Below are 57,671 nucleotides of genomic sequence, written 5' to 3' on the forward strand. Positions count from 1 at the left end.
TCGTCGGCATGGCCTGCCGCCTGCCCGGCGGGATCACCTCGCCGGACGACCTCTGGCGGGTCGTCAGCGAGGGCGTGGACGCCATCGGCGAGTTCCCCGCCGACCGCGGCTGGGACCTGGAGGCGCTCTACCACCCCGACCCGGACCACCCCGGCACCTCCTACACCCGGCACGGCGGATTCCTCGACACCACGCCCGAGTTCGACGCGGAGTTCTTCGGCATCTCGCCGCGCGAGGCGCTGGCCACCGACCCGCAGCACCGCCTGCTGCTCGAGACGGCCTGGGAGGCCTTCGAGCGGGCCGGCATCGACCCGGCCGGTCTGCGCGGCAGCCGGACGGCGGTCTTCGCCGGGATCGCGGGCAGCGATTACACGCCCCGACTGCACGACGCCCCGGGTGAGTTGGAGGGATTCCTGGGGATCGGCGGCCTGGACAGCGTGGCCTCGGGCCGGATCTCCTACACCTTCGGTTTCGAGGGCCCGGCCGTCACGGTGGACACCGCCTGCTCCTCCTCGCTGGTCGCGCTGCACCTGGCCGCCCAGTCGCTGCGCTCCGGCGAGTCCGACCTCGCGCTGGCCGGCGGGGTGAGCGTGATGGCCACCGCCCAGGGCTTCGTGGAGTTCTCCCGCCAGCGCGGCCTGTCCGCCGACGGCCGTTGCAAGGCCTTCGCCGCCGAGGCGGACGGCACCGGCTGGGCGGAGGGCGTGGGCCTGCTGCTGGTCGAGCGGCTCTCCGACGCCCGGCGCCACGGTCACCCCGTGCTGGCGGTGCTGCGCGGCAGCGCCGTCAACCAGGATGGCGCCTCCAACGGCCTGACGGCCCCCAACGGCCCCGCCCAGCAGCGCGTCATCCGCCAGGCACTGGCCGGGGCCCGGCTGGCCGCCGCCGACGTCCACGCCGTCGAGGCGCACGGCACCGGCACCCGGCTGGGCGACCCGATCGAGGCCCAGGCGATCCTGGCCACCTACGGGCAGGACCGCGAACAGCCGCTGCTGCTCGGCTCGTTGAAGTCCAACATCGGTCACACCCAGGCGGCGGCGGGTGTGGCGGGCGTGATCAAGTCGGTGCTGGCGATCCGCCACGGCGTGCTGCCGCGCACCCTGCACGCCGAGCAGCGCACCCCCTACGTGGACTGGGACGCCGGAGCGGTGGAGCTGCTCACCGAGCAGCGCGCCTGGCCGGAGGTCGAAGGCCCGCGCCGGGTCGGCGTCTCGGCCTTCGGCGCCAGCGGCACCAACGCGCACGTGATCATCGAGCAGGCGCCGGAGGAAGAGCTCACGATCGAGGCCACCGAGGCCCCGGCCGTGCTGCCCTTCGTGGTGTCCGGCCGCTCACCCGAGGCGCTGGCGGCGCGGGCCGCCCAGGTGGCCGAACTGCTGGCGTCCGAGCCCCCGCTGGAGCTGGCCCGGGCCCTGGTGGCCGACCGGGCGGTCTTCGAGGAGCGGGCCGTGGTGCTCGGTGGTGGCGCCGAGGCACTGCGGGCGTTGGACGGCCCGGGTGTGGTGCGCGGGACGGCCCGCTCCGGCGGCCTGGCGTTCCTGTTCTCCGGCCAGGGAAGCCAGCGGGTCGGCATGGGGCGGGAGTTGGCCGCCGCCTTCCCGGTCTTCGCCGAGGCCTTCGAGGCCGTCGAGACGGCCCTCGGCCTGCCGCTGGGCGAGGTGATCGCGAGCGGCGAGGGTCTGGACGAGACGGGGTGGACGCAGCCGGCGTTGTTCGCGGTGGAGGTCGCGCTGTTCCGGCTCTTCGAGTCCTGGGGCGTGCGGCCCGACTACGTCACCGGCCATTCGATCGGTGAGCTGGCCGCCGCCCACGTGGCGGGGGTGCTGTCGCTGGCCGACGCGGCCGCGCTGGTGGCGGCCCGGGCCCGGCTGATGCAGGAACTGCCGGGCGGCGGTGCGATGGTGGCGGTCGAGGGCACCGAGGAGGAGGTCCGCGAGGTCCTCGTTGCCGGTGCCGAGATCGCGGCCGTGAACGGCCCGCGTTCGGTGGTGGTCTCCGGTGACGCCGAGGCCGTTGCCGCCGTCCGCGAGCGCTTCGCCGACCGCCGGACCAAGCAGCTGAAGGTCAGTCATGCCTTCCACTCCGCCCACCTGGACGGCATGCTCGCCGAGTTCGGGCGGACCGCCGCCGGTCTGACCTTCCACGCCCCGCAGATCCCGGTGGTCTCCAACCTGACCGGCCGGATCGCCACCGCCGCCGAGCTCACCGACCCGCAGTACTGGGTCCGCCAGGTCCGCGAGGCGGTCCGCTTCGCCGACGTCATCGGGGAGTTGGCGGCCGAGGGCGTCACCACCTTCGTCGAGCTCGGCCCGGACGGCACGCTCAGCGGCCTGGTCGGCGCCGCCCTCGACACTCCTGTCACGGCCACCGCGCTGCGCCGCGACCGCGACGAGGCCGGGACCGCCGTCACCGCGCTGGCCCGGATCCACGTCCAGGGTCACCGGGTGAACTGGACCGCCCTGCTCGGCCGCCCCTCCCGCCCGGCCGGGCTGACCCTCCCCACCTACCCCTTCCAGCGCCGCCGCTACTGGCTGGAGCCCGCCCACCGCGGCGCCGACGCCACCGGGCTCGGCCTCGCCGAGGCCGCCCACCCGCTGCTCGGCGCCACCGTCCGGCTCCCGGACGGGGAGGGCGTGCTGCTCACCGGCAGCCTCTCGCTGCGCACCCACCCCTGGCTGGCCGACCACGCCGTCCAGGGCACCGTGATCGTCCCCGGCACCGCGCTGCTGGAGCTCGCGGTCCGGGCAGGCGACGAGCTGGGCGCCGGCACCCTGGACGAGCTGGTGGTCGAGGCCCCGCTGGTGCTGCCCGAGCAGGGCGCCGTGCACGTCCAGGTCGCCGTCGGCGGCGCGGACGGGACCGGGGCCCGCGAGGTCACCGTGCACTCCCGCCCGGCCGGGACGGAGGAGTGGAGCCGGCACGCCTCCGGCCTGCTGCTGGCCGGCCCCGGCGCCCCGGGCGAGGCGCTGCGCGCGTGGCCCCCGGCGGGTGCCACCGCACTGCCCACCGAGGAGGTGTACCAGGAGCTGGCCGCCGCCGGGCTCGCCTACGGCCCGGCCTTCCGGGGCCTGCGGGCGGCCTGGCGGGACGGCGACACCTTCTACGCCGAGGTCGCGCTGCCGGAGGAAGTCCGGGAGAGCGCCGCGGAGTTCGGCCTTCACCCGGCGTTGCTGGACGCCGCCGTGCACGTCACCGCCCACCACGGCCTGACCGACACCCCGGCCGGCACCAGCCGGCTTCCCTTCGCCTACACCGGCGTGCGGCTGCACGCGGTCGGCGCGAGCGCCCTGCGGGTGCGCCTGCGCTACACCGAGCCGGAGGCCATCTCGGTCGACGTCGCGGACGAGACCGGCGCCCCGGTCGCCTCCGTCGAGGCCCTGCGGGCCCGGCTGGTCTCCGCCGAACAACTCGCCCCGGCCGGCGGCGCCGACCGCGACGCCCTGTTCCGGCTGGAGTGGCCGGAGATCGCGGCCTCCGAGCCGGCGGCTGCCGACAGCTGGAGCGAGCTGCGGATCACCGGCCACGAGGGCGTGCTCGCCGAGGTGCTGACCGCCACGCAGGCGTGGCTGGCGGACGAGGCGAACGAGGGGAGCCGGCTGGCCGTGGTGACCAGCGGCGCCGTCCCGGTCCTCGGGGAGGCACCGGACCCGGTGCTCGCCCCGGTCTGGGGACTGCTGCGCTCCGCGCAGTCCGAGCACCCCGGCCGGATCGTCCTGCTGGACACCGACCACGACTCCGAGCACCTGATCCCGGCCGCGCTGGCCACCGAGGAGCCCCAACTCGCCCTGCGGGCCGGCCGGGTGCACGTGCCCCGGCTGGTTCGCGCCACCGCCCCGGAGGTCGGCGCCGCCCGGCCCTGGGACCCGGAGGGCACGGTGCTGATCACCGGTGGCACCGGTGTGCTGGGCGGGCTGCTGGCCCGTCACCTGGTCGCCGAGCGGGGCGTGAAGCACCTGCTGCTGCTGTCCCGCAGCGGCGCCCAGGCTCCCGGCGCGGAGGAACTCCATGACGAGCTGGTGGAGTTGGGCGCGGAGGTGACCATCACCGCCGCCGACGCGGGCGACCGCGAGGCGCTCGCCGCCGCCATCGCCGCGATACCGAAGCGGCACCCGCTGACCGCCGTGGTGCACACGGCCGGTGTGGTGGACGACGGCGTGCTCGCCGCCCTCACCCCCGAGCGGCTGCGGACCGTCTGGGCCCCGAAGGCCGACGGCGCCCGCCACCTGCACGAGCTGACCAGGGGTCACGACCTCGCGGCCTTCGTGCTCTACTCCTCGGTCGCCGCCGTCCTCGGCGGCCCGGGGCAGGCCAGCTACGCCGCCGCCAACACCTACCTGGACGCGCTCGCCGCCCACCGCCGCTCGATCGACCTGCCGGCCCAGTCGCTGGCCTGGGGCCAGTGGGCCGAAGCCAGCGCCGTCACCGCGCACCTCAGTGAGGCCGACCGCCGCCGGGCCGCCCGGGCGGGCCTGCGGGCGATCGGCGCCGAGCAGGGCGCCCGGCTGTTCGAGGCGGCCGCGCGGGCCGAGGACCCCTACCTGGTGGCGGCCCCGCTGGACCTGGCCGCCCTGCGCAACCAGCCGGCCCTGCCCGCGCTGCTCACCGCCCTGGTCCCGGCCGCCCGCCGGGCCGCTGCCCGGGGTGCGGCGGCCGCCGGCCCGGCCCTGCTGCCGAAGCTGCTCGCGCTCACCGGGGCGGAGCGGACCGCCGCCCTGCTGGAGCTGGTGCGCACCGAGGTCGCCGGTGTGCTCGGCACCGAGCCGGCCGCCGTCGGCGACGAGCGCCCGTTCAACGACCTGGGCCTGGACTCGCTGACCGCCGTCGAGCTGCGCAACCGCCTGACCGCCGTCACCGGCCTGCGGCTCGCCCCGACCCTCACCTTCGACCACCCGGACCCGGCGCAACTCGCCACTCACCTGGTGGAGTTGGTGGCGGAGGCGCCCACCCCGGGCGCCGTCACGGTGGCCGCGACGGGAGACGGCGAGGACCCGCGCCATCCGCTCTCCACCCTCTACCGGCGGCTCGCCGCCCAGGACAGCTTCCCGGAGGCCTCCGCGCTGATCGGCGTGGCCTCCGCGCTGCGGTCCCGGTTCACCGTCGACGAGCGGGGCGAACACGCCCTGGAGCCGCTCCAGTTGGCCTCGGGGGACGGGGAGACGGCCGTGGTCGCCTTTCCCGCGCTGAGCGCCATCTCCGGCCCGCACGAGTACGCCCGGCTCGCCCACGCCTTCCAGGGCGAGCGCGACTTCTTCGTGCTCCCCTCGCCCGGCTGGACCCCGAGCGACAAGCTCCCCGACACCATCGACACCTTCCTCACCCTGCACACCGAGGCGGTGCTCCGACTGGTCGGCCCCGACCGGCCGTTCGTGGTGCTCGGCCGCTCGATGGGCGGCTGTGTGGCGCACGCCGTCACCGAACGGCTGGAGGCGGCCGGGCGGCGGGTGGCCGGGCTCGGCCTGGTGGACTCGTACCCGATCGACAGCGCGGTGCGCGAGGGCATGGGCGAGTGGTGGCTGACCGCGATGCTCACCGGCATGGTCGAGCGGATCCAGCAGTACGACATGGTCTGGAGCGACGCCAGCCTGACCGCGATGGGCGGCTACAACTCCGTCTTCGCCGGCTGGCAGCCCGGCCCGGTGCAGGCGCCCGTCCTGGCGCTGCGCGCCGACACCCCCCTGCGCGGCACGGTGATCGACCCGACGGGCCGTCACGACTGGCGCGCCTACTGGCCGGTGCCGCACGAGGTGCGGGACATCACCGGTGACCACTTCACCGTGCTGGAGCAGCACACCCCGACGACGGCGGACGCCGTCCGGCAGTGGATCGAGACGAAGGAGCGGGCATGGGCAGCAACCCGGTAGTACTGGTGACCGGAGCGGCCTCCGGGATCGGCGAGGCACTGGTGCGGCTCTACGCCGAACGCGGCCACCGGGTGGTCGCGGTGGACGTGGACAAGTACGGCCTCGACGCCTTCGCCGAGCTCGACGGGGTCGCCACCCTGGTCGGCGACGTCTCCGAGCAGGAGACCAACGAGCGGGCCGTCGAGCTGGCCGTGGAGCGGTTCGGCCGCCTCGACGCCGCGGTGCTCAACGCCGGTACGGGCGGCGGCGGTCCGCTGGAGTCGGCGGGAGCGGTGGAGCGCTTCGACCGGCTGTTCGCGGTGAACGTGCGCAGCGTGGTGCTCGGCATCCGCTCCGCCGTCCCGGCCCTGCGGGCCGCCGGGGGCGGCGCGATCGTCGCCACCTCCTCGGTCTCCGGCCTGCGCGGCGACCCGGGCACCTGGGCCTACAACGCCACCAAGGCCGCCGTCATCAACCTGGTGCGCGCCACCGCCATCGACTACGCCGCCGAGGGCATCCGGATCAACGCCATCGCCCCGGGCGGCACCGTCACCGCCCTGACGGCGGCCCAGGTCGCCGACCCGGAGTTCTCCGCCTTCATCACCCGCCGCATCCCCGCCCAGCGCTGGGCCGAGGCCCGGGAGCAGGCCGAGGTGGTCTGGTTCCTGACCTCGCCCGCCGCCTCGTACGTCACCGGCGTCACCGTGCCGGTCGACGGCGGCCTGAGCGCCAACGGCGGCATCCTCCTGCCGCCCGCCGCCACCCGCTGACCACCCATTCTTCCGTCAACCACCGAGGAGAGAACGAACAGTGAGCACCCTTGAGGACAACAAGGCCGTCGTCCTGCGCTACTACCACGAGCTGGTCAGCGGCCAGCGGATCGACCTGGTCGAGGAGCTGATCGCCGAGGACGCCGTCGACGAGAGCCGGGTCGGCCCCGACGGCCCCGGCAGCCTGGAGGACTTCCGCGAGCACCTGCGCTGGCTCTGGAACAACGTCCGGGACGTCAAGGCCACGGTCGAGGACCTGGTGGCGGAGGGCGACCTGGTCATCGCCTACTGGCGGATCGAGGGCATCCACGTCGGCCCGATCTTCGGCGTCCCCGCCACCGGCCGGCCCTTCGTCGGACACAGCGTCAGCCGCCTGACCGTCCGCGACGGCAAGGTGGTCCGCTACAGCGTCCTGCCCGACCGCCTCGGCATCATCCAGCAGCTGGCCCCCGTCGCCGTCTGACCCTCCGTGCCCCAGGGCCCGGCCGGACGCCTCCGGCCGGGCCCGTTCCCGTCCCCAGGAGACCTGACATGACCGACCGCCTGACCGTCGAGGACGCCGAGCAGCTGCGCCAGCTGCTGGCCCGCTTCTCGCACGCCTTCGACAACGCCGATGCCGAGGCCCTCGGCACCGTCTTCGCCGAGGACGGCGTCATCGAACTCGCCCGCACGGGTGCCCTGTTCAAGGGCCTGGAGGCCATCCGGGCGTTCAGCGCCGACCTCGGCCCCGAATCCCCCGACCACCAGACCCTGGACAGCACCTTCTGGGCCGAGGACGACGGCACCGCCCGCGGCCGCAGCCGCTACCTGGCGATCCTCGCCGACGGCAGGGTGCACAACGGCGACTACGTCGACGTCTACACCAGGACGGAGGCCGGCTGGCGCATCCTCAGCCGGACCTCCGTCCCCCGCTACCCGCTCCCCGGCTCAGCCCAGTAGCGCCAGCACCCGCTGCACGGCCTCCGCCACGGGGGCCCCGACCGCGCCGACGGTGGCGGCGATGCCCGCCACCGCCAGCAGCGCCCGGCGCCGCTCCTGCGCGGGCGGCGCCGGCGCCTCGATCACCGCCAGGGTCTCCGCCACCACCTCGGCGTCGAGCGGGCCCAGCAGCTCCCGGATCTCGCGCAGTTGGCCGGCGAGGGCGGCCAGTGCCCGGGCCAGCTCCGGCGGGTCGGCAGCGGTGGCGTGGTGGTGGACCACCTTGCCGATGTTCCCGCTGCCGCCGTGCAGGTGGATGTTGTCCCCGTGGTGCTGGTTCACGTGAGCACCTTCCCCGCGTTGCCGCTGCCGCCGTACAGGTTGATGTTGTCGCCGATCTGGTAGTACCTCGGATTCACCGTCACTCTCTGCATCGTGTACCGGAATTCGTGGTCGGGGTTCTCCAGGGTGTGGGTCAGGATGTCGAGCAGTTCGGTGATCCTGCGCCGATCCGAGGAGGTCACCACCGCGGTCGGGCCCCCGGCGGTGTCCACCAGCAGGACGGGCACCGAGCTGCCGGCTATCGCGCGCAGCGCGTCGCAGAGCAGGTAGGCCGTGAGCAGTCCGGCCACGGTCAGGGCGACGTCCTCGTCGGTGTTGCCGTAGGAATTGGTCGTGGCGATGACGATGACCACGCCGAAGGCGGCGAACGCCAGGAACCGCATCCAGACCCGGTGGAGCGCCGCGCGGCGGTCGGGTTCCAGCGCCGTCGCACAGACCCTGGTGACGTTGTTCAGCGGGTAGGCGGCGTTCCCGACCCACAGCAGCCGCTTGTCGACCCGCACCACGACGGAGCCGTACGGCACGCCGCCGGTCGACGGCGGTGCGGTCGGCCGTGGTGGGATCGCCGGTGTTCCGGTGGACGACATGCAATTCCCCCCTCCGCCTCGGATCGCCCCGATGGCGATCGGCGGGCAACCAAGCATGCATCAGACGGCCGGAGTTGACGAGGGCGCGGTCGGGATCGCCCGGCCCGGTCAGGTGGCGGAACCCGTGGCCCGGCGGGGCAGCCCAGGGGTGGGCTAGGGGTTGCGTAGGGGTCCGCCTGCGGCACTGCCTCGGCAGACTTCCGAGCAGCTCAGCACCTCTTACTTTCCTCTCGCAACAAACGGAGCACACCGATGCCCAGAACCGGGCCCCGTCCCGTCCCGCTGCTCGCCGCACTCGCCGCGGGCACCCTGCTGCTCACCGGCTGCGGCTCCGGCGCCACCGGTTCGGCGGCCCCGGCCAAGGACGGCGGTGCGCAGGGCGCCCCCGTCCAGGGCGGCTCGCTCACCTACGCCACCGACGTGGAGCCGATCTCCTTCGACATCCACGTCAGCCAGCAGGACGTCACCGGCGCGATCCAGCGCAACGTCTTCGACTCCCTGGTCCAGCAGGACGCCAAGGGCGAGTTCCAGCCCTGGCTGGCCACCAAGTGGGAGGCCGCGCCGGACCTGAAGAGCTTCACCTTCCACCTGCGCGAGGGCGTGAAGTTCACCGACGGCACCCCCTTCGACGCCGAGGCCGTGAAGGTCAACTTCGACCGGATCGTGGCCAAGGAGACCAAGTCCCAGTACGCGGCCAGCCTGCTCGGCCCGTACAGCGGCACCGAGGTGATCGACCCGAAGACCGTGAAGGTGACCTTCTCGGAGCCCTTCGCCCCCTTCCTGCAGGCCGCCTCCACCCCCTACCTCGGCTTCTACTCGCCGAAGACCATCAAGGAGAACGGCTCCAAGCTCGGCGCCGGCGGCCCGGCCGACGTCGGCACCGGCCCGTTCGTCTTCTCCGCCTACACCAAGGGCCAGAGCGCCGTCTTCAGCAGGAACCCGGACTACAACTGGGCCCCGGCCGGCGCCGCCCACCAGGGCCCCGCCTACCTGGACAAGCTGACGGTCCGTTTCCTCACCGAGGACTCCGTCCGGCTCGGCGCGCTCAACAGCGGCCAGGTCCAGGTCGCCGACCCGATCCCGCCGTCCGGCGTGAAGACCGTCCAGGCCGACGCCAAGCTGAAGACCGTCTCCACCGACGCCCCCGGTGCGGTGTACTCCCTCGTCCTCAACACCTCCAAGGCCCCGCTGGACGACCCGCTGGTGCGCAAGGCGGTGCAGCGCGGCATCGACGTCGACACCGACGTGAAGAGCGTCTACTTCGGCGTCAACAAGCGGGCCTGGAGCCCCGTCGCGCCCACCACCCCCTACTACGACAAGTCCCTCGAGAACAGCTGGGCCTACGACAAGGCGCTCGCCGAGAAGTCCCTGGACGAGGCCGGCTGGACCACCAAGGACGCCGACGGCTACCGCACCAAGAACGGCCAGCGGCTCACCATCGAGTGGCCGCTGCCGCCCACCGAGTTCGTCCGCGAGCAGCGCGACACCCTCGGCCAGGCCATCCAGGCCGACCTGAAGAAGATCGGCATCGAGGTCACCCGCCCCCGCCTCGACATCGGCACCTACATCGCCCAGGTCTACGGCGGCAAGGTGCACATCGCCGACTACAGCTGGGCCCGGTTCGACCCGGACGTGCTGCGGCTGTACTTCCACAGTGCCAGCCAGCCCGCCAAGGGCGGCCAGAACGCGACCTTCTACAAGGACGCCCAGCTGGACGAGTGGACCACCAAGGGCAAGGAGACCTTCGACAAGACGGTCCGTCAGGAGGTCTACGGCAAGACCCAGCAGCGCGCGATCGAGCTCGGCCTGATCGTGCCGCTGTACGTGCGCACCGCCACCGTCGGCCAGTCCGCCCAGGTGCACGGCCTCACCGCCGACCCGAACACCTGGCTCCGCTTCCACGACGCCTGGCTGGGTAAGTGACATGACCGAGAACGACCTGACGGCCCCTCAGGGGCTCCGCTCGGTGACGCTCGGGGTGCTGCGAAGGCTGTTCGTCCGCCTGCTGGGTGCCCTCGCTGTCCTGATCGGGGCCGCCACGGTCGCCTTCGCCGCGCTCCAGCTGGTCCCCGGTGACCCGGTCACCGTGATGCTCGGCCCCGGCACCGCCGCCACCCCCGAGGTGAAGGCGGAGATCCGGGCCACCTACGGGCTGGACCAGCCGGTCGCGGTGCAGTACCTGCACTACCTGGGCCGCCTGCTCAGCGGCGACCTGGGGGAGTCCTACCAACTCCAGCGGCCGGTGGCCGGGCTGATCGGCGATCAGCTCGGCCCCACCGTCCAGCTCGCCCTGGCGGCCCTGGTGCTGGCCGTCGCCCTGGCGCTGCTCACCGCCACGGCGACGGCCGGCCGCCGGCCCGCCCTGCGGGCCCTGAGCTCGCTGCTGGAGCTGCTCGCGGTCTCCAGCCCCTCCTACTGGATCGGCATCCTGCTGCTGACCGCCTTCTCCTTCCAGCTGCGGATCTTCCCGGTCGCCGGGGACCAGGACCTCTCGGCCCTGGTGCTGCCCGCCGTGACCCTGGCCCTGCCGCTCGCCGGGGTGCTCACCCAGGTGCTCCGCGAGGGCCTGGAGACCGCCCTCGGGCAGCCCTTCGTGCTCACCGCCCGCTCCCGCGGCCTGGCCCCCGCCGCCGTGCTGCTGCGCCACGCCCTGCGGCACACCGCCGGCCCGGTGGCCACCCTGACCGGCTGGCTGACCGGCTCGCTGCTCGGTGGCGCCGTGCTGGTCGAGACGGTCTTCGGCCGCCCCGGCATCGGGGCGCTCAGCCTCCAGGGCGCCGTCAACAAGGACATGCCGCTGGTGATCGGCCTGGTGCTGCTCTCCGCGCTGGTCTTCGTGCTCATCTCCACCCTGGTGGACCTGCTCCACCTCGCCGCAGACCCCCGCCTGAGGAGCCGCTGACCATGGCCCAGACCGCCGCCTCCGGCCGGACCACCCTGGTCCTGGCCTCCGCCCTGCTGGCCCTGATCACCGCAGTCGCCATCGCCCCCGGCCTGTTCACCTCCGCCTCCCCGGTGGAGACCGACCCGATCCACGCGCTGGCCGCCCCCAGCGCCCAGCACTGGTTCGGAACCGACCAGTTGGGCCGCGACCTGTTCTCCCGGGTGCTGCACGGCGCCCGCCCCTCGATCCTGCTCGGCCTCGGCGCCACCGCCCTCGCGGTGGCCGGCGGAGCCGCCCTCGGGCTGGCCTCCGCGCTCGGCGGCCGGACCACGGACCAGGTGCTGATGCGCGCCGCCGACATCCTGCTCTCGCTGCCGCCGATCCTGCTCGCGCTGCTGGCCGTCACCGTGCTCGGCACCGGCTCGGGCAACGTGATGGCCGCCATCGCCATCGCCTTCGTCCCCGGCTACGCCAGGATCGTCCGGGCCGAGACCCGGGTGGTGCAGCGCTCCGGCTACGTGGAGGCGGCCCCGGCTGCTGGGCGTGCGCACCTGGGAGCTGGTCCTGCGTCACGTGCTGCCCAACGCCGTCGGCCCGATGCTGGTGCTGGCCACCGTCGGCTTCGGCGCCGCCCTGATCGCCGCCTCCGGCCTGAGCTTCCTCGGCCTCGGCCCGCAGCCGCCCTCCCCGGAGTGGGGCGCGATGCTCTCCCAGGGCCGCAGCTTCCTCCAGACCGCCTGGTGGATCGGGGTCTTCCCGGGCGCCGCCATCACCCTCACCGCGCTAGCGGTGAACGCCGTCGGCCGCCGCGCGCAGCGCCGCTTCACCCGGAGGACCCCCGCATGACGCTGCTCACCGTCGAAGGACTGGACGTGCGCTTCGGCGTCGGCGAGCGCGCGGTGCGTGCCGTCCGGGAGGTCTCCTTCACCCTCGACCGGGGGGAGTGCCTGGCCGTGGTCGGGGAGTCCGGCTCCGGCAAGAGCGTCACCGCCCGCAGCCTGGTCGGACTCACCGGCCCCGGCTCCGCGGTGACGGCCCGTCGGCTGGAGTTCGACGGCACCGACCTGACCGCCCTCGGCGAGGCGGGCTGGCGCGGGGTGCGCGGTCGGCGGATCGGCCTGGTGCTCCAGGACGCGCTCACCTCGCTCGACCCGCTGCACACCGTCGGCGCGGAGGTCGCCGAACCGCTGCGCGTCCACGGCCTCGCGCCCCGGCGCGAACTCCCTTCGCTGGCCGCCTCGCTGCTCACCCGGGCGGGCGTGCCGGAGGCGGAGCGGCGCGCCGCTCAGTACCCGCACCAGCTCTCCGGCGGGCTGCGCCAGCGCGCCCTGATCGCCTCCGCCCTGGCGGGCTCGCCCGACCTGCTGATCGCCGACGAGCCGACCACCGCGCTGGACGTCACCGTCCAGGCCCAGGTGCTCGACCTGCTGGCCGAACTCCGGCGCGGTGGAACGGCGTTGCTGCTGATCAGCCACGACCTCTCGGTGGTGGCCCGGACCGCCGACCGGGTCGCGGTGATGTACGGCGGCCGCATCGTCGAGACCGGCCCCACCGAGCGCCTGCTCGCCGAACCGCGCCACCCCTACACCCGCGCCCTGTTGGCTGCCGTCCCCGGCCCCGCCACCCGGGGCCGCCGGCTCTCCGCGCCCGTCGTGGACCGCCCCCGCCCCACCCCCGACGGCTGCCCGTACGCGCCGCGCTGCGACCGCGCCGACCGCACCTGCCTGGAGGCCCTCCCGGCCATCGACCACCACGGCACCCGCTGCTGGAACCCCGTACTGGAGCCCTCCGCCGCGACCGCGGGGCCGCTCACCGCCCCTGAGCCGCCGTCAGCCCCGGCGGCCGCCCCCGTCGTGGAGGTCGACCAGGTCAGCAAGGCGTTCGGCGGCCGCCTTGTGGTGCGCGGCGTCTCGCTGCGCCTGGCGGCGGGGGAGGTGCTCGGCCTGGTCGGCGAGTCCGGCTCCGGCAAGACCACGGTAGCGCGGATGGTGCTCGGGCTGGAGCAGCCGGACTCCGGCACCGTCCGCCTCGGCGGCGCCCCCTGGAGCGAGCTGCCCGAACGGCGGCGCCGTGCCCAGCGGCTGCGCCTGCAGTCCGTGCCGCAGGACCCGCTGGGCTCCTTCGACCCCCGCCACACCGTGGAGCGGGTGGTCGGCGCCGCCGTGGCCCGTACCGGCGTCCGGGGCCGGGCCCGGGTGGCCGAACTCCTCGACCAGGTCGGCCTCTCCGCCGCCCTGCTGCCCCGCCGCCCGGCCGAGCTCTCCGGCGGCCAGCGCCAGCGCGTCGCGATCGCGCGCGCCCTGGCCCCCGCGCCCGAGGTGCTGGTCTGCGACGAACCGGTCTCCGCCCTCGACGTCTCGGTGCAGGCCCAGATCCTCGACCTGCTGGCGGACTTGCGGCAGCACCTGGGCCTCGCGATGCTCTTCATCTCGCACGACCTCGGCGTGGTCCACCACCTGGCCGACCGCGTCGCGGTCATGACGGACGGCCGGCTGGTGGAGACGGGCGAGGTCACCGAGGTCTTCGCCCGCCCGGCCGCCGCCTACACCCGGCGCCTGCTCGCGGCCGTCACCACCCTGGAGGTACCGGCATGACCGGGGGCACCCTGTACGCCGTCAGCGACCTGCACGTCGGCTATCCCGAGAACCGCGAGGTGGCCGAACGGCTGCACCCCACCTCGCCGGAGGACTGGCTGATCGTGGCCGGGGACGTCTCCGAGACCTTCGAGGACATCGGCCGGACCCTGGGCCTGCTGCGCGAACGCTTCGCCAAGGTCATCTGGGCCCCCGGCAACCACGAGCTCTGGACCACCCCCGACGACCCGGTGCAGCTGCGCGGCGAGCCCCGCTACCGCGCCCTGGTCGAACTCTGCCGCGAGCTCGACGTGTTGACGCCCGAGGACCCGTACGCCGTCTGGCGCGGCGAGGGCGGCCCGGTCACCGTCGCCCCGCTCTTCGTGCTCTACGACTACACCTTCCGCCCGCGCGGCACCACCACCAAGGAGCAGGCCCTCGCGGTGGCCCGGGCCGCCGGCGTGGTCGGCACCGACGAGATCCTCCTGCACCCCGACCCGTACCCGGGCCTGGAGGCCTGGTGCGCCGCCCGGCTGGCCGAGTCCGAGCGCCTGCTCGCCGCCCGCGACCCCGCCCTGCCCACCGTCCTGGTCAACCACTTCCCGCTGCGCCGGGAGCCGACCCTGATCCTGCGCCACCCGGAGTTCGCCCTCTGGTGCGGCACCGAGCACACCGCCGACTGGCATGTGCGGTACGGCGCGGGCGTGGTGGTCTACGGCCACCTGCACATCCCGCGCAGCACCGTCCACGACGGCGTCCGCTTCGAGGAGGTCTCGCTCGGCTACCCCCGCGAGTGGCGGCCGCGCGGCGGACCGAGCGGCCTGCGCCGGGTCTTCCCGGCAGCGGGGGAGGCCCCGGTCGGCGGCGGTGGGTTCCGGTGATCGGCGGGCTGCTGCCCGGGGCCGTGGCCTGGGCCGAGTCCACCGCCGAGCCGGAGACGGCCGGACTCCTGCCCGAGGAGGCCGCCCTGACGGAGCGGATGGTCCCCGGGCGGCTGCGCGAGTTCACCGCCGTCCGGGCCTGCGCCCGCCGCGCCCTGGCCGGGCTCGGCGAGCCGCCCGCCCCGATCCTGCCCGGCCCCCGGGGCGAACCGCGCTGGCCCGCCGGACTGGTCGGCTCGATGACCCACTGCACCGGCTACCGGGCCGCGGTGGTCGCCCGCCGCGCCGAGCTGCCCACGCTCGGCATCGACGCCGAGCCGCGCGCGCCGCTGGGCCCCGGCCTGCTGGAGGCCGTCTCGCTCCCCGCCGAACGGACCCGGCTGGCCACCCTGCACCGCCGCGCCCCCGAACTCCCGTGGGACCGACTGCTGTTCTCCGTCAAGGAGAGCGTCTTCAAGGCCTGGTACCCGCTCACCCACCGCCCGCTCGGCTTCGAGGAGGCCGACGTCACGCTCAGCCCGGACGGCACCTGGCACGCCCACCTGCGCCTGCCCACCACCCCAGGAGCCCCCCGCTCCTTCGCCGGCCGCTGGGCCGCCACCGGTGCCCACCTGCTCACCGCGACGGCCCAGCCCGGCTTCTGACGCGGCGTGGGGCTACGACCCGATCTCCGTCAGGTAGCCGTCGACGTGGGTGAGCGAGTCCTGCAGGCGCTGCCGGACCATCGCCAGCATCTGGCGCTGGGCGGCGAGGACCTCGTCGTCGCCGTTCTCGATGGCGTCGAAGCCGGCGGCCATCGCGTTGGTGAGCAGCTGCGCCGCCTCGGCGGAGAACGCGGCCGCCACGGCCACCGGCCCCGCGTTCCCGCTGCGGGCGAAGAGGGAGAGCGGGAAGGAGGCCCGCCAGATCTGCCAGGCGACGAAGTTGGCCTGCAGCAGGTCGTTCTCGCCGACCCCGGCGGAGACCAGCTGCGCGGGCCAGACCGACTGCATGTCGTCGTCGTCCGGGCACTCGAAGTCGGAGCTCATCGCCTCCGCCTGCACCACGCCCAGCAGGGAGTTGAGCAGCCCCATCCGGTAGAGCTCGGCGGTCCTGTGCATCGCGGCGAACCGGGCGAGGGCCTCCGCGCCGGGCTCGCCCTGGAAGTAGCCCAGGGCGGCGAGGGCCCCGGCTATCTGCTCGACCGTCACCGGGGGTCCGTCGTTCTTCAGGTTGTCCATGCGGGCACGCTACCGGCCCCGGCTGACGAAACGGTCTGCCGGGGCCGGGAACTGTCGGTGCGTCAGCTGGTGGCGATGGAGGTGTCGTCGATCAGGAAGCTGGTCGCGAGCGACGCGTCCTCGACACCGTTGAACTTCAGGGTGACGCTCTGGCCGGCGTAGGCCGAGAGGTCGAAGGTGCGCAGCTGGTAGGAGGAGACGGCGTCCACGTTGGAGTAGGTCTTCAGCGCGGTGCCGTTCACCGTCACGGTGAGCTTGTCGTACTGGGTGGTGCCGGTCTCGGCGGTGTCGATGCGCAGGTAGAAGCCGAGGGTGGCCTTGCAGCCGGCCGGGATGGAGACGGTCTGCGAGGCGCTGTCGGTGTGCGAGGAGCCGTAGCCGTTCAGCCAGGCCTTGTAGGAGCCGGTGCGGGCGGGCTTGCTGGTGCCGCTGTCGATCACGCCCGAGGTGATGGTCCAGCTGGTGTTGCCGGACTCGAAGCCCGCGTTTCCGAGCAGCTGCGCCGGGGTGCAGGTGCCGCCGCCACCGCCGTTGACGGTCCAGGAGAAGCTGGTGGAGCCGGTGCGGTTGCCCGCGTCCTTGGCGGTCACGGTGACGTTGGAGCTGCCGGCCGTGGTGACGGTGCCGGTGATCCGGCCGGAGGAGGAGATGGTCAGGCCGGCCGGCAGGCCGGTGGCCGAGAAGGTCAGCGGGGCGGTGCCGCCGGTCGCGCTGATCTGGAGGTCCACGGCACCGTTCAGGGCGGTGGTCTGGTTGCCCGGGTTGGTGACGGTCGGGGAGGTCCCGGCCGGCTTGGTGAGCAGGCAGCCGCTGACGCTGAGGTCGATGGCGCGGTTGGTGCCCAGGCAGGTGGTGAACCAGTACACCTCCTGGCCGTAGCTCTGCCCCTTGGTGGCGGTGGTGGTGCCGTCCGCGTTCACCTCGCAGGGGTTGTTCAGGGTGCACATGGCGCCGTCGTCGTTGCCGGTGTTGTTGATGCCGACCACCTGCTTGCTGGTGGCGTCGACGATCGGCGAACCCGAGGTGCCGTGCGTGGTGTTGCAGCCCGCGCTGTAGCGGATCGAGTCCTGCCAGGTCCACTGGTCCTCGCGCAGGGTGCCCACGAAGCCGTTGATCGAGCAGTTCCAGGTCTGCTTCCAGTAACCCGACGGTATGAACATCGACGAGCCGTTGACCGGGTGGGTGTCGGCGATCGTCAGCGCGGTGGCGCCGAACTTGGAGGTGATCGACGCGAAGGTGTCGGTCAGCTGGTAGAGCGCCACGTCGGTGCCGGTCATGGTCGCGTACAGGACCTTGTCGGCGTTCACGGTGCCGAGGGAGCCGCCGGAGGCGTTGAGCAGCGTGCCGGAGCGGCTGGCCGTCTGGTTCTGGATCACCTGGCCGGCCGAGGGCATGCTCGGCAGGCAGTGCCCGTTGGTCAGCATCAGCGCGCGGTCGGTGGACACCGAGGCGGGGTAACGCACCAGCGAGGCCGAGCAGTTGCTCAGGGCGATCGTGGAGGTCAGGTCGCCCGCCTGCACGGCCTGGGCCGGCGTGACGGCCGAGGTCAGCAGGCCCGCGACGATCGCGGCCGTGCCGAGCCCGGCGGTAAGTCCCTTGAACATGGGTCTCCTTGTGGGGGAACGCCGAGCGCACGAACGGATGCGCACACTCAGGCCGCTGAAAAATGCCATGCCCGCCTCAATGCGTCAACACCCCCGGCAAGGCTGGTCGTTGGGGCCCCGAACCGGAGTGATCCCGTCCGAATCCTGCTTCGGATGCCGCCCGCCGATGACCGGATCGTTCCGCATCCGGCCCCGATGGTGCCTTCAGCCGGCGCTCCCCGGCGGCCAGGATGGAGGCATGACCAACGCACTGATCGTCATCGACGTCCAGGAGTCCTTCCGGCAGCGCGAGGACTGGGCCGCCGTCTCCGACCCGGAGATCGTCTCCAAGGTGGAGCGGCTGGTGGACCACGCCCGCGCCCAGGACGACCTGGTGGTCTGGGTCCTGCACGCCGACCCGGGCACCGGCACCGTCTTCGACCCCGCCAACGGCTTCGTCCGCCTGATCGACGGCCTGGCCCCCGCCTCCGGCGAGCCCACGCTCGTGAAGACCAGCCACAACGCCTTCACCACCACCAACCTCCAGCAGCTCCTCACCCTCCAGGGCATCCGGGACCTGACGGTCTGCGGCATCCGCACCGAGCAGTGCTGCGAGACCACCACCAGGGTCGCCGCCGACCTCGGCTACGAGGTCACCTTCGTCGTCGACGCGACCGCGACCCACCCGATCGCCCACCGCGACGCCCCCGCCGACCGCACCCTGGCCGAGGTGCTGGCCGACCCGCGTACGCTGTCCACCGAGGAGATCATCGCCCGCACCGAGTACGCCCTCGCCGGCCGCTTCGCGCGGGTCACCACCGTGAAGGAGCTGACCGGATCGTGACCCTGGTGCTCTTCCTGCTCGTCCCCGGCCTGCACCTGCTGGACCTCGCCGGCCCCGCCCAGGTGTTCTCCACCGCGGCCGACTTCGGCCTCGGCTACCGGACCGGGTACGTGGCCGAGCGGGAAGACGTGTCCAGCGCCCAGGGCCTCGCCCTGCGCGCCTCCACCGAGTGGCCCGCCCTCGCGGCGGGCGACCTGGTGGTGGTGCCCGGCTGGCACTCCTCCTCGCTCTCGGTGGAGGTGCCGCTGTGCTCCTCCACCCTGGAGCGGCTGACGGCCCATCACGCGGCGGGCGGCACCGTCGCCAGCGTCTGCGCGGGCGCCGACGCCCTCGGCCGGGCCGGCCTGCTGGACGGCCGCCGCTGCACCACCCACCACGAGCTCCAGGAGGAGCTCGCCCACCGCTATCCGGCCACCACGGTGGTGCGCGACGTCCTCTACGTCGAGGACGACCGGGTGATCACCTCCGCCGGCATCGCCAGCGGCATCGACCTCGCCCTCCACCTGCTGGCCGTCCGCCACGGCCCCGCCGCGGCGGCCCGGGTCGCCCGCGACATGGTCGTCTACGCCCGCCGCAACGGCGACGAACCCCAGGCCAGCGCCGTCCTGCGCCACCGCTCCCACCTCAGCGACTCCGTCCACCGCGTCCAGGACCAGATCGACGCCGGCTTCGCCGACCGCCTCACCCTCACCGACCTCGCCACCACCGCCGGCCTCAGCGAACGCACCCTCACCCGCCGCTTCACCCAGGCCACCGGCCTCACCCCGCTCCGCTACCAGCAGGAGCTCCGGGTGGAACGCGCCGAACACCTCATCACCCAGGGCACCACGGTGGAGGCGGCGGCCCGCGAGGTCGGCTTCCAGGACGCCCGCATGCTCCGGCGCCTCCGCGCGCGGACGGTGTCCACCGCCGACTGACGGGGCCGAGAGGGCTGACGGGGCCGAGAGGGCTGACGGGGCCGAGAGGGCTGACGGGGCTGACGGGGCGTCATCCGGGCCGGCGCCGCCACTACGATTGACCGACCGGTGGGCGGCAACGGCAGTGACGGAGGGCGCCGGAGAATGCGCGAGGGCGGCGGGCACGCGGTCAAGGGCTCCGGCAGTGCGACGGCCTCGGGCCAGTCCTCCGTGGCCAACAGCGGGGTCATCAACGGCGACGTGCACGTCGGCATCCGGGTCCCCGCGCCGTCCGGCTACCTGCACCAGGTAGGCGATATCGCGGCGGCCGAGTTCAGGGGGCGGGAGGCGGAGCTGGCCGAGCTGGCGGCGTTCTGCACGGCCGAGGCGGTGGCCGCCTCCTACTGGAGGTGGTTGGCGCCCGCCTGGGCCGGAAAGTCCGCGCTGTTGGCGCAGTTGGTGCTGGATCCCCCGCCCGGCGTCGACATCGTCTCGTTCTTCATCACCTCCCGCATGGCCGCGCAGAACGACGCGGCCGCCTTCTGCGCGGTGGTCCAACGGCAGCTGTACGAGCTGCTGGGCGAGGAGGAACCGCTCACCACCCCCTACACCCGGGACGAGCAGCTGCGGCTCGCGATCGACCGGGCGGCGCGGCGGTGCGCGGAGCGCGGGCGGCGGCTGGTCCTGGTGGTGGACGGCCTGGACGAGGACCGAGGCGTGACGGCGGGTCCGGAAAGCCACAGCATCGCCGCGCTGCTCCCGAGGGTGCCCGCGCACGGCATGCGGATCGTGGTGGCCGGCCGCCCGCACCCGCCGGTTCCCGAAGACGTCGGCCAGGCCCACCCGCTCCGCTCGACCGAGATCGACCACTGGCTCGCACCGTCACCCCACGCGCAGGCCGTGCGGTCGCTGGCCGAACGGGACCTGGTGCGACTGCTCGACGGGGGCGGCCTCGGCCGGGAGCTCGTCGGGCTGACGGTGGCGGCGGGTGGTGGGCTGACCGCAGCGGACCTGGCCGCGCTGACGGGTAGTCGCCCGCGCCTCGTCGAGCGTGAACTCTCCGCCGTGGACGGGCGGAGCTTCCGGCGTCGCTCGGCCACCTGGCGCGCCGACGGGCCCGACGCCTACCTGCTGGCGCACGAGGAGATCCAGCGGAGCGCCGCCGAGCTCGTCATGGAGGTGGAGCTGAAGGCCCATCAGGAGCGGCTGCACGCCTGGGCCGACACCTACCGGGAGGCGGGGTGGCCGGAGGAGACGCCCGAGTACCTGCTGCGCGGCTACGCCCAGCTGCTCCAGGAGGTGGGAGGGAGTCGGCGGCTGGCACGGCTGGTGTGCGACCCGGCCCGGCACGAGCGGTTCTGGCAGCTGACCGGATCCGACTTCCACGGGCTGGGCGAACTGTCCGCCGCCATGGATCTGACCCTGGCCGAGGGGCGCCGGACCGGGCGCCACGACGTGGGCACCGCGGTGGCTGTCGCGGTGGCGCGCGATCGGCTGCACGGCCGGATGGTCAACCTGCCGAACCGGCTGATCGCCCTGTGGGCGCGGCTCGGCGACGCGGACCGCGCGGTCGGCCTGGCCCGGTCACAACGGGGCGTGGTGGAGCGGCCGTTCGCCTTCGCGGCAGCGGCGGAGCAGCTCGCGGCCGGTGGTCACCTGAGCCACGCGGTCGGTCTGGCCGACGCGGCCGGCGATCCGGAGGACCGGGCTCGGGTCCTCACCGCGATCGTGCTGGGCCTCGCCGAGGCCGGGCGGTACGGCGACGCCCTGCGGTTCGCCCTGGAGATGCCCGCAGGGAAGGAGAGGGCAGAGGCCTTGCTAGGGGCGCTGAAGGCGCTCGTGGCGGCAGACGGCGGCGGGGGAGCCGCCGACGTCGTGACCGTCGAGCCGTACGCCGCCGCGGCCCTTGAGGCCCTGGACGACGCGACCGACGTGATGGCCCAGGCCGAACACCGGTGTGCATTGGCGGTCGTGCTCCGCAGGATGGGTGAGGTCGAGAGGGCGACGGAGCTGGTGAACGGGGTCCTCGCCACCGCGTACGCGAGGGACTGGGCCTCCGGTCGCGCACACGTCCTCGCGATCGTCGCTCGGGAGATCTCGTCGGATCCGGTTCTCGGAGCGCTCGGCCGGGAGACGGCGGTCGCCATGGCCGAGCTGTTCGAGACGGTGACCGAGCCGGAGCAGATGGAGTGGCTCTTCGCCGACGTCGCACCGGCGTTGGTGGCGGCCGGGCGCGCCGACCTGGCGCTGCTGCTCGCCGACCGCTTTTCCCGCCGACGAAGCGGAGCGAGGGTGGGCCAGGGCGCTCGTCGGGTGCGCGGTCGCGGCCGGTGGGGACCTGGCCGCCGCCCTCGGGCTGGCGGAGCACCTCGATGACCCGCGCGACGCCGTGGCGGTGCTCAACGCCGCCGGCGCCGTGCTGGGAGCTGCCGGAGCCACCGAGGAGTGCGGGGCGCTGGCGGAGATGACGCTGGACGCGGTGGACGAGTGGGTCCCGCCGAGGGACCGGGTGGAGCTGTTGGTCGGTACTGCCGACTTCCTGTGCACGGCCGGGCTTGTCGAGGAGGCCCGCTCGGTGGCGGCGGCTGCGACGAGCCTTGCCAGGGACTCCGTCGTCTCCCGTGGCAGTGTCGAGGAGCTCTCCGTCCTCGCCCGGGTGCTGGGCGGCGCCGGCCATCACGACCTCGGGCGCCGCGTGCTCCTCCGAGCCGCCGGACTCGCCGACGAGGCGGAGCCCGGTCTCGGTCGCGCGATGGACCTGGCCCACGTACTCGGAGGGTCGTACGCCGTTCAGAGCGAGGGCGAGTCCGAGCGAATGCTGGAGAGCCTGACCGAGGAGGTCGGGAGCCTCCGCCTCGTGGACCGGCCCAGCGCCTTGGCGGCCATGGCCGAGGCACTCGGAGGAGCGGGGAGATTCGGCGAGGCGTACGAACTGGCTCGTCAGCTCGGAGAGTTGGCGGAGGCCGGTGATTCGCCGTACCGGAGGGGCTGGGACCGGTACAGCGCCGCGCGCGCCTACCTGGCGGCAGGGGACGTCAATACGGCGCTGGCCCTGAGCGAGGACCTGCCGTTGGACGCGATTCCCGAACTCTTGTCGGCCGCGGTCGAGAAGCTGGTGGACGCGGGCGACCTGGCGCGGGCGGTGGCGGTGACCGACGCCATCGACGACGCGATGGAGCACGAACGGAGCCTCGGGTACCTGGCCGGGGGGCTCGCGGCGGCGGGCGACTTCGGTCAAGCCGTACAGAGGTTGGCCGAGATCGACTCCCCGGTCATGTGCGACCGGGCGAAGCCCCTGGTCGCCCGTGGCATGGCGCGGGCCGGCCAGCCCGAGGCGGCCTTGGCGGTCGCCGAGAGCGTCACGGACCTGGAGCGCCGGGGCAGGTCCCTGGCCTCCGTCGCCGAGGCGTGGGGTGCCGATGAACGCGGGCGGGCCCTGCTGGTCGAGGCGCTGGCCCTCGGGCCGTGGGAGCAGGTGCTCCCGGAGCTCGCGAAGGTGGCCCCGGAGTGCCTGCTGCTCCTGGCGGACCTCGTCCTCGCGGACGGGCAGCGCGCGTAGTCAGGTTGACGGGTGGTCAGCGACCCCGGGCTCGGACGAGCAGGGCGACGCCGAGCGCCGCGGCCGCGCCGGTGGCGAGGGCGGCCCGGTCGGAGCGCCAGGAGAGCACCGAGCAGCGGGAGCGGGCGGAGAGCAGGGAGCCGGCGCTCAGCCAGGAGGCGGCTGAGAAGGCGGACAGGGAGGAGCCGGCCGACCCGATCGAGAGGAAGCTGCCGACGGAGCCGACGGAGAGCACCGAGCCGACCGAGCCGATCGACAGGACGGAGCCCACCGATCCGATCGACAGGGCCGAGTTGCGGGAGTGCAGCGAGCGGAAGTTGGCCATGGGGCCACCGTATCCAAGGGTGCGGCCGGTTTGCGGGGCGTACGCGCGGCTGCTTTAATAAACGAACGTTCATTTACTAATCGGGGAGTACAGATGGCCGGTCGACCCAGAGGAGTCCCGGACGAGGTGATCCTGCGGGCCGCCACCGAGGTGATCGGGCGCGGCGCGGACCGTCCGGGCTGACGCTCGCGGCCGTGGCGCGGGAGGTCGGGCTGGCGCCGGCCACGTTGGTGCAGCGCTTCGGGTCGAAGGCCGGGCTGCTGGCAGCCTTGGCGCGGCACTCCGCAGCCGAGGCGGCCGCCCGGCCGGAGCGGGTACGGGCGGAGCACGGCGACCTGCTGGGGGCGTTGACCGCCCTGGTCGCCGACTGGACGGCGCCGATGGACACCCCCCGAGCGCTTCGCCAACCACCTGGCGATGCTCTGCGCCGACCTCGCCGACCCCGAGCTGCACGCGCACGCCCGTACCGCCCACCTGGCCCAACTCGGCGCCGTGGAAGCCCTGCTGGCAGAGGCGCGGCTCGCGGGCGAGCTGCGCGAGGGCACCGACCTCAGGGCGCTCGCCGGATCGGTCCAGGCGGTGACGGCGGGCGCCGGGCTGGTCTGGGCGGTCGAACGCGACGGCCCGTTGGCCGAGCGGCTGGCGCGCGAACTGCGCACCCTGGTCAGCCCGTACCTCACCACCGGACCCCGTACCCAGGAGGACACATGAGCAGCAGCGAACAGCGCCCATTGGCGGGCAAGGTCGCCCTGGTGGCCGGTGGCACCCGCGGCGGCGGTCGCGGCATCGCCGTCGAACTCGGCGCGGCCGGTGCCACGGTGTACGTCACCGGGCGGAGCAGCGCGGGCGGCGGGCGTTCGGAGCTGGACCGGCCGGAGACGATCGAGGCGACCGCCGAACTGGTCACCGCCGCCGGAGGGCTGGGCATCCCCGTCCGGGTCGACCACGCCGACTCCGCGTCGGTCCGCGGGCTGGTCGAACGGATCGCTGCCGAGCAGGGCGGGCGGCTGGACGTGCTGGTCAACTCGGTCTGGGGCGGCGATCCGCTCACCGACTGGGAACACCCGCTCTGGGAGCAGGACTTGGACACCGGGCTGCGTCTGCTGCGGCAGGCGGTCGAGACCCACGTGATCACCAGCCGCCACGCCCTCCCGCTGATGGTCGCGCGGGGCAGCGGCCTGGTGGTCGAGGTCACCGACGGGAACACCGCACGCTACCGGGGCTCCTTCTTCTACGACCTCGCCAAGTCCTCGGTCATCCGCCTCGCCGTCGCCCAGGCCGCCGAGCTCAAGCCGCACGGCGTCGCGGCGGTGGCGCTCACCCCCGGCTTCCTGCGCTCCGAGGCCCTGCTGGAGCACTTCGGCGTCACCGAGGAGAACTGGCGCGACGCCGTCGCCAAGGACCCGAACTTCGCCCACTCCGAAACCCCGGCCTACCTCGGCCGCGCCGTGGCGGCACTCGCCGCCGACCCGGACGTGATGGCCAAGTCAGGCCGGGCACTGGCCACCTGGGGCCTGTACCGTGAGTACGGCTTCACCGACGCCGACGGCACCCAGCCGGACTTCGCCGCCCACTGGGCCGCCGAACTGGAGCCGGAGTACGGCCCGTTGGGGACTCCGCTCTAGCTTCACGAATCACCCAGTGATCAGCGAAGCTGCTCAAGGCGTTTGGCGATCTGACGGTCAGTCGATCCAGACCAGGACGGCGTGGCCGGCGGTGGCAGCGGTGCGGAAGAAGTCGACCAGCGGGGTGAAGGCCTCCCGGGCCCAGTCCAGTGACGCGGTGTCGTCGATCTGCGGGTAGATCTCGGTGGCGTCCAGTTCGGCCTGGTCGACGTCCGCGATCAGCTCGTCGTAGCTCAGCCGCTCCAGCCGCTCGGCGGCCGACCGCACCTGAGCGACGGTCAGGTGGCGCGGAGGCCCGTAGCCCCAGTCCTCGGCTCCGGGCATCGGCTCCTCGCCGTGCACCACGTCCACCGGGAAGCCCGAGCGCTTCAGCAGGAAGCCGAGCAGGTCCCAGGCCCGGTCGGTGCTGAAGAACCGTCCCCCGTCCCCCTCCGCGCTCCGGTCCTGGGCCTCGTCGGCGAAGTCCCAGGCCCACTCCGGATCCTCCAGGGCCCGGGCCAGCTCCTCCGGGGTGACGCGCAGGTACTCGCCGTTCATGCTCATGCGCGGCAGCCTACGGAACGGCTCCGACAGGAATGCCCGCTGGTGCTGCCGCACGGATCTGGGAGAGCGCCCCGAGGTCTGGGGCCGGATCAAGGGCGAGTACGTCGGCCCCCGGCGGCATCGGCTCCTATGGCCGCTACCTCGCCCACGAGTTTCGCGCCGAGCCGCGAACCGGACGGCGGACGCGGCGCCGGGGGAACGGCCGGGCCGCTCGCCCGGCGCCGCGTCAGGGGGCGGGGGGTCAGTGACCCCGGGCGATCCAGTCCGCGAGGTGCGGGGCTTCGTCACCGATGGTGCTGGTGTCGCCGTGGCCGGTGCGGACCACCGTCTCCGGGGGCAGCTTGAGGAGGCTGTCCGTGATGGAGTCGATGATGGTGGGGAAGTCCGAGAAGGACCGGCCGGTGGCGCCGGGGCCGCCCGCGAAGAGGGTGTCGCCGGTGAAGACGGTCCCGAGCTCCGGAGCGTGCAGGCAGACGGCGCCGGGGGCGTGGCCCGGGGTGTGCAGGACCGTCAGGTCGGTGCCCGCGACGGAGAGGACCTGACCGTCGGTCAGGTCGCCGTCGGGGGAGCGGTCGGGGTGGGTGAGGCGCCAGAGCGGGAGGTCCGCCGGGTGGAGGAGGATCGGGGCGCCGGTGCGGTCGGCGAGGGCGGGGGCCGCGCCGACGTGGTCGTCGTGGGCGTGGGTGCAGACGATGGCCACCAGCCGGCGGTCGCCGACCGCGGTCGCGATGGCCTCGGCGTCGTGGGCGGCGTCGATCACCAGCACCTCCTGGTCGTCGCCGACCAGCCAGACGTTGTTGTCGACCTCCCAGGTGCCGCCGTCGAGCGAGAAGGTCCCGGCGGTCACCAGGCGTTCGATGCGCGCGGTCATCAGAAGACCACCACCGAACGCAGCACCTTGCCGCGATGCATCCGGTCGAAGGCGCCCTCGACGCCGTCGAGCGGGATGGTCTCGCTGACGAAGGCGTCCAGGTCCAGCCGGCCCTGGAGGTAGAGGTCGACCAGCAGCGGGAAGTCCCGCTCCGGCAGGCAGTCGCCGTACCAGCTGGACTTGAGCGCCCCGCCGCGGCCGAACACGTCGAGCAGCGGCAGTTCGAGCTGCATCTCCGGCGTCGGCACCCCGACCAGGACCACGGTGCCCGCCAGGTCACGGGCGTAGAAGGCCTGCTTGTACGTCTCGGGGCGGCCGACCGCGTCGATCACCACGTCCGCGCCGAAGCCGCCGGTCAGCTCGCGGATCGCCTCCACGGGGTCCGCCGAACGGGAGTTGACGGTGTGGGTGGCGCCCAGGCCCTTGGCCAGCTCCAGCTTGCGGTCGTCGATGTCCACCGCGATGATCCGGGACGCCCCGGCCAGCCGCGAACCGGCCACCGCCGCGCCGCCCACCCCGCCGCAGCCGATCACCGCGACGGTGTCGCCGCGGCCGACCGCGCCGGTGTTGACCGCCGCGCCGAGCCCGGCCATCACGCCGCAGCCGAGCAGGCCGGCGGCGGCCGGGGAGGCGGCCGGGTCCACCTTGGTGCACTGCCCGGCGGCCACCAGGGTCTTCTCGGCGAAGGCGCCGATGCCCAGGGCGGGGGAGAGCTCGGTGCCGTCCAGCAGCGTCATCTTCTGCTTGGCGTTGTGGGTGGCGAAGCAGTACCACGGGCGACCGCGCTTGCAGGCCCGGCACTGGCCGCAGACCGCACGCCAGTTGAGCACCACGAAGTCACCCGGGGCCACCTCGGTGACGCCCTCGCCGACCGACTCGACGACGCCCGCCGCCTCGTGCCCGAGCAGGTACGGGAACTCGTCGCCGATCCCGCCCTCCCGGTAGTGCAGGTCGGTGTGGCAGACCCCGCAGGCCTGGATCTTCACCACCGCCTCGCCCGGCCCCGGGTCCGGCACCACGATGGTCTCCAACCGGACCGGCTCACCCTTGGCGCGCGCGATGACGCCCTGCACCTGCTGCGGCATGCTCTGTGTCTCCTTACGACGGACGAGTGACAAGCACCGCCAGCCTACGCAGCCGCGCCGTCCGGCGCCGGGATTGAGGTGGTCACAGGGGGGAGGGCGGAGCCGGCCGATGTCGGGAAGTCTGTTCGAGCCCTTCGCGTCCCGTGCCGACGGAGTGTCACGATGCGGAGTTGGCAGGGCGAACCGGAGCGGAGCGTACCGGAAGGGACGGTGGGGCCCGATGGGTGAGCGACCGGCTTTCGGAGTGCTGGGGCCGTTGGAGATCCGCTTCGGCGGAGCCGGGCTGCGGGTCGGCGGGCCGATCCCGGCCCGGGTGCTGACCATGCTGCTGCTGTCGCCGGGACGGATGGTTCCCGTCAGCCGGCTGGTGGCCGCCGCGTGGGAGGAGGACCCGCCCGCGACCGCCGCGCACCAGATCCGCAAGGCCGTGGCCGAGCTGCGCCAGCGGATCCCCGACGGCCCCGCGCTGCTGCTCACCGACGGCCCCGGCTACCAGGCCCAGGTCGGGCAGGAGCAGTTGGACCTGAGCATGTTCACCCACCTGCTGCGGCAGGCCCGCGAGGCGCTCGACGGTGAACGGCTCCCGGAGGCGGCCGAGCGGCTGCGCGGGGCACTGGCCCTCTGGCGCGGCCCGGTGATGGCGGGGCACGGCGGCTCGGTGATCGCGGCCGCCTCGGCCGTCCTGGAGGAGCGGCGGCTGGCCGCCGTGGGGCAGCTCCTCGACCTGCGGCTCTCGCTCGGCGAGTCCGAGCAACTGGTCGGTGAATTAAGGGAGTTGTGTGCGGAGCATCCGCTGCGCGAGACCTTTCGCGGGCACCTGATGCTGGCCCTGCACCGCTCCGGCAGACGGGCCGAGGCCCTGGCCGAGTACGCGGCCACCCGGGCCCTGCTGGTCGAGGAGCTCGGCGTCGAGCCGGGGCAGCAGCTGAGCCGTCTGCACCAGTCCATCCTGCGTGGAAGCCCCGAAGTGTCCGGCGACCGGAGGCCGGTGGAGCCCGCTCCGGCCTCTCCGTCGCAGCCCCCGCGGTCGTCCGCCGCGGCCGGAGCTCCCGCCGTCGCGGCCGCGCCCGTGCTTCCCGCCCCGTGCACCCTGCCGTACGACCTGGCCGACTTCACCGGCCGGGAGGCCGAACTCGCCCGGCTGACCGAGGGGTTGGGGTCGGCCGAAGGGGTGGTGCGGACCGACGGTGCCGTGCGCATCCTCACCGTGGACGGCATGGGCGGCAGCGGAAAGACCGCCCTGGTGGTGCGGGCCGCACACCGGCTGGCTCCGTCCTTCCCCGACGGTCAGTTCTACTCCGACCTGCGCGGCTTCAGCCCCGGCGAACGGCCCTGCGACCCGGCGGCGGTGCTCGGCACCCTGCTGCGCTGCCTCGGAGTCCCCGGCGAGCAGCTGCCGGAGGGCGTGGCCGCCCGCTCCGCGCTCTGGCGCTCCGCCCTGACGGGCCGTCGGGTGCTGCTGGTGCTGGACAACGCCGCCGACGCGGCCCAGGTGCGCCCGCTGCTCCCCGCCTCGGCCGGCTGCCGGGTCCTGGTCGCCAGCCGTCGGCGCCTGGTCGGCCTGGACGGATCCGACGCGGTCTCCCTCGGCCTGCTCACCCCCGGCCAGAGCGCCGGGCTGCTCGCAGCCACCCTCGGCGCCGACCGAACCGGCCAGGACCCGGAGGCGGTGAGCGAATTGGCCGAGCGCTGCGGGCACCTGCCGCTCGCCCTGCGGATCGCCGCCGCCCGGCTGCGCAACCGTCCGCTGTGGAGCGTCCGGCACCTGGCCGACCGCCTGGCCGACGAGTCCCGGCGCCTGGACGAGCTCCGCTCCGGGGACCGCAGCGTGGAGGTCGCCGTCCGGCTCTCCTACGAGGTGATGGAGGAGGGCCACCGGCGCGCCCTCCGCCTGCTCGGCCGCTGCCCGGGCGGCGGGATCGACGTCCACGGTGCGGCCGCGCTGTTCGGCCTCGGGCCGCACCAGGCGGAGGACCTGCTGGAGCAGCTGATGGACAGCCACCTGGTCGAGCAGCACGAGCTCGGCCGGTACGCGCTGCACGACCTGGTGCGGCAGTTCGCCCGGCGGCTGGCGGAGCAGGACGGGCCGGCGTCCGCGCCCGAGGAGGAGGCCGCCGTGGTACGGCTGCTGGACTACTACGTGGCCGCCACCGACGCCGCCTGCCGCGCCCGCCACCCCGGGCAGGTGCCGGTCCGCCCGGGGGAGGACGCCGTCGTCGCCCACCTTCCCGACCTGGCCGGCCCCGACGAGGCGGAGGAGTTCCTCGACCGGGAGCAGAACTCCCTGGTGCTGGCGGCGGAACAGGCGCTCCGGCTCGGCCTGAGCCGGCACGCCGCCCGACTGGCCCGCAACCTGCTCGTCCACCTCGACGCCCGCGGCCGCCACGGCGACCACCACCTGGTGGCCGGTCTGGCGGTCGAGGCGGCCCGGAACTCCGGCGACCGCCACGGGCTGCGCGCGGGTCTGTGCGACCTGGCCGCCGTGCTCTGGAGGCTCGGCCGCTTCGCCGAGGGCGAGCGGGTCTCCACCGAGGCCCTGCGGTTGGCCGGCGAACTCGGCGAGCCGGAGGGCGAGGCGGCGGCGCTGCACCTCCTCGCGCTCGTGCACAGCGGCGAGGGACGGCTGACGGAGGCGCTCACCGGCCTGGAGCGCTCCGTCCGGCTCTACGGCGAACTCGCCACGACGGGCCGTCAGGAACGGCGGGAGCACCGGGAACGGCAGGAGCGGCTCGCCTGCTGCACCCTCAGCACGGTGCGGCTCTGGCTCGGCGACCACCCCGGGGCCGTGGCCGCCGCCGAGCGGGCCGTCCGGCTCGGCCGCGGCTTCGGCCCCGACGGCGAGGAGGTCACCGCCCTCACCGACCTGGCCCTGGCCCGGCTGGCCGGCGGCGAACTCGCCGCCGCCCGGCAGGCGGTGGACCGCGCACTGGAGCGCGGCGACGAACGCCACCGCCCCGAGAACCTCGCCCTCGCCCACGCCGTCGCCGCCGACGTCCACCAGCGCCTCGGCCGCACCGCCCACGCGGCCGCCTGCGCCGAGCGCGCCGCGCGGCTGATCCGCGAACACGGCGCCGACGTCCGCCGCACCACGGTGGAGAACCTCCTCGGCGCGGTCGAACGCCGCAGCGGCTCCCCCCGCCGCGCACTCGCCCTCCACCGCAGCGCCCTCACCCGCGCCGAATCCATCGGTCACCGCCTGGAAGCCGCCACCGCCCGCGCCGGCCTCGCCGCCGCCTGGCGCGCCCTCGGCGAACCCGCCCGGGCCACGGCCCAACTCCGGATCGCCAACGCCCTTTTCGACACCATGTCCGTCCCCGAACGCCGCCGCGCCGCCTGAGCGTTCCCGGGTTCACCGGGTTCGGGAGGACGCGGCTACCGATGCTCAACTACCTGCATGGATGAGGTAGTTCGCCACTCATGACGAGCCGGTCCGTGTACAGTACGGGTCGCGCGTGATCGGGCCACGGGGGAGGAGCGCGTGCTGAGCGAGGTGGTCGGGGGCGGGGACGTACCGGCGGCCGTCGCCCAAGTGCTGGACGCCGCCGACGTGGTGGTGGGAGCGGGCTTCCTGGTGGGCGAGGACCTGCTGGTCAGCTGCGCCCACGTCCTCGCGGACGGCGGCTACGGGCCGGGGGACGTGGCGAGACTGCGGTTCCCGCACGCCCCGGGCGCTCCCGAGGTCGTGGGCAGGGTGCTGGCCGACGGTTGGCGCGACCCGCAGGGCCGGGACGTCGCCCTGGTGCGGCTGTTGGAGTCGGTCACGGCGGTCCCGTTGCGCCTGGGGTCGGCCGAGGCCGCCTGCGGTCACCGGGTCAGGTCGTTCGGGTTCCCCGTCCAGGCACCGCAGGGCGGGCACTTCGGATTCGCGACGGCCGGCGGCATGCTCCCGGCCGCCGGCCCGGCCGGTGAGCTGCTGCAGCTGACCGCCGCGAACGACCTGACGACCGGATTCAGCGGCGGGCCGGTCGTGGACGAGATGACCGGCCTGGTGGTGGGCATGGTGACGGCGATCGCCCCGCCGGACCCGTACCACCGGGGCCTCGGCATCGCCTATGCCACGCCCACCGGCGTCCTGCGCGGAGCGTGGCCCGCGCTGGGCGAGCACGACGTCACGCCCTACCGGGCGCTGGAGCCGTTCACCTCCGAACACGCCCGCTGGTTCCGGGGACGGCAGGAGGCGGTGCGCCAGGTGCTGAACGGCCTGACGGGGCGCCGGCGGGTCATCCTGCTGCTGGGGCCGTCGGGATCGGGGAAGTCCTCCCTCGTGCAGGCGGGGGTGCTCCCGGCGCTGGCCGGAGGACGGCTAGGGGGCAGCGACCGCTGGCACCACGTGGTGGTGCGGCCCGGGCAGGACCTGCGGGCGGCCCTCGAGTCGGCAGGCCTGCGCGGGGTGTCCACCGGAGGGATCGGCGAGGCCGTCACCGCTCTGCTGGCCGCTTCCGCCGGCCGTGACCGGGTCGTCCTGGTGGTCGACCAGTTCGAGGAGCTCCTCGATCCGTCCGCCGGGACGGCTGCCCTCCGGGCGTTGGAACAGGTCACCGAGGCGATCCGGTCGGACGCCGCACTGAGCGTCGTCCTGGTGATGCGCGACGACTTCTACCCCCGGCTGTCCGCACTGGCACCCGAGCTGCTCGCGGTGGCGCTGGAGGCCCGGGGCGTGCTCAACATCCCCGCCACCCTGACCACCGACGAACTGGACGAGATCGTCGTCGGGCCCGCCCAGGACCTCGGTGCCGACATCGAGGCCGGGCTGGCGGAACGGATCGTCGCCGACGTCCTGGCACTCAACCCCGGGACCGCCGGCGCCGCCTCGGCGCCGGTGACGGTCCTTCCGCTGCTCGAAGTGACCCTCACCCGGCTCTGGGAGCACCGCCTCGACCACGGTGGCCGGCTGACCCATGACGCCTACGGCCGCATCGGCGCCGTGACCGGTGCGCTCGCCGACTGGTGCGACAGCGCGGTCCGGGAACTCGGCCCGCAGCAGCGGGACACCGCCCGGAGGATCCTGACCGCCCTGGTGCGTCCGGCCGACGAGGCCCTGCACATCCCGGCGGTGCGCCAGCAGGTCCCGCTGGACGACCTGCGTGACCTGGCGACCGGTCAGACCCCGGGGGCGTCCGACGACGTCGACGCGGTCCTGGCGGTGCTCTCCCGCCACCGCATCGTCACCACCGACCGGGCCCAGCGGCCGGGCCGGCCGGGCGACGGACCGGGGACCGCCGTCGCCGAGCTGATCCACGACGCGCTGATCCGCGACTGGGAGACCCTGGCCGGATGGGTCGAGCAGGACGCCCGGTTCCACGACTGGCTCCACCGTGCCCGGGTGCAGTACGCGCGCTGGCAGGAGAAGCGGAATCCTCAGGACCTCCCGGCAGGAAGCGTCCTGGCGGAGGGCGTCGAGTGGTCCCGGCGCCGGAAGCTGCCCGGGGAGGTCGAGGGGTTCCTGGACGCCGGACTGCGACGCCAGCAGGCGGCGGCCCGGCGGAGCCGGCGCATCACGGCCGTCCTGGCCTCCCTCCTCGCGCTCGCGCTGATCGCAGTGGGGGTGGCCGTCTGGCAGCGGCAGACGGCCGTCTCGGCGCTGCGGACGGCGGAGGTCCAGCGGCTGACCGCCCGGGCCGACTCCCTGATCGGCGCCGATCCCGACCTCGCCGGGCTGCTGGCCATCAGCGCCTACCGGACCAGTCACACGGCGGAGGCCGCCGCCGCCCTGACGCTCGCCGCCAACCTCCCGCTGCGCCGACGCCTCACCGGTCACAGCGGGGTGGTGAACGGGGTGGCGTTCAGCCCGGACGGCCGTACGCTCGCCAGCGCGGCCTGGGACCGGACGGTGCGGTTGTGGGACCCGGCCGGACTCCGGGCCACCGGCAGCCTGACCGGCCCGACCGACCCCGTGCACGCGGTCGCGTTCAGTCCGGACGGCCGCACCCTCGCCGGTGGCTACTCCGACGGAGCGGTGCGGCTGTGGGACGTGGCCACCGGGCGGAACGTCAGCACCGTACTCGTCGCCGCCGGATCGGTGCACGCGGTCGCGTTCAGTCCGGACGGGCGTACCCTCGCCACGGCGGGCTCGGACAAGACGGTGCGGTTGTGGGAGGTGGCCACGGGGCGGGCGGCCGGCGTGTTGACCGGCCACACCGAGGCCGCGTACGGCGTGGCGTTCAGCCCGGACGGGCGCACCCTCGCCACCGCGGCCTGGGACCGGACGGTGCGGCTGTGGGAGGTGGCCACGGGGCGGGTGGCCGGCGTGTTGACCGGCCACACCGAGGCCGTGAACGGCGTGGCGTTCAGTCCGGACGGGCGCACCCTCGCCACCGCCGGTCTGGATCGGACGGTGCGGCTGTGGGAGGCGGTTACCGGACGGACCGTCACCGTCCTCACCGGCCACACCGAACCCGTGTACACGGTGGCGTTCAGCCCCGACGGCCGGGTCCTGGCCACTGCCGGCGAGGATCGGACGGTGCGGCTGTGGGAGGCGGCTACCGGACGGACCGTCACCGTCCTCACCGGCCACACCGAACCCGTGTACACGGTGGCGTTCAGCCCCGACGGCCGGGTCCTCGCCAGCGCGGGCGGCGACACCGACGTCCGGCTCTGGGACCTGGGCGCGGACCTCACGCCGGCTGACGGGCGCAGGCGATGGGCGGAGGCGGACACGGGCCGCTCCCTCAGCGCGGACTTCATACTCCGGGACAGCGGCTCCGCCTCCGCCGTGTTCGGGCCAGACGGCCGCACCCTCGTCACCGCCGACGGCAGCCGTGCGGCACGGTTCTGGGACGTGACCACCGGCCGGACCACCAGGACACTCGTCACCGAGGACGCGGTCAACGGGGCGCTGCTCAGCCCGGACGGGAACACCCTCGCCACCATCGGGTGGGGGACGACGGTGGCGCTGTCCGACCCGGCCACCGGCGAGGTCCGCGCCACTCTCGCCGGCCACACCGACCGGGTGAACGCGGTGGCGTTCGGTCCGGACGGGCGCACCCTCGCCACCGCCGGAGAGGACGCGACCGTGAAGCTGTGGGACCTGGCCACCGGATTCTCCGTCAGGACCCTCACCGGCTACGCGGGCCCGGTCACCGCGGTGGCCTTCAGCCTCGACGGGCTGACCCTCGCCACCGCCGGATGGGACTCGACCGTGCGCCTGTCGGAGGTGTCCAGCGGACGGACCGTCAGGACCGTCCCCGGTGTCACCACCGGGGTCCGGTCGCTGGCGTTCAGCCCGGACGGGCGCACCCTCGCCACCGCGGGCCGCGACCGGACCGCACGCCTCTGGGACGTGGCGAGCGGCCGGAGCGTCGCCGTCCTCAACGGGCACACCAACAGCGTCAACGCGGTGGCCTTCAGCCCCGACGGCCGCACCCTCGCCACCGCCGGAACCGACGACACCCTGCGGCTCTGGGACACCGCCACGGGCCGGAGCACGGCCACCCGCGTCCTCGGCGAGAGCGTGAACGCCGTGGCGTTCGGACGCGACGGGCGCACCATCGCCGTCGCGAGCAGCAACGGTGCCGTGTGGCTGTGGCCCTACACGCCGCTGGATGCGGCGATCGGCAGGATCTGCGAGGCCGTGGGCCGCGACCTCACCCCGACGGAGCGGGCGGTCCACCTGGCGGGACGGCCGGCGGATCCCGTGTGTCCGTGACCCGGAGCCGCCGTCGGCACCCGCGCGGGCGGTCCGTCAGGCCTGGGCGCCGGGCCGGTCGGTGACGCGCCGCCGGCGGGCGGCGGTGCGGTGGCGCAGGGGCGGGAGGAGGAGGGCCGCGGCGGCGAGGGCGGTGAGGAGGGCCTCGGGCCAGGGGCCGAGGTGGGCGGCGGGGGTCGTGGTGGTGCGGAGGGGGAGGGCGGCGACGAGGTAGGACTGCTGCCAGGGGGCGGTACGGGCCGTGGTGCGGCCGTCGGGGGTGATGGTGGCGCTGATGCCGGTGGTGGAGGCGAGGACCACGGAGCGGTCGTGTTCGACGGCGCGGACGCGGGCGATGGCCAGTTGCTGGAGGGGTTCGCCGAGGGAGCCGTCGCGCATGTAGGTGGCGTTGTTGGTCTGGACGGCGAGGAGGTTGGCGCCGGCCCGGACCGCGTCGCGGACCTGGGAGTCGTAGCCGACCTCGTAGCAGATGGAGTCGGCGAGGGTGACGGGGCCGACCCGGAAGACGGCGGGGCCGGTGCCCGGGACGAAGTCACGGGGGATCAGCTGGAGGTCGCCGAGGCCGCCGATGGTGTCGCGCAGCGGGATGTACTCGCCGAAGGGCACCAGGTGCTGCTTGGCGTACCACTCGCCCGGGCCGCTGACGGGGCGCCAGAGCAGGCCGGCGTTGCGGATCCGGCCGTCCGGGCCGTCGAGGATGGCACCGACCAGGACCGGGACGCCGAGACGGTCGACGGCGCGGCCGATCTGGCCGGAGAGCAGGCGGTCCGGGCGGGGGTCGGTGTCGGTGGAGTTCTCGGGCCAGACCACCAGGTCCGGGGTGGGGAGGCGGCCGGAGCGGACCTCCTCGGCGAGCCGGTCGGTGGCCGCGACGTGATTGGCCGTCACCTGCCGGACCCGGGCCTGCTCGGCGAGGGTGCGCTCGCGCGGGACGTTGCCCTGGACGGCGGCCACCGTGGCGCTCGGGCCGCCGGTGGCGGAGGGCAGCAGCAGGAGTCCGGAGAGCGCGGTCGCCACGGTGGCGGCGGAGCCGACGGCCCGGCGCAGCAGCCCGCGGCCCCGGCCCCGGGCGGTGAGCAGCAGGGCCAGGCAGGCCGCCGTGAACGCGAGCAGCCCGCCGAGGCCGGGGGCGCCGAGGACCGAGACCCAGCCCAGGGTCGGCGCGTCGGCCTGGCTGAAGGCCAGCCGCCCCCAGGGGAACCCGCCGAGCGGGAAGCGCGAGCGCACCGCCTCGGCCGCCACCCACCAGCAGGCCACCCAGAACGGGGCGCCGCGCAGCCGCCACAGCGCGGGCAGCCCGATGGCCAGCAGCCCCCAGAGCAGTGCCTGGGCCAGCGTCAGGCCGATCCAGGGGGCGGCGCCGAGGTTGCGCAGCCAGAGCAGCATCGGCCCGAAGAAGGCGAGGCCGTACGCGGTGCCGGCCAGGAAGGCCGTCCGGGCCCGGACGCCACGGACGGCCGCGAGCAGCAGCGCGGGGCCCAGCACCGCGAGCGGCCACAGGCCGAGGGGAGGGAAGGCGGCGGCGGTGAGCAGGCCGCCGAGCGGCGCGAGGAGCAGTCGGAGCCGGGCCGCTCCCGGGAGGCCGGGGAGGAGGCGTCGGCCGGGCCGCGAGGAGGACCGGGCAGGGGTGTGCTCGGTGGCGGGTGTGGCCGTGGCGGTGGTCATGGTGCGGGGTGCTCCTCGCGCGTCGGGGCGGGCAGGTGCCGCCCGCCGGGCACGCGGTGGTCAGGTCCTGCTGCGCCGTGACGCAGCATCGCACGTGGACGACCTGTCAGTGCTCGTGGGGTCCGTCGTGGTGGACGGGGCCGTGCGGCTCGGCGCAGTGGCCGGCGGCCGGGCCGGGCGCCGCGGCGGTCAGGCTGAGCACCCGCTGGGGAGCGTGGTCGACCTGGAGGGTGGTGTGGGTGATGCCGTGGTCGTGGGCGAGCTCGTGCTCCAGGTCGCGGCGGACGGCGTGGCAGTCCTGGTCCGGGGCGACCAACACGTGGGCGGAGAGGGCCGGTTGGCCCGAGGTGATGGCCCAGACGTGCAGGTCGTGCACCTCGCTGACCCCGTGGTGGGAGGCGAGCGCGTCGCCGATCCGGTCCGGTTCCACCCCGGCCGGAGCGGCCTCCAGGAAGATCCGGCCGGACTCGCGCAGCAGGCCCCAGCCCGCCTTGAACATCAGCGCGACCACGATCAGGGTCACGATCGAGTCGGCCCGCGCCCAGCCGGTGGTGAGCACGATGACGCCGGACACGGCGGTGGCGATGAAGCCGTAGAGGTCGTTGAGGATGTGCTGGTAGGCGCCCTCGACGTTGAGCGAGCTCCGGTTGGCCTTGGAGATGCACCAGGCGGCGGCGATGTTGACCACGATGCCCGCCAGCGCGGTGACGACGACCAGACCGCCCTCGACCTCGGGCGGGCTGATCAGCCGGGAGACCGCCTCGTAGGCGAGCCAGGCGCCGAGCAGGATCAGCGTCAGCCCGTTGATCTGGGCGGAGAGGATCTCGGCCCGCTTGAGCCCGTAGGTGAAGCCGCCCCGGGCCGGCCGGGCCGCGAGTCGCATGGCCACCAGGGCCAGAACGATGGAGAAGGCGTCGGTGAGCATGTGCGCGGCGTCCGACAGCAGGGCGAGCGAGCCGGACACCACGCCTATGACGGTCTCGACCGCCAGGAAGACGGTGATCAGGGCGAGCGCGATGCCGAGCCAGCGACGGTCCGCGTCGGCGGAGACCCCGTGCGAGTGGCCGGCGTGGCCGCCGTGGCCGCCGGCGTGGCCGTGGGTGTGGTCGTGCTCATGACCCTTCGTCATGTCCGTGCCCCCTCGTGCTCGTGTTCGGTGTGCGCGGTCGGAGGAAGTGAAACCTACCCCCGGGGGGTTGTGCAAAGGCTGCGCTGATGACGGTTTTCACCTCCGTTAAGACGCCCCTGACCTGCGAAGATGCGGGAGTTCGTGCAAGGTGCGGGTGTGCGCGTCCGGAGGCCCGGCGGAGGGGGATGGGCGGCGCGGGCGGACGGCTGCCGGGCCGCAGCCGGTCCGTGAACGCCGACGGCCTGGCGGGTGCTCCCCGTGCCAGTAGGGGAGCCGACCGCCAGGCCGTCGTCGTCAGGAACGCTTCGGTCTCCACGATCCGCCGGGCCCGGGGCCCTGTCATCAGCCCCGCCGACGCTCTGTCAGGTCCGGTCAGGTCGCGGTCGGCACGACGTCAGGTCGTGGGATCAGCTCAGCCGCAGCGGCAGGCGGCGCAGGCCGTTGACCACGATGGAGTCCAGGTACTCGGGCTCCCCGGCCAGTTCGACCGACTCCACCTGGGCGCAGAACTCGCGCAGCACCGCCAGGATCTCCAGCTTGGCCAGCTGGGTGCCGACGCAGTAGTGCGGACCGGCGCCGAGCGCCAGGTGGCGGTTCGGGGTGCGCCGCAGGTCGAAGGTGTCGGGGGAGTCGAACTGCGCCCCGTCCCGGGCCGCGGAGGTGAGCCAGCAGACCACCAGCTCGCCGGCTCGGACGGTCTGCCCGCCGACGAGGACGTCCCGGGTGGCCCGGCGCAGCAGGTGGGTGGCGCTGGAGGTCCAGCGCAGGATCTCCTCCACGGCGGCCGGTGCGAGGGCGTCGAAGTCGGCGCGCAGCGCGGCCCACTGCTCGGGGTGCTCCAACAGGGCGAGCATCCCGCCGGACATCGCCAGCCGGACGTTCTCGGTGCCGCCGACCAGCAGGTTGTCGCAGTTGAGCACCACGTCCTCCAGGGGCAGCAGTTCGCCGTCCAGCCGGAGCGTGGCCAGCGTGCTGACCAGGTCGTCACCGGGCTCGGCCCGGCGCTGCTCCACCAGGTCGGTGAAGTAGTCGAGGATCTGGAGGTGGGCGAGGCTGCGCTCCTCGGCGCTGCCGGCGCAGAACGCGTCGGTGGACCAGGTGACGATCGAGGGCCGGTCCTCGTCCGGGATGTCGAGGAAGGCGCAGACCACGTCCAGCGGGACGCGGGCGGCGACCTCGGTGACGAAGTCGGCCTGCCCGGCGGCGAGCGCCGCGCCGACGGCGGCCCTGGCCGAGACGTCCAGGAAGCCGCCCAGCGTGCGCAGGTGGCGCGGGGCGAAGCGGTCGGCGATGGCGCCGCGCAGCAGGGAGTGGCGGGGCGGATCGGAGAGGGCCAGGGTGCGGCCGCTGCCCGGGTCCTGGCCCTGTGCCAGCGGGCGGAGCAGGATGCCGGAGGCGGAGCTGAAGGTCTCCGCGTCGCGGAGCACCTCGCGGACGTCCTCGTACCGGGTGAGCGACCAGAAGCCGGGGAAGAGGCCGGGCTCGTGCCAGCGCACCGGCTCCTGCTCGCGCATCCGGGCCCAGGTGTCGTACGGGTTGCCCTGATGGTAGGTCAGGCCGTCGGTGAGCGCGTCCGGTCCCACCGTGGCCGGTGCGAGCGCGGCCGGTCCGATTGCGGCGGGCCCGAAGCCCATCGGGCAGCCCGAGGAGGCGGGGGAGGCGGGGGAGGCGGTTGAGGACGCGCGCGGGAAGGCGCTTTCCCGGGCCGCCACGCCGAGTGCGCCCGCGAGCAGGGCGACCGGGGGAGCGGTGCGCAGGTAGAAGTGGCCGCCCTCGGCGGTGACGGTGGAGAAGCGGCCGGAGGTGTGCTCGCGCCAGGCGGACTGGCCGGCCCGGATGCCGGGCACGTCGTCCCGGCCGGAGACGGCGACGACCCGGGCGCGGACGGTGCGGCCGACGTGCTCGCGGTAGTGGGCGACCAGCCGCAGGTCCTCCTTGATGTAGCCGAGCAGCAGCTCCAGCAGTTCGGCGTCCTCGCGGATCTCCGGGCTGAGCGGCTCGTAGCCCTCCAGGTAGGCGAGCACGTCCTCGGTGGAGCTGAACGGCACCGGCGGGCGCAGCCCGGGGGCGGCGGCCGAGGAGACCACCAGCAGCGGCACCGGCACGCCGGCCGACTCCAGCCGCCGGGTGACCTCGAAGGCCAGGTAGGCGCCCATGCTGTGGCCGAAGAGCACCGAGTAGCGGACCGGGCCGGCCAGCACCTCGGCGGCGATCTGCTCGGCCAGCTCGGTGAGGGCGGCCGGGGCCGGGTCGGCGATCCGGTCCTCGCGGCCCGGGTACTGGACGGCGTGCACCCGGGCGCCCTCGAAGAGGGACTGCCAGGGCCGGAAGAAGGAGGCGGAGCCTCCGGCGTGCGGGAAGCAGAGCACGGCCGGGGCGCCGACCTCGGCAGTGGCATCGGCGGTGGCCTCGGGGGTGGTGTCGGGGGTGATCCGCCGAACGGCGCGGGTGGGGGAGGTGGTTGACGTCACGTCTGGCCCATCGGTAGCGCGGAAGGGGAGGTGGGCGCCCGGGCGGCGGTGCGGTGTCAGACCCGGGAGAGCAGCTCGACCTGCTGGTCGAGGGTGGCGCAGCGGTACACGTCGGCGACGCCGACCGGGTGGCCGGCGAGCTTGCCGAGAGCGCGGGTGAGCCGCAGGACGGTGAGCGAGTTGCCGCCGAGCTCGAAGAAGGTCTGCGGGCAGTCCCGGGTCACGCCGGTGCCCAGCAGTTCGGCCCAGACCCGGGCGACCTGCCCGGCCAGGCCGTCGGGCTGCGCCCCGTTCCCGTCCGCGGCCGCCGCGCCCTCCGCCGCGAGGTCGGCGAGCAGCGCGGCCCGGTCCACCTTGTCGTGGGCGGTGCGCGGAAGGACCGTCACGAACCGCACCCGGTCGGGGATCCCGGCCGGTCCGAGGGCGAGCTCGCCGGTGCGGCGCACCGACGCGGCGTCGGGGGCGCTGCCGGGCAGCGGCACCACGAAGGCGGCCAGGGTGGAGGTGGCGGCGTCGTGGGCGACGGCGACCGCCTGGACGCCCGGGTGGGCGGCGAGGGCCTCCTCGACGGCCTCGATGGTGATCCGCACGCCGCGGACCTTCACCTCGTTGTCCACCCGGCCGAGGAACTCCAGGCCCTCCTCGTCCGTCCAGCGGCCCAGGTCGCCGGTGAGGTAGGCGCGGCTCACCCGCCCGCAGGGGGCGGCCAGTTCGACGAAGACCTCGGCGGTGCGGCGGCGGTCGCCGACGTAGCCGAAGGCCACGCCGGGGCCGGAGACGGCGATCTGGCCGGTCTCGCCGGGGCCGACCGGCCGGAGCTGGTCGTCCAGCAGGTGCAGCTCGGTGCCGGGGATCGGGAAGCCGATGGTGGAGCGGGCCGGGCGGCGGTAGATCCGGTAGGTGGACCAGACGGTGCACTCGGTGGGGCCGTACTCGTTGGCCAGCGCCACCCCCGGCAGCAGGGCGAAGTGCTGCTCGATCACCGACTGCGGCAGTGCCTCGCCCGCGCTGACCAGCACCCGGAGGGTGGCCAACAGCTCGGCGGCGTCCGGGTGCTGGGCCCAGGAGGCGAGCAGCTCGGCGTGGAAGCCGGGCACCGTGAGCAGGTGGGTGACGCCGTGCCGGGCGATCCGCCCGAGCAGGGCACCCGGGTCCCGCCGCTCCTGCTCGTCCGCCACCACCAGCGTGCCGCCGGCCGCCAGGGTGCCCCAGACCCCGGCCACCGAGGAGTCGAAGTGGAAGGGCGAGAGCAGCAGGAAGACCGGGGTGCCGAACTCCTGGTAGGCCGTCAGACGGGCCGAGTTGGAGGCGGTCAGGTTGGGGTGGGAGACCGAGACGCCCTTGGGGCGGCCGGTCGAGCCGGAGGTGTGGAGGACGTAGGCCTCCTGGGCCGGGGTGGGCTCGGGGAGCGGGGTGCCCGCCGGGAGCGGGTGGTGCAGCAGGGCGTCGGCGTCGGGGTCGGCGGTCAGCAGCAGACCGGTGGAGGAGCGGATGTGGGCCAGGGCCTGCTCCGGGGCCTGCGGGTTGACCAGCACGGCGGAGCGTCCGCTCAGCCAGGTGCCGAGCACCTGGGCGACGGTGAGCTCGCTGCGGGAGGCCCGTACGCCGATCCGGCGGCTGGCCGGGCCGGCCGGGTGCGCCTCGATCGCGGCGGCGGTGGCCCGGGCGGCGAGCGCCAGGGCGCGGTAGCTGAGGGTCCGGTCACCACAGATGACGGCGGGACGGTCGGGGTGGCGCTCGGCCCGGCTCAGCACCGTGGCGGGGACGCGCTCGGTGGTCTCGGGCAGGGCCGGTCCGGCGGCGAGCACGAAGGGCTGATGAGTCGTCATGGCAGCAGAGCATCCGCGCCGCTTTCCCGTCCCGCTCCCGGCCCGCTCCGGGAACGGAACGGGAAGGCGCCGGTACCGGGCGGAACCAACCTCCCCATGGCACCGGCTCCGGACGCCGTTCCCGCACCACCCGCGGGGCGGGCGGCGGGGGAGCGGGGGCCGAGCTGGAGCAAGCCGAGCTGACGGGAAGGGAAACGGTGTACAAGTCCTTCGCAGAGAAGCTGTCCGAGCCGGACCTCATCGACCTGGGCAACGGCATCTTCGTCCTGCGCTTCGAAGTCATGAAGGTCACCTCCGTCTACGCCGCGGTCAAGGACCTGCTGGACCGGGGCGTGATCCGGCCGGGGCAGACCCTGGTCGACAGTTCCAGCGGCATCTACGGCCACGCGCTGGCGCTGGTCTGCCGGGAGCTGGGCCTCAAGGCGCACGTCTTCGCCTCGGTCGCGGTGGACGCCGCGATCCGCACCCAGCTGAAGTACCTCGGTGCCACCTGGACCCAGGTGGCTTCCGGCGGGGACGGCGGCCTCCAGCACGACCAGGAGAGCCGGGTCCGGCTGGTGCACGCGTACATGGAGGAGCACCCGGACGCCTACTGGATGCAGCAGTACCACGACGACGTGCACTTCGTCGGCTACGAGCGGGTGGCCGCCACGCTGGTCAAGGAGCTCGGCTCGGCCGCGCTCACGCTGGTCGGCGGGGTCGGCACCGGCGCCTCCACCACCTCCATGAGCGGCTTCCTGCGCGGTGCGGTGGCCGACTTCCGGATGGTCGGCATCCAGCCCTTCGGCAGCCGCTCGTTCGGCGCGGAGGCGATACCGCTGGACGGCTTCATCATCGCGGGCATCGGCAGCGGCATCCGCTTCGGGAACGTCCACCACGACGCCTACGACGAGATCCACTGGCTGAACTTCGACGTCGCGGCGGCCGGCTGCCGGGACCTGCTCTCCACCACCGGGGTGTTCGCCGGGCTCTCCTCCGGCGCGGGCTGGCAGGTCTCCAAGTACCTGCGCGAGCGCTCGCCGGACGGCGCCCCGGTCGTCTTCCTGGCGCCCGACCCCGGCCACCGGTACGTGGAGAAGGTGTTCCCGCCCGAGGGGCCGGTCGAGCAGGACCCGCGGTACGCGCCGACCGTGATCGGGGACCTGGCCGAGCTGACCGGCCCGTGGAGCGCGATGGACTGGGCCCGCCGCCCGTACGAGGTCCATGACGACCTGCCGCCCTACGTGCCGGCCGGTGCCGCGGCCGCCGCGCGCTGAAAGCGCCTTCCCGGTCCCCCAGGACCACCTGACGCACCTGACAGACCCTCATGCCGAGAGGCCCGCACACCATGACCAAGATCGCCGTCATCAACTACGGCCCGAAGAGCGACTACGCCGCCATGCTCCCCGAGGTGGCCGACGCGCTGCACGTCTACAGCCACCACGAGCTGGCCGGCACCGAGGGCTTCGCCCACTACGAGTACGTCCCGGACTGCGAGTTCGTCCCGTACCCGGAGCTGATGATCCGTCGCTCCGCCGAGGACGCGCCGTTCACCCACGTGATCACCGACAACGAGTACGACCTGGAGCGCACCGCCCGGATCCGCCGCGACCTGGGCATCCCGGGCCAGTCCCCGGCCAGCGCGCTCTCCTTCCGCGACAAGGAGGTGATGAAGCGCGTCGCGGAGAAGACCGTGCCGGTGGCCCGCTACGCCCGGCTGGAGACCGTCACCGGTCTCACCGACTTCGTCGCGGAGACCGGCTACCCGGTGGTGGTCAAGCCGGTGAAGCAGGGCGGCTCGCGGGACATCGTCACCCTGCACGGCGACGACGAGCTGGTCGAGTTCACCCGGCGGCACTGGCGCGACGACCTGATGGTGGAGCAGTTCGTCGACGGCCCGATGTACCACGTGGACGCGGTCATCGCGCCCGGCTACCGCTTCGTCGCCTCCTCCCGCTACCTGCGCAGCTGCCTGGGCGTGCTCGCCGGGGAGAACAACGGCTCGCTGCAGCTGCACCCGGAGGAGAAGTTCGCCGCCCGGCTGGAGGAGTTCCTCGACCAGGTGCTGGACGCCTTCGAGACGCCCGAGGCAAGCGCCTACCACCTCGAGGTCTTCCACACCCCAGACGACCGGCTGGTGCTCTGCGAGATCGCCTCCCGGGTCGGCGGCAACCGCATTCCCCAGCTCACCCGCGCCACCTACGGGGTGGACCTGCACCGCACCTGGCTGCGCCAGTCGGTCGGCCTGCCGGTGCCGCCCGCCCCGGCCGAGGCGCCGGAGTCCGTGCGCGGCTCGGTCTCGGTGGTCCCGCAGGGCCGCCCGGTCGGCGCCCCGCCCCGCCCGCCCTTCGAGTGGATCGACCACTACGAGGTGAACGCGGCGCTCGCCCCCGGCGCCAAGCCCGCCAACAGCACCTCGCACCTGTGCTTCGCCATCGTCCGCGGCGCCGACCTCGCCGAGGTCGAGCAGCGGGTGCTGGAGACCGAGGCCTGGCTGATGGCCAACCTGGTCGAGCCGGCGGACGCCGAGGCGGCGACCGACGGGACCGCCCCGGAGGTGACCACCCCGTGACCACCTGGCGCCGCACCTCCGCGACCGGTCGGGCCCTGCTGCTGACGGTCCTGCTGACCGGGCTGACCACCTTCATGTTCCTCCCGCTGCTGGCCGTCCGGCTGTCCGCCCAGGGTCTGCCGACCGGTCAGGTCGGCTTCCTGGTCGGCCTGCTGTCCTTCAGCAGCCAGGGCTTCTCCCTGGTCAGCGGAGCGGTGGTGGACCGGCTCCGGCCGCGGACGGTGCTCGGCGCCGGCTTCACCCTGCGGATCGCCGGGTACCTGCTGCTCGGCCTCGGGCTGGTCGGACCCTCGGGCCCGGACGGCCGGACGGTGCTGCCCGCCCTGCTGGCCGGGATCGTCGCGGTCGGCGTCGGCGGCTCGCTGCTCGGCCTGTCGATCAAGACCAGGCTGGTCCGCGAGGCGGGCGAGGCCCCGCGCGAGATGCTGGCGCTGCGCTCCACCTTCGTCAACGTCGGCGTGGTGGCGGGCCCGGCGCTCGGCGCGGCGGTCTACCCGCTCGGCTTCGGCTGGATCCTGGCCGCCTGCATCACCTCGCACCTGCTGCTGGGCCTGTACCTGACGGCCCGTGACCAGCAGCCGGTGCAGCGGGGCGGCGGCCCGGCCCGGGCGGTGGAGAGCGCCGAGGCCCCGGAGTCGCCCGCCGGGGCCCGGGCCCGGCGCCGCCAGTGGGTACCGCTGCTGCTGGTCGGCACCGCCTACTGGGCGCTCTACAGCCAGCTCAACGTGGTGCTGCCGATCACCGCCGAACGCCTCACCGGCAGCCCCGCCGCCATCACCGCCGTCTTCACCGTCAACGGCGTGCTCTGCGTGCTCTTCCAGTACGGCCTGCTGCGGCACGTCTTCGGCCGGGTCTCCTCCCGCACCCTGCTGGTGCTCGGCTTCCTCTCCTTCGCCGCCGCCTACCTGGTGTTCGTCCCGCTCGGCGGCTGGGCCGCGCTGCTGGTCTTCGTCCTGCCGGTCACCCTGGCCGAGATGCTGGTCTCGCCCAGCCTGGACGAGCAGGCGGTCAAGGCCGTCTCGGCCCGCCGCACCGGGCTCGCCCTCGGCGCGATGAGCGGAGCCGGAGCCCTGGGCAGTCTGCTCGGCGCCGGCGGTGGCGGCCTGCTGCTGCAGACCCTGGGCGAGGGCACCGGGACCTGGCTCGTCGTCAGCTCGGTGGCGGCCCTGGCCGCGGCCACCGCCCTCCTCCTACCGAAAGGCTCCGGGACGATGCCCGAGACCCTGCCCACCGCCGTGCTGCTCGGCCCCCGTGACACGGTGGTCACCGCCGCCGAGTCCCTCGGCCTGGCCGTGGTGGTGGTGGCCGACCCCACCCAGCCGGCGCCGCCCGCCACCGACTGGCCGGTCATCGAGACCCCCTGGACCACCGACACGACCGAACTGGTCGCGCGGCTGCGGGAGTTCGGCTTCACCGGGCCGGTCAGCTGCTTCGGCTTCGGCGAGCTCGGCTCGAGCGTCTGTGCCGAGGTCAACCGGGAGCTGGGTTGGACGGGCAACCCGCCCGAGGCGCTGGCCGCGTTCAAGGACAAGGCCCGGCTGCGCGCCCTGGTCGGCGACCGGGCCGGCAAGCCGGTGGCCCACGCGCTCGGGCGCACCCAGGCCGAGCTGACCGCCGCGATCGAGCGGATCGGCCTGCCCTGCGTGGTCAAGCCGGTGGACGGCACCGGCAGCGCGGGCGTGCGGCTGCTGACGGACCGCGAGGACGCGACCTGCTTCCTGCGCGAGGCTCGGGACTCCGGCCCCTACCTGGTGGAGGAGTACCTGAGCGGCCCCGAGTTCAGCGTGGAGGCGGTCAGTGTGGCCGGACGCCACCGGATCGTCGCCGTCACCGAGAAGCGGACCACCGGAGCCCCGCAGTTCGTGGAGACCGGCCACACCCTCCCGGTCCGCCTCCCGGAGGCGGAGACGGCAGCCGTCTCCGCGCTGGTCCGGGCCACCCTGGACGCTACCGGCTACCGCTACGGCCCCTCGCACACCGAGGTGATCCTGACCGGCGACGGCCCGCGGCTGGTCGAGTCGCACGGCCGCCCCGGCGGTGACCGGATCAGCGACATGCAGCAACTCGCCCTGGGTGAGGACGTGTTCGCCCTGGCGATGGCCGCCGTCTTCGGGCTGCCGCTGCCCGCCGGCCGCGAGCGCCCCAGGGTGGCCGGCATCCGCTACGTCACCTTTGACGGCACCCTGCCGATGCCCGAGACCAGCACCGAACTGGTCGCCTCGCTGCCGGGCGTGACGGAGGTGCACATCACCGTCCCGGTCGGCCAGCTGCCCGCCCCGATCCTCAAGTCCGGTGACCGGCACGGCTTCGTGCTGGCGGTCGCCGACACCCGGGAGGAGCTGGAGGCGCGCCTGGACTGCGCCGTCCGCACCCTCACCGCCAAGGCCGTGGCCGGCGCCCGAGCCTGATCATCCGTCAGACCACCTGCCGCGCACCCGCACCCGCATCCGTACCCGCACCCGCACCCGTACCCGCACCCGCATCCGTACAGAGAGGCCCGTGCCCCCGTGTCCTACAAGATCCTGATCCTGGTGTCCGAGGCGTCCACCGTCGAGCTCAACAACCACTCGATCATCCCGAGCGCGCTGCACCGCGAGGGCCACGAGGTGCACATCGGCGACATCGACACCCTCAACGTGCACGAGAACGTGGTCGTGGTCGACCGGGTGCGGCTCACCGAGGAGTTCGCGGCCGGGGGCGAGTTCCCCGCTCTCACCAGGACCTACGCCTCCGCCGAGGAGTTCGACCTGGTCTGGGTGCTCACCGGCACCCACCCCGAGTCCGGCGACGACTCCTTCCGTCTGCTCTGGCTGCTCAACCAGCGGGTGCCGTTCGTCAACGACGCCAGCGCGCTGTTCTACCTCAACACCAAGATCAACCTCAATGCGATCGTGCCGCCCGAGCACCTCCCGGTCAGCTACGTCACCAACGACTTCGACTTCCTCAACGGCCTGGTCGACTCCGACGGCGAGCGCTCCTGGGTGGTCAAGCCCACCAGCGACGGCTGCGGCGCCGACGTCTACGTGGTCAACCGCACCGACCGCAACCGCTCCGCTGTGCTCTCCTCCGCGACCGGCAACGCGGCCTCCCGGTACGGCCGTTACGGCCGCGACATCATCGGCATGGCCAAGCGCCACACCGCCGTCCAGGAGTACATCCCGAACGTCCGGGAGAACGAGAAGCGCGTCATCGTCATCGGCGACCAGCCCGTCGCCGGCTTCAACCGTCACCACCCCGAGCACGACCACCGCTCCAACGCCACCCTCGGCGCGCGCTTCTCCCCGCTCGAACTCACCACCGAGGAGGAGGCGTTCGTCCGCCGCCTGGGCCGCCGGATGACGGAGCTGGGCATCTTCTACTCCGGCATCGACCTCGCCTACCCGTACGTCATCGAGGTCAACATGGTGAACCCGGGCGGCCTGAGCTACCACAAGCGGGCCACCGGGGAGGACAAGTCCTCCGAGGCGGTCAACACCCTGCTGGCGGTGCTGCGCGAAGCCGGGAAGCTCAAGTGACCGCCTTCTGGCCGGGGTCGGCACAGCTGGTGGCCTGGGAGGGACTGGACCAGCGGGCGGTGGCCGGCTGGAAGCAGTACGCGGCCACCGGCGCGTCCGAGGCCGACGGCGCCGCCTTCGTCGAGCGGCTGCACCGGCCCGGCTGGGTGCACACCTACCCGCCCCAGATCCTCACCGGCGAAGCCGTCACGGCGGTCGAGACCACCGGGCTGCGGCTGGCCGAGCTGATCACCGGCTTCCCCGAGCGGGCGTTCGGCGGGGACCGCACCGCCTGGCTCGAGTACCTCCGACTGCCCAGCACCGACGCCGAGTTGATCGCCGAGGCGCTGGACCACCCGCACCTCGCCAAGGTGGCCACCGCCTTCATGCGGCCCGATCTGGTGGTCACCGAGAACGGCCTCAAGCTCGTCGAACTCAACGTGGCCGTCTCGCTCGGCGGTCTGAGCACCTGCGCCCCCTACACGGCGGCGGCCGCCGACTCCGGCTTCGCCCGCCACCTGGCGGCCCAGGGCCTGCGGCTGCACGGCACCGACACCTCGCGGATCTGGCTGGAGGTGTTCGGCTCGTTGCTGCGCGGCACCGGCGAAGGTCCGCTGCACGTCTTCGAGGCGGCGGCCGACCCGGCCGACGCGCTCGGTGGGCGCCGCTTCTTCGCCGACATGATCCGCTCGGCCGGGTACCGGATCAGCTCCGGCTTGATCCACGACCTCGAACTCTCCGACGAGGGCGTCGCCTTCGGCGGCGAGCGGGTGCACGCGATCTTCACCGGCTACACCTGGGACGAGACCCGGCGCTTCGTGCCGCCCGCGCTCACCCGGCGGCTGATGGAGCTGGACGCCGCCGGGAAGGTCGACTTCATCGGCTCGCCCGCCGCCGCCCTCTACGACAACAAGGCCAATCTGGCGCTGCTCTTCGACCCCCGCTTCACGGCTCTCCTCACGCCGGAGGAACGGGAGTTGGTCCGCAAGCACGTCCCGGAGACCAGGGTGCTGGACGCCACCACCCTGGACTGGGCGCTGGCCGCGCGGCCCCTGCTGGTCTGCAAGCCCACCGCCGCCTACGGGGGCAAGGACATCGCCTTCGGCCTGGTCCACTCCGACGCCGCCTGGGAGACGGAGCTGCGCCGCCGGCTGGCCCGGCCGGGCGAGGTCCACGTCCTGCAGCGCCGCGAGGCCCCCGCCCGGCTCACCCTGCCCGGAACCGCCACCGCCGAACGCGAACTGGTCCTGGCCCCGCTGCTGTTCGGCGGCCGCCCGGCCGGCATCTTCGTCCGCCACGCGCCGCCCAGGCCCGACTCCGCCATCAACGCCTCCGGCGGAGCCGAGGCCGCCGGAGCCCTCACCCTGCGCCGCATCACCCCGCTGGGCTGACCCCGCCTCAGCCTCCCCTCCCCCTCCGACCCCGGGGCCCCGGCCGGCTGATGGCCGGGGCCCCGGCCCACGCCGTCCCGGGGCGGGTGAACACCACGACGTCCGGGCCGGCGGGCAGGCGCTGCCAGCCGTGGCGTTCGTAGAGCCGGACGACGCTACGGGCGTTCGGCGAGGTCAGCAACCAGCACGCGTCCTGGCCCTCGCACAGCAGGTTGAGGAGGCGACCCGCGAGGCCCCGCCCCCGGGCGTGCGGCGCCACCGCGAGTTCGTCGACCTCCAGGGTTCCGGCGAGCCGGGTCCCCACCTGGTCCCCGAGGGCGGCCCGCACCCGGTCGGAGGAGCGGCCGGTGGGGAGCGGACGGGCAGGAGATCGCTGGACTGTCCACCTCGACGACGGATGGGTCTGGGCAGCCTGGGGAGTCACCCTGTCGACCGGATGACGATGGCGGCGAGGTAGGTCGTGGCAGTTGTGCCGTGCCGTGCGCGGTCGGCGTGGTGAGGTGCTGATCGATGCTCAACTCCGGGAAATGCCCGGCTCCTCAGCCCCATGGGCGGGAACCTCGTCCACACCGGGTGCCACCACCGGCAGCCCGGAGGCCATCAACTCACCACGCGCGCGGCCAGGCTCTCACGTTCCCACAGGGCCGCGTCACTCACTCTCTCCACCACTCCGGAACCCTAACCGGAAGTAGTGGCCGACGGCCTGGCCACTGTCCTGCGCGGGGCAGACGCACGGGGGTTGACGGCGCGGTGGTAAGGGCCAGGCTGTGCCGGGTGGGCAGTGGTACGCCGAGGGTTGGTCGGCGATCACCGCCGGGTGATACTGGCGCCCATGAGCGATGCGTTCGGGTACGCGAGTCCGCAGCACTACCCCGCGGTCGTGACCGATCGGTGGGGACAGTTCCGCACGACTCTGGTCAACAGCGGCAGGACGTTCACGATGGTCCTTCGGGGCAACCGCTTCGAGGGGACGTCACTTGACGGTCTCGAGCTGGTGGGAGCGCCTGCCGAGACCGACGAACCTCCTGCCCTGGACCACGGCGATCTGTGCTCCTGCACCATCGAGTGGAGCATGCCGGTCGAGGTCTCCCTGCCCGACACCGGACCGGTGAGCGCCCCGTTGGACGTGCGGCTGGTCCTCGGAGATCCGGCACTCACCCGTGCCGTCGACCTGGTCAGCGTGACGTTGGCGCTGCACCTTCCGGCCGGGGTCGTGGAGACGACCTCTCCCCAGGAGTACATGGAGGATGCCCTGCTGGACCTCCAGCGCGGGCTGCCTGACGGCACCCGGCTGCTGGCCTGCATCTCCTGCGCCTTCTCCGACTACCACCCGGCGGGTTCCGGCTTCATCGGTGCGATGGCATGCTTCCGCGACCGCAAGGACGCCTACCGGGCCGTCGTCGGCAAGCGGGGCCTGTTCGCCGTCTGGGCCGAGCGGAGCGGGTTCGTCCAGGAGACCTTCCACTGCCCTGACTTCGAGCAGCGTCAGCCCGGCACCGGATACCGCGGCTGAGCTCGCCGTCCGACCCGCGGTCCAGTGAGACGGGTTTCCGGCGGCAGCGATCGGTTGGGCCGACCGGGTGGGGCCCGGTGCCGGTGCGGTGTGGTGCGGGGGCGGGCGGGCTCGGGCACCGGATAACTCTGTGGACGGACGTTCCGCAGGGCGTCCGCGGTCGAGCGGGGAGCGGTGGATGCGGGCGTGGTGGTGGCGGGCCGCGGTGGCGGTCGTGGTGTGTGCGGCGGCCACCGGGACGGCGGTGGCGGAGGCCGGGGCACCGCAGGCGGAGGAGCGTCGGGAGGGGCTGCGGGTGGTGCACGTCTCGGTGGACCCGGTGCGCGCGCACGGTGTCACCACGGTGCGCGCCCTGATCACCAACGACGGTCCGGGAGCGGTGGGTTCGGACTTCACGACGCACGTGCGGGTGCCGCTGCGGGCGCTGGCCACCGGTACGTACTTCCCCCGCAACTGCCACCTGGAGCAGGCCGAGCTGAGCTGCTCCTTCCGCAAGGGGCTGCCGCTGCTGCGGACCGCGACGGTGCTGATCCCCGTCCGGCTGGCCGAGGACGTGCGGGACGGCGAGCGGCTGGAGGGCGGCCTGATCACGGTGGACGACCCCGACCGGCCCGGCCGCACCCACAGCCGCGCGTTCTCGATCGACGTCGGCTGAGCCCTCGTCCCGCGCCCGACACCCTTCGAACGGAGCCCAGTTGTCCCTGCCCCGCCGCGCCGCCATGGCGGCCATGGTCCTGCTGCTGCCACTGCTCCCGGCCACCGGGGCCGCCGCCGCTCCTCCCGTGCGGCAGCAGAGCCTGACCCCGCAGCGCGCCGTCCCGGGCGCGCCCGTCGCGGCCACCCTCACCGTCCGTTCCACCAGCTGCCTGACGGTGGACGAACTCGGCGTCGGGGTACGGGACTCCGCGCAGAACAACCTGGACTTCCCCGGCTCCACCGGCCGGATCGAGATCTGCCCGGACGGCTACACCCTCACCACCGGCACCCGTACCTTCGACGCGGGGAGGTACCGGCAGTTCGGCTTCTACCGGATCGGCTCGCGCTACTTCGACCTGGACAACCGCCCGTTGGTGGTGGCCGCGCCCGAGGTCCGCCAGCGCTCCCTCGCGCCCGACCAGGCGGTCGACGGCCGACCGGTGGCCGCGACCCTCACCGTCACCGCGGACGCCTGCACGACGGTGGACGAACTGGGCGTCGGCGTCCGGGACCAGGACGACGCCAACCTCGACTTCCCCGGGACGGCGAGCGCCGTCACCGTCTGCCCGCAGGGGTACACCCTGACCACCGGCGAGCGCTCCTTCCCGGCCGGGACGTACACCGAGTTCGGCTGGTACCGGATCGGCACGGAGTACCACAACCTGCGCAGCCAGAACCTGACGGTCCGCCAGCTGCCGACGCCGCCCACTCCGCCCGTGGTGGGCGAGCTGGTCTTCGACCAGACCTTCAACGGCCCGCTGGACATCGGCGGCACCTGGAACGACAGCACCACCAGCGCCTACCGCTACGGCAACCACAACCCGGACGACGACAAGCTGGACTGGATCGAACCGGCGGCGACCACCACCGCCGGCGGCCGCTCCTCGTTCACCGGCAGCCCGGGCACCGCGCGTCTGGAGAACGGCGAACTCGCCTGGAACACCGGCCTGCTGACCACCGAGTCGACCCAGCAGGGCTTCCAGGTCCGCCCCGGTGACTACGCCGAGGTCAAGCTACAGCTGCCGTCCGGCGAGGGTGCCTGGCCCGCGCTGTGGACCTGGAAGGACGGCGGCAGCGAGATCGACTCCTTCGAGTACCACCCCGACAACCCCAACCTGCTGGAGCTGAGCAACCGCATCCGCCCGGCCTCCTCCTACTACACCGACCCCGAGACGGTGTACCCGGGCGCCTGGATCACCATCGGCGTGCACTACGGCACCCGCAACAACGACTGGTACGTCAACGGCCGCCTGGTCTTCTCCGACCAGACCGGTGTGCCGGACGACTGGTCCGCCTACCTGATCCTCAACCTCTCGATCGACGCAGGGAGTTGGCACCCCGCCCCCGACGGCCCGACCCCCATCGTCCTGAACGCCGACCACCTCCGGGTCTGGCGGCCCAGCGGTAACTGACTGGCACCGGCCCGGAGTCGGTGGCTACGTTCGCGGGATGCAGCGACTGGCACTCTTCGACCTCGACGGAACGCTCCTCGACCGCGACGCCGCCTTCGCCGCCTGGGCCCGGGAGTTCACGGACTCCCGGCGCCTGGGTGACGGGGCGCTGGACTGGCTGATGGCGGAGGACACGCGGCACGGCGGCCCGATGGGCGGCTTCTTCGCGAACGCCCGGGAGCGGTTCGGCCTCCGGGCGTCGGTCGAGGAGCTCTGGGGCGCCTACCGGGCGCGGATGCCGGAGTTGATCACCTGCCCGCCCGAGGCACTGGCGGCCCTGGTCGCCGTGCGGGAGGCCGGTTGGCGGACCGCGATCGTCACCAACGGCCGGCAGGACGTTCAGCTGGCCAAGATCAGGGCGACCGGGCTCGCGGAGTCGGTCGATGCCTGGTGCGTCTCGGAGGAGGTCGGAGTCCGCAAGCCGGGGGCCGGGATCTTCCGGATCGCCGCCGAACGGTGCGGGGCCGAGCTCGACCGTGGCGGCTGGATGGTCGGCGACCGCCTGTCGGCCGACATCGCGGGCGGCCGGGCCGTGGGGTTGAGGACCGTCTGGCTGCCCGGCCGCAGGGCCTCGGAGCAGCGGCCCGCAGGCGTCGTGCCGGACGCCACGGTGGCCTCGGTGTCCGAGGCCGTGCGGGTGATCCTCGCCGCGCCGGACGGCGGCTGACGGGGGATCGGCGCGGGCCCAGCAGGCGTGGCTGCGGCCGTGTGCGGGTCGGTGCGGGTGAAGACCAGGACGCGCAGGACGGCGAAGCGGGCGAGGCCGGCCAGTGCCGAGGCGCCGAGGTAGACCGCCTGTTCGACGAGGGTGCCGGGGGAGTCCACCGCCAGGTGGAGCAGGAGCATCGCCGCGCAGGTCGCGGCGTAGGCGGCCGTCGCGGAGGCGGCGGCCTGGGCGTGCTGACGGCCCGTCGCACGGGCTCCGGTGCCCGGGCCGAAGGTGAAGCGGGCGTGGAGCTCGGTGGTCAGGGCGGTGGAGACCACGGCGACCAGGGCGTTGGCCAGGGCCCAGGGGAGGTGGTCCGCGAGGGCGGCCACGGCGATCCCGGAGAGGACGCCGGCCCCGCCGCCGAACAGTACGTACCGCACGAACGCCTTCATGGCCCGCCCCCTTCTCGCTGTTTCCGATATGGGAAACGCTACGTTGCCTTTCCGGAGTTGGCAACGATGGATTCGCCCAAAGTCGGCATATGGGCAGGTGGGTGACGTGAAGTCATTGCAATGGATGGGCGGCTAACGCAATGCACGCCCACGTCCCGGCTGCCCGGGCGGACGGTGTCGGGGTGCCCGTTCGGGCAGGGATCGGGAAGTCCGGCCCACAGGTCGGATTGGTACAGACCACTGGGTGATCGCTGTGATAGAACGTCACCTCCGTGGCGGGGGAACACTCCGCACGTGAGGGGAGTGGAATGGCACTGACGGGGGTCGGGCGCCGCGTCGCACAGCACGGTCTGGTGCTGGCCTCGGCGGCCGTGAGCATCCTGGTGGCGGTGGCCGTGCTGGCCTCGGTGACCGGGCTGGCCGGGGCGGCGGCCACGGTGGGGGTGCGCGAGCGGCTCGCCCGCGACGCCGACCTCTCGGTGGAGGTGGACGCGCGCTGGAGCGCGCAGGGCCTGCCGGCGGGTGACCGGACCGTGCGCGCCGCACTGGCCCGGGCGATGGGCGGTGCGCCGTTCCGTACCGAGACCGCGGTGCGGGCCGTCAGCGCCGTCGACCTCCAACTCCCGCCCGCCGGACGGCGACAGGCCACCGAGACCACCCTCGCCGCCCTCCCGGTCGCCCTCCCCGACCCCGGGCGCCACGCCGGCCTGCGCAGCGGGACCTGGCCGGCGGCCGGCAGCGGACCCGGGCTGCGGGTGGCCCTGCCGGAGAGCGCGGCCGACCGGCTCGGACTGGACACGGGGGGCACGGCGACCGTCGTCGACCCGGTCACCGGTGGCCCACTGCTCCTCACCGTCACCGGCGTCTACCGGCCCGATCCGGAGGCGGCCGCGCTCTGGGCCCACCTCGGCGGCGCCGACCGCGAGGCCCCGGACCTGCTGCTCACCGACCCCGCTCAGCTCACCACCCTGCCCGCCTTCGCCGACCGCACCCTGGCCGTCTGGCTGGCCCGGCCGGACACCGCGGGCCTGAGCCTGCCCGACCTGCTCGAACTGCGCGACCGGGTCGCCGTCTTCGCCGGATCGAGCACCGCGCGCTCGGTCTACCGCGGCGGCACCCCGGTACTGGCGGAGACCCGGGCGCACAGCGACCTCCCCGCGGCCGTCGACCGTCAGGCCCTGCCGGCCCTCAAGTCCCGGGCCGAGGCGGCCGTCCCGCTCGCCCTGCTGGCCGCACTGGCCTGTCTGGTACTGGTCCTGACGGCCCGTCGGCTCGCGGACTCGCTCGCCGCCGAGCGCGCCCTGCGCCACTCCCGGGGCGCCGGGGCGGCCCGGCTGCTGGTCGCCTCGGCTGGCGAGTGGGCGCTGGCCGCCGTCCCGGCGGCGGTCGGCGGTCTGCTGCTGGCCGGCTCGCTGCTCTCCGTCGTGCTGCGCGCCTCGGGTGCGCACGCCGCCGCGCTGTCGGACCTCGCGGCCGCCGACGCCCGGACGGCCTGGTGGGCCGCCGGGTTCGCGCTGCTGGTGCACGGCGCGGCCCTGCTTCTGCCCCTGGCCGCCCAGCTGGCCGGCCCCGCCCGCTGGTGGGCCGCCCGCCGGGGCGGATCGCGCCGGCTGGGCCCGCAGCGGGCCGGGGTGGATCTGGCGCTGGTGGTGGTCGCGGTGCTGGGCCTGCTCCAACTGCGCCACTACAACGGGCTGGTGGCCCGCCGGGCGGTGGCCGGCTTCGGCGCGGCGGTCGACCCGGTGCTGGTCCTCGCGCCCATGGCGACGGCGGTGGCCGGGGCGGTACTGACGCTGCGTCTGTTCCCGCTCGCCGGGCGGCTGCTGGAGCGGACCGCCCGCCGCAGCAGGGGCCTGGTACTGCCGCTCGGCGCCTGGCAGTTGAGCCGGGAGAGCGGACGCCAGGCCGTGCCGGTGCTGGCCACCGTGCTCGCGGTGGCCTGCGGCAGTCTGGCGGCCGGGGTGCTGGGCGGACTGTCCGCCGGGGACCGGGACCGGGCCGCCTTCGCGGTCGGTGCCGACCTGCGCCTGACCGGGGTCTCCGGCCCGGTGGCGCAGCGTCAGGCGGCACTGGCCGCGCTCCCCGGCGTCACCGGCCTGACCCCGGTCGCCGAGTCCCGGGCCTTCGTGGGCGGCACGGTCGTGCAGACCGTCGCCGTCGACACCGCAGCCGCGAGCGCCCACGGACTGCCGCTGCTCCGCGCCGACCAGGCGGACCGGCCGGCGGCCGAGCTGCTCGCCCCGCTGACGGCCGTGCCGGCCGCAGGACTGCCGGTGCCGGGCCGCCCCACCGCGCTGGAGGTGACCGCGCAGGCCGCCGCGGACCGCCCGCTCGCGGGGGCCGAGCTGTACCTCTGGGTCCAGGACGCCCGCGGCCTGACGGAGCGTCTGGCCGCCCCGCTGCCCGCCGACGGCCGCTCGCACGTCCTCGCCTTCCCGCTGGGCGGCGCCGAGCGCCGGGCCCATCCCCTGACGGTCAGTATGCTCGGCGTCCACTTCCCGGCCGGCCTGACCCAGCGGACCACCCTGGACCTGCGACTGCCCCGGATCGACGCGGTCGGCTCCGGGGGCAGTGCCGGGCTCGCGCTCCCGGACGGCCACCGCTGGTACCGCTCCGGCACGGCCTTCGCCGAGCCGGCCGCGATCGGCTGCCCGGCCGCGGAGGGGAGCGTCAGCAAGTACTCCGTCGGCTTCCCGGAGGACGCGTGGGCCACCGCCTGCAGTTGGCAAGGCGGCGGCCAGGGTGGCGAGCTGCTCCGTGCGGTGCTGCGCTCCCAGGAGCCCTCCGACCGGGCCGACCCCGCCACCCTGGACGCGGTGTTCGTGGCGTTGCCCGGGACCGGCGCCACCACACCCGCGCCGTCCGTGCTGCCCGCGGTGGCGGACCGGGCGCTGCTCGCCGCGCTGGGGGCGGCGGTCGGCGACACCGTCCGGCTCGGCTGGGAGCAGCAGTCGTCGGTCACCCAGCAGGTCTGGATCACCGGGGCTGGTCGACGCCCTTCCCGGCGACGAGCGCACCCGGGGCCACCTGCTGCTCGACCTGCGCTCCCTGGCCGCCGCCCGCGCGGGCCGTCGGACTGGAACCACCCGGCGACAGCCGCTGGTGGCTGCGGACCTCGGACCCGGTGGCGACCCGGGCCGCTGCCGGGGCGCGCGGCGAGCTCGGCCGGGTGGAGAGCACGCGCACGGTGGCCGAGGGCCTGCGGGACGACGCCTTCCGGACCGGCCTGCGCGGAGCCTGGCTGCTGGTGCTGGCGACCGCGCCGCTGTTCGCGGTGACGGCGCTCACCCTGCACACGGTGGGCGCGGCCCGGGCCAGGCGACGGGAGTTCGCCGTGCTGCGCGCCCTCGGGGTGCGCAGCGGCGACCTGGTCGGGCTGCTGCGCGCCG

Annotated in this window: 41 protein-coding genes (1 of these 41 running past the window's edge); 28 read left to right on the forward strand and 13 right to left on the reverse strand. The window is 74.3% G+C overall.

Annotated features, from left to right (window positions below):
* From ABD946_RS03765 to ABD946_RS03780, 4 genes are all read left to right on the forward strand, one after another.
* On the forward strand, positions 1–5,861 hold a 5,861-nt coding region (locus ABD946_RS03765; protein ID WP_345280028.1), incomplete at its 5' end, for an SDR family NAD(P)-dependent oxidoreductase.
* On the forward strand, positions 5,843–6,610 hold the full coding sequence (locus ABD946_RS03770; RefSeq protein ID WP_345280030.1) for an SDR family NAD(P)-dependent oxidoreductase: 768 nt from the start codon (positions 5,843–5,845) through the stop codon (positions 6,608–6,610). The genes ABD946_RS03765 and ABD946_RS03770, both read left to right, overlap by 19 nt.
* Before the next feature lie 40 nt (positions 6,611–6,650).
* Entirely contained in the window at positions 6,651–7,073 is a 423-nt protein-coding gene (locus ABD946_RS03775) for an ester cyclase (protein ID WP_345280032.1), read from the forward strand.
* 68 nt (positions 7,074–7,141) lie between these two features.
* A complete protein-coding gene (locus ABD946_RS03780) occupies positions 7,142–7,549 on the forward strand; it encodes a nuclear transport factor 2 family protein (RefSeq protein ID WP_345280033.1) in 408 nt (135 codons plus the stop codon).
* On the opposite strand, the gene ABD946_RS03785 is transcribed toward ABD946_RS03780, so the two are convergent.
* Positions 7,538–7,870, reverse strand: coding sequence for a hypothetical protein (locus ABD946_RS03785; RefSeq protein WP_345280035.1), 333 nt, complete (start codon positions 7,868–7,870; stop codon positions 7,538–7,540). The two genes, ABD946_RS03780 and ABD946_RS03785, sit on opposite strands and share 12 nt — an antisense overlap.
* Positions 7,867–8,457 carry a DUF6232 family protein gene (locus ABD946_RS03790; protein ID WP_345280037.1) on the reverse strand — a complete coding sequence of 197 codons (591 nt, stop codon included), beginning with the start codon at positions 8,455–8,457 and terminating at the stop codon, positions 7,867–7,869. The genes ABD946_RS03785 and ABD946_RS03790 overlap by 4 nt, the downstream gene beginning before the upstream one ends.
* 252 nt (positions 8,458–8,709) lie before the next feature.
* On the opposite strand from ABD946_RS03790, the gene ABD946_RS03795 reads away from it, so the two are divergent.
* Genes ABD946_RS03795 through ABD946_RS03825 form a run of 5 tightly spaced genes read left to right on the forward strand, consistent with a single transcriptional unit; the run spans position 8,710 to position 15,439 of the window.
* A complete protein-coding gene (locus tag ABD946_RS03795) occupies positions 8,710–10,380 on the forward strand; it encodes an ABC transporter substrate-binding protein (protein ID WP_345280039.1) in 1,671 nt (556 codons plus the stop codon).
* A gap of 1 nt (position 10,381) precedes the next feature.
* Complete coding sequence (locus tag ABD946_RS03800) at positions 10,382–11,359, forward strand: ABC transporter permease (protein WP_345280041.1); 978 nt, start codon at positions 10,382–10,384, stop codon at positions 11,357–11,359.
* Between the two features lie 2 nt (positions 11,360–11,361).
* Positions 11,362–13,935, forward strand: coding sequence for a dipeptide ABC transporter ATP-binding protein (locus tag ABD946_RS03815; protein ID WP_425558514.1), 2,574 nt, complete (start codon positions 11,362–11,364; stop codon positions 13,933–13,935).
* Positions 13,932–14,795 carry a metallophosphoesterase family protein gene (locus ABD946_RS03820; protein ID WP_345280043.1) on the forward strand — a complete coding sequence of 288 codons (864 nt, stop codon included), beginning with the start codon at positions 13,932–13,934 and terminating at the stop codon, positions 14,793–14,795. Before ABD946_RS03815 ends, ABD946_RS03820 begins: the two co-directional genes overlap by 4 nt.
* Complete coding sequence (locus tag ABD946_RS03825) at positions 14,792–15,439, forward strand: 4'-phosphopantetheinyl transferase family protein (RefSeq protein WP_345280045.1); 648 nt, start codon at positions 14,792–14,794, stop codon at positions 15,437–15,439. The genes ABD946_RS03820 and ABD946_RS03825 overlap by 4 nt, the downstream gene beginning before the upstream one ends.
* A gap of 12 nt (positions 15,440–15,451) precedes the next feature.
* On the opposite strand, the gene ABD946_RS03830 is transcribed toward ABD946_RS03825, so the two are convergent.
* Entirely contained in the window at positions 15,452–16,015 is a 564-nt protein-coding gene (locus ABD946_RS03830; protein ID WP_345280046.1) for a DUF6245 family protein, read from the reverse strand.
* A 62-nt stretch (positions 16,016–16,077) separates the two neighbouring features.
* Positions 16,078–17,619, reverse strand: coding sequence for a putative Ig domain-containing protein (locus tag ABD946_RS03835; protein WP_345280048.1), 1,542 nt, complete (start codon positions 17,617–17,619; stop codon positions 16,078–16,080).
* A gap of 238 nt (positions 17,620–17,857) precedes the next feature.
* On the opposite strand from ABD946_RS03835, the gene ABD946_RS03840 reads away from it, so the two are divergent.
* The 4 genes from ABD946_RS03840 to ABD946_RS03855 all read left to right on the forward strand — a co-directional run bounded on the left by ABD946_RS03840 (position 17,858) and on the right by ABD946_RS03855 (position 22,897).
* The gene (locus tag ABD946_RS03840) at positions 17,858–18,442 is read left to right on the forward strand and encodes a cysteine hydrolase family protein (RefSeq protein ID WP_345280049.1); all 585 of its coding nucleotides are present in this window, start codon (positions 17,858–17,860) and stop codon (positions 18,440–18,442) included.
* Positions 18,439–19,359: a GlxA family transcriptional regulator gene (locus tag ABD946_RS03845; protein ID WP_345280051.1), complete on the forward strand. Its 921-nt coding sequence runs from the start codon at positions 18,439–18,441 to the stop codon at positions 19,357–19,359. Before ABD946_RS03840 ends, ABD946_RS03845 begins: the two co-directional genes overlap by 4 nt.
* A 144-nt stretch (positions 19,360–19,503) precedes the next feature.
* Positions 19,504–21,714 carry a hypothetical protein gene (locus tag ABD946_RS03850; RefSeq protein WP_345280052.1) on the forward strand — a complete coding sequence of 737 codons (2,211 nt, stop codon included), beginning with the start codon at positions 19,504–19,506 and terminating at the stop codon, positions 21,712–21,714.
* Between the two features lie 19 nt (positions 21,715–21,733).
* Positions 21,734–22,897: an ATP-binding protein gene (locus tag ABD946_RS03855; protein WP_345280054.1), complete on the forward strand. Its 1,164-nt coding sequence runs from the start codon at positions 21,734–21,736 to the stop codon at positions 22,895–22,897.
* 16 nt (positions 22,898–22,913) lie between these two features.
* Here the strand turns inward: ABD946_RS03855 and ABD946_RS03860 are convergent, their stop codons facing one another.
* Complete coding sequence (locus ABD946_RS03860) at positions 22,914–23,222, reverse strand: hypothetical protein (RefSeq protein WP_345280056.1); 309 nt, start codon at positions 23,220–23,222, stop codon at positions 22,914–22,916.
* A gap of 417 nt (positions 23,223–23,639) precedes the next feature.
* Here ABD946_RS03860 and ABD946_RS03865 point away from each other — a divergent pair, with 417 nt between their 5' ends.
* The gene (locus ABD946_RS03865; protein ID WP_345280058.1) at positions 23,640–23,933 is read left to right on the forward strand and encodes a hypothetical protein; all 294 of its coding nucleotides are present in this window, start codon (positions 23,640–23,642) and stop codon (positions 23,931–23,933) included.
* On the forward strand, positions 23,930–24,847 hold the full coding sequence (locus tag ABD946_RS03870) for an SDR family oxidoreductase (RefSeq protein ID WP_345280060.1): 918 nt from the start codon (positions 23,930–23,932) through the stop codon (positions 24,845–24,847). Before ABD946_RS03865 ends, ABD946_RS03870 begins: the two co-directional genes overlap by 4 nt.
* A 57-nt stretch (positions 24,848–24,904) precedes the next feature.
* Here the strand turns inward: ABD946_RS03870 and ABD946_RS03875 are convergent, their stop codons facing one another.
* From ABD946_RS03875 to ABD946_RS03885, 3 genes are all read right to left on the reverse strand, one after another.
* The gene (locus tag ABD946_RS03875; protein ID WP_345280061.1) at positions 24,905–25,390 is read right to left on the reverse strand and encodes a YfbM family protein; all 486 of its coding nucleotides are present in this window, start codon (positions 25,388–25,390) and stop codon (positions 24,905–24,907) included.
* 241 nt (positions 25,391–25,631) lie between these two features.
* Positions 25,632–26,261, reverse strand: a complete 630-nt coding sequence (locus ABD946_RS03880) for an MBL fold metallo-hydrolase (RefSeq protein WP_345280062.1) — start codon at positions 26,259–26,261, stop codon at positions 25,632–25,634.
* Positions 26,261–27,346, reverse strand: a complete 1,086-nt coding sequence (locus ABD946_RS03885) for an S-(hydroxymethyl)mycothiol dehydrogenase (protein WP_345280063.1) — start codon at positions 27,344–27,346, stop codon at positions 26,261–26,263. Before ABD946_RS03885 ends, ABD946_RS03880 begins: the two co-directional genes overlap by 1 nt.
* 220 nt (positions 27,347–27,566) lie before the next feature.
* On the opposite strand from ABD946_RS03885, the gene ABD946_RS03890 reads away from it, so the two are divergent.
* Together ABD946_RS03890 and ABD946_RS03895 are read left to right on the forward strand one after the other, a co-directional pair.
* Entirely contained in the window at positions 27,567–30,683 is a 3,117-nt protein-coding gene (locus ABD946_RS03890; protein WP_345280064.1) for an AfsR/SARP family transcriptional regulator, read from the forward strand.
* 141 nt (positions 30,684–30,824) lie between these two features.
* Positions 30,825–34,991, forward strand: coding sequence for an nSTAND1 domain-containing NTPase (locus tag ABD946_RS03895; RefSeq protein WP_345280065.1), 4,167 nt, complete (start codon positions 30,825–30,827; stop codon positions 34,989–34,991).
* Positions 34,992–35,027: 36 nt separating this feature from the next.
* Here ABD946_RS03895 and lnt read toward each other — a convergent pair whose 3' ends face one another.
* The 4 genes from lnt to ABD946_RS03915 form a co-directional block, all read right to left on the reverse strand.
* Positions 35,028–36,656, reverse strand: a complete 1,629-nt coding sequence (gene lnt, locus ABD946_RS03900; RefSeq protein ID WP_345280067.1) for an apolipoprotein N-acyltransferase — start codon at positions 36,654–36,656, stop codon at positions 35,028–35,030.
* A 106-nt stretch (positions 36,657–36,762) separates the two neighbouring features.
* Positions 36,763–37,785 (reverse strand): cation diffusion facilitator family transporter, encoded by a 1,023-nt coding sequence (locus tag ABD946_RS03905; RefSeq protein ID WP_345280069.1) that lies wholly within the window; start codon positions 37,783–37,785, stop codon positions 36,763–36,765.
* A gap of 407 nt (positions 37,786–38,192) precedes the next feature.
* Positions 38,193–40,256 (reverse strand): cytochrome P450, encoded by a 2,064-nt coding sequence (locus ABD946_RS03910; protein WP_345280071.1) that lies wholly within the window; start codon positions 40,254–40,256, stop codon positions 38,193–38,195.
* 56 nt (positions 40,257–40,312) lie between these two features.
* Complete coding sequence (locus ABD946_RS03915) at positions 40,313–42,085, reverse strand: non-ribosomal peptide synthetase (RefSeq protein ID WP_345280073.1); 1,773 nt, start codon at positions 42,083–42,085, stop codon at positions 40,313–40,315.
* 197 nt (positions 42,086–42,282) lie between these two features.
* Between ABD946_RS03915 and ABD946_RS03920 the strand changes: the two genes are divergently transcribed.
* The 5 genes from ABD946_RS03920 (at position 42,283) to ABD946_RS03940 (ending at position 49,521) form a co-directional block, all read left to right on the forward strand.
* Positions 42,283–43,341, forward strand: coding sequence for a pyridoxal-phosphate dependent enzyme (locus ABD946_RS03920; protein WP_345280075.1), 1,059 nt, complete (start codon positions 42,283–42,285; stop codon positions 43,339–43,341).
* Positions 43,342–43,412: 71 nt separating this feature from the next.
* Positions 43,413–44,636, forward strand: coding sequence for an ATP-grasp domain-containing protein (locus ABD946_RS03925; RefSeq protein WP_345280077.1), 1,224 nt, complete (start codon positions 43,413–43,415; stop codon positions 44,634–44,636).
* Positions 44,633–47,044: an MFS transporter gene (locus tag ABD946_RS03930; protein ID WP_345280079.1), complete on the forward strand. Its 2,412-nt coding sequence runs from the start codon at positions 44,633–44,635 to the stop codon at positions 47,042–47,044. Before ABD946_RS03925 ends, ABD946_RS03930 begins: the two co-directional genes overlap by 4 nt.
* 99 nt (positions 47,045–47,143) lie before the next feature.
* Positions 47,144–48,151 (forward strand): ATP-grasp domain-containing protein, encoded by a 1,008-nt coding sequence (locus ABD946_RS03935; protein ID WP_345280081.1) that lies wholly within the window; start codon positions 47,144–47,146, stop codon positions 48,149–48,151.
* Positions 48,148–49,521, forward strand: a complete 1,374-nt coding sequence (locus ABD946_RS03940) for a hypothetical protein (protein ID WP_345280083.1) — start codon at positions 48,148–48,150, stop codon at positions 49,519–49,521. The genes ABD946_RS03935 and ABD946_RS03940 overlap by 4 nt, the downstream gene beginning before the upstream one ends.
* Before the next feature lie 7 nt (positions 49,522–49,528).
* Here the strand turns inward: ABD946_RS03940 and ABD946_RS03945 are convergent, their stop codons facing one another.
* On the reverse strand, positions 49,529–49,945 hold the full coding sequence (locus tag ABD946_RS03945; protein WP_345280085.1) for a GNAT family N-acetyltransferase: 417 nt from the start codon (positions 49,943–49,945) through the stop codon (positions 49,529–49,531).
* Between the two features lie 408 nt (positions 49,946–50,353).
* On the opposite strand from ABD946_RS03945, the gene ABD946_RS03950 reads away from it, so the two are divergent.
* The 6 genes from ABD946_RS03950 to ABD946_RS03980 all read left to right on the forward strand — a co-directional run.
* Complete coding sequence (locus ABD946_RS03950) at positions 50,354–51,034, forward strand: DUF6304 family protein (protein ID WP_345280087.1); 681 nt, start codon at positions 50,354–50,356, stop codon at positions 51,032–51,034.
* Between the two features lie 178 nt (positions 51,035–51,212).
* Positions 51,213–51,689 (forward strand): hypothetical protein, encoded by a 477-nt coding sequence (locus tag ABD946_RS03955; RefSeq protein WP_345280089.1) that lies wholly within the window; start codon positions 51,213–51,215, stop codon positions 51,687–51,689.
* Between the two features lie 40 nt (positions 51,690–51,729).
* Complete coding sequence (locus ABD946_RS03960; RefSeq protein WP_345280091.1) at positions 51,730–53,142, forward strand: glycoside hydrolase family 16 protein; 1,413 nt, start codon at positions 51,730–51,732, stop codon at positions 53,140–53,142.
* A gap of 37 nt (positions 53,143–53,179) precedes the next feature.
* Entirely contained in the window at positions 53,180–53,848 is a 669-nt protein-coding gene (locus ABD946_RS03965; protein WP_345280093.1) for an HAD family hydrolase, read from the forward strand.
* A 742-nt stretch (positions 53,849–54,590) separates the two neighbouring features.
* Complete coding sequence (locus ABD946_RS03975; RefSeq protein ID WP_345280094.1) at positions 54,591–57,560, forward strand: hypothetical protein; 2,970 nt, start codon at positions 54,591–54,593, stop codon at positions 57,558–57,560.
* Positions 57,452–57,671: the beginning of an FtsX-like permease family protein gene (locus ABD946_RS03980; RefSeq protein ID WP_345280096.1), read on the forward strand. The gene runs 260 nt beyond the window's last position; the window shows 220 of its 480 coding nt (coding positions 1–220); the start codon lies at positions 57,452–57,454; the stop codon falls past the right edge of the window. The genes ABD946_RS03975 and ABD946_RS03980 overlap by 109 nt, the downstream gene beginning before the upstream one ends.

The organism is Kitasatospora albolonga (assembly GCF_039535905.1).
Taxonomy (GTDB): domain Bacteria; phylum Actinomycetota; class Actinomycetes; order Streptomycetales; family Streptomycetaceae; genus Kitasatospora; species Kitasatospora albolonga.

Coding starts and splice junctions, on each gene's coding strand:
- ABD946_RS03975 (WP_345280094.1), top strand. CDS start 54,591: ATGGCACTGACGGGGGTCGGGCGCCGCGTCGCACAGCACGGTCTGGTG.
- ABD946_RS03870 (WP_345280060.1), top strand. CDS start 23,930: ATGAGCAGCAGCGAACAGCGCCCATTGGCGGGCAAGGTCGCCCTGGTG.
- lnt (WP_345280067.1), bottom strand. CDS start 36,656: ATGACCACCGCCACGGCCACACCCGCCACCGAGCACACCCCTGCCCGG.
- ABD946_RS03850 (WP_345280052.1), top strand. CDS start 19,504: ATGCGCGAGGGCGGCGGGCACGCGGTCAAGGGCTCCGGCAGTGCGACG.
- ABD946_RS03835 (WP_345280048.1), bottom strand. CDS start 17,619: ATGTTCAAGGGACTTACCGCCGGGCTCGGCACGGCCGCGATCGTCGCG.
- ABD946_RS03885 (WP_345280063.1), bottom strand. CDS start 27,346: ATGCCGCAGCAGGTGCAGGGCGTCATCGCGCGCGCCAAGGGTGAGCCG.
- ABD946_RS03950 (WP_345280087.1), top strand. CDS start 50,354: ATGAGCGATGCGTTCGGGTACGCGAGTCCGCAGCACTACCCCGCGGTC.
- ABD946_RS03965 (WP_345280093.1), top strand. CDS start 53,180: ATGCAGCGACTGGCACTCTTCGACCTCGACGGAACGCTCCTCGACCGC.
- ABD946_RS03915 (WP_345280073.1), bottom strand. CDS start 42,085: ATGACGACTCATCAGCCCTTCGTGCTCGCCGCCGGACCGGCCCTGCCC.
- ABD946_RS03815 (WP_425558514.1), top strand. CDS start 11,362: ATGGCCCAGACCGCCGCCTCCGGCCGGACCACCCTGGTCCTGGCCTCC.
- ABD946_RS03880 (WP_345280062.1), bottom strand. CDS start 26,261: ATGACCGCGCGCATCGAACGCCTGGTGACCGCCGGGACCTTCTCGCTC.
- ABD946_RS03820 (WP_345280043.1), top strand. CDS start 13,932: ATGACCGGGGGCACCCTGTACGCCGTCAGCGACCTGCACGTCGGCTAT.
- ABD946_RS03790 (WP_345280037.1), bottom strand. CDS start 8,457: ATGTCGTCCACCGGAACACCGGCGATCCCACCACGGCCGACCGCACCG.
- ABD946_RS03795 (WP_345280039.1), top strand. CDS start 8,710: ATGCCCAGAACCGGGCCCCGTCCCGTCCCGCTGCTCGCCGCACTCGCC.
- ABD946_RS03860 (WP_345280056.1), bottom strand. CDS start 23,222: ATGGCCAACTTCCGCTCGCTGCACTCCCGCAACTCGGCCCTGTCGATC.
- ABD946_RS03875 (WP_345280061.1), bottom strand. CDS start 25,390: ATGAGCATGAACGGCGAGTACCTGCGCGTCACCCCGGAGGAGCTGGCC.
- ABD946_RS03905 (WP_345280069.1), bottom strand. CDS start 37,785: ATGACGAAGGGTCATGAGCACGACCACACCCACGGCCACGCCGGCGGC.
- ABD946_RS03800 (WP_345280041.1), top strand. CDS start 10,382: ATGACCGAGAACGACCTGACGGCCCCTCAGGGGCTCCGCTCGGTGACG.
- ABD946_RS03865 (WP_345280058.1), top strand. CDS start 23,640: ATGCTCTGCGCCGACCTCGCCGACCCCGAGCTGCACGCGCACGCCCGT.
- ABD946_RS03770 (WP_345280030.1), top strand. CDS start 5,843: ATGGGCAGCAACCCGGTAGTACTGGTGACCGGAGCGGCCTCCGGGATC.
- ABD946_RS03890 (WP_345280064.1), top strand. CDS start 27,567: ATGGGTGAGCGACCGGCTTTCGGAGTGCTGGGGCCGTTGGAGATCCGC.
- ABD946_RS03830 (WP_345280046.1), bottom strand. CDS start 16,015: ATGGACAACCTGAAGAACGACGGACCCCCGGTGACGGTCGAGCAGATA.
- ABD946_RS03780 (WP_345280033.1), top strand. CDS start 7,142: ATGACCGACCGCCTGACCGTCGAGGACGCCGAGCAGCTGCGCCAGCTG.
- ABD946_RS03840 (WP_345280049.1), top strand. CDS start 17,858: ATGACCAACGCACTGATCGTCATCGACGTCCAGGAGTCCTTCCGGCAG.
- ABD946_RS03925 (WP_345280077.1), top strand. CDS start 43,413: ATGACCAAGATCGCCGTCATCAACTACGGCCCGAAGAGCGACTACGCC.
- ABD946_RS03955 (WP_345280089.1), top strand. CDS start 51,213: ATGCGGGCGTGGTGGTGGCGGGCCGCGGTGGCGGTCGTGGTGTGTGCG.